We start from the raw sequence: 57,671 nt of genomic DNA on the forward strand, positions 1-57,671 counted from the left end.
ATTACATTACCCATTGTTTTGCAAGCAGGCAATGCATACTTTGCTCATATGCATTTAGCATAACCCATAGGCTTGTCGGCGTAATGGGAGAGCCTAAGTTAGTCGTAACTGAAAGAAGAGAAACTTGGTAAGCCCTACTTTGACCCACAATTAAACGTGTGGGGGGACTACGGTGTGAACCGGTGTTCCTAAACCTAGTAGGGTAAGGGATGCTAAGAAAGCTAATGACCACAATAGTCGTTAAGACAGTAGGAAATTAAAGGGATATAATAACTACGTGGTATATGCTGACTTTAGCAGGTGTATATAACACAGGTAACTATATCAATTATAACTATAGAGGTGTAAAACTTTATGTCGAAGGATGTTTATGCAGATTTGAGCCAAAATTCTATTTTGGAGGATGCTAAACAGAATGAGTCCGATTATACTAGCGAATGGAATTCTATTCCATGGCAGAAGATTGAACGGAGCATTTATAAGTTACAATGTGATATAGCTTGTGCCGAAATCAGAAAAGAATATAGTAAAGCCAAGCAATTACAAAGATTACTGTTAAATAAGGATTCCACAATTCTGTATGGTATTCGAAGGGCTACCATTTTAAATAGTGGTCGTAGAACACCTGGAATTGATGGGATGGTGCTTAGGTCTCATCCCGAGAGAATGGCTTTATACTATAAGCTTAAATCTATGAAATTAAAGGAATATGAACCTTTACCAGTGCGTAGGGTTTATATTCGTAAATCAAATGGTAAAATGCGACCGTTGGGTATACCGACCATTATTGATCGTGTGTATCAGACTGTCGTTAATCTTGCCCTTGAACCACGTGTAGAGGTGGGTTTTGAACCAACAAGTTATGGTTTTAGACCAATGCGCAATGCAGGAAATGCAATCGCACGCATACACCACTTCACAAAAAGAGGTAATCGGTCTTGGGTATTTGAAGGTGATTTCAAGTCATGTTTTGATACTCTTGACCATGACTGGATATTAAAGCAGTTGGGTAATTTCCCTGCTAAGAATATCATTAATAAATGGCTTAAAGCAGGTTATGTACATAATGACATGTTTGATTTAACCGATATGGGTACGCCACAAGGTGGAATAATCTCGCCAACATTGGCAAATATAGCCCTAACAGGACTAGATGAAGCATTAGGAGTAACCTACAAGAAAGAAAAAGCTAGAAACACATTCACTTATCGTAATCAGTCAAGATATGCTATGATACGCTATGCAGACGATTTTGTAGTACTATGTAGAACAAAAGAAGATGCAGAAGAAGTATACTCTTTGATTGAACCATACCTCAAAGAACGTGGCCTTAAATTAGCAGAGGACAAAACACATATAACACCATTAAATAAGGGTTTTGATTTTCTCGGATTTAACATCAGAGAATACCCAACACAAAATGGTATTAAAGTGCTTAGTAAACCTGCTAAGGACAGGATTGAAAGACTCAAAAGTAAGATACGAGAATTGTTTCTAAAATATCGTAGTAGTGGAAAAATTGACGAGCTAATTGGAAAACTGAACAGTCTAATAATCGGCACTGCCAATTACTGGAAACAAACAGTAGCCCACAAAGCGTTCAATGAAATTGATGACTACGTTTGGAAATTAACGTATCGATATCTTCGTAGACAACATCCTAACAAGTCATGGGATTGGATTAAAGATAGGTACTTCAAAGAAGATTATTATCATAAACATGATGATAATTATATACTTACTAGTCCAGAAAATCCTAACATACAACTTGTTAAGATGAAATGGGTGCATATACACTATGCACACATAATTAAATACAATTGCAATCCTTATGACCCTGAATATAATGATTACATAAGGAAAGCTTTTAAGAAAACACCGTTTGAATGTCTTTACAACAAAGGCAATTAAATAAAATAACATGGATTTATAATTGATTTCGAGATAAAGAATATGCTTGAGCCGTATGTCTTGAAAGGGACACGTACGGTTCTTAGGAGAGAAGGGAAGAGTAATCCTCCCGACTTATCCGACTACATAATTCACAAAGCAAACTAGAAATTACAAATTCCACATTCAAAGAGAATAAGGGAGAATATACTGGAGCCGTATATAATAATAAGGGAACCCTAAAGGTAACAACTTCACATTTTGAAAACAACAAAGCAACCCGTGCTGCTGCAATATACAGTACAGGTGACAATAACATCATACAAAAGAACACCTTCACTAACAATACTTCAGAGAAGTATGCTGAGATTTTCACAGCCAAAGACTCAAAAAATAATAAAATAAGCGACAACATATATTCCAAAAACATAAAGTCAGCAATAAAGATAACACTCTACAAGTTATCACAAAAAACCTATAACGATCAAGTAACAATCACGGGAAAACTAACAGATAAACGAGGAGAAATACTAGAAAATGCAATGATAAAAATAAAAATCAATACCAAAACAGTAACCGTAAAAACAAACAAACAAGGAACATACACATACAAAACAAAAGCAAACAAAATAGGAACAAACAACATAACAATCACCTACCCAGGAAACCAAAGCTACAAAAAAAGCACCATCAAACAAACATACAAAACAATCCCAAGACCAACAAAGCTAACAATAAACAAAATAAACACCACTAAAAAAGGAAAACAAGTCACAATCACAGGAAAACTAACAGACAACAAAAACAAAATAATAAAAAACGCAAATCTAAAAATAAAAATTAACACAAAAACAGTAACAGTGAAAACAAACAAACAAGGAATATACAAATACACATTCAAAACAACAAAAAAAGGAAAAAATCCAATCACAGTAACATATAACTCAAACAAAAACTACAAAACAAGTACGATTAAAAGAACAATCATCGTAAACTAAACACTCACCACCCTCTAACTCTTCACCTTTCAAAAAGCATTACTCATTATAATTTAAAAAAATAATTAGGTTACCACGTATCATCCAAAACCAATAAAAAAAAACTAACAAAAGAAGAAAAAAATGAACAATTATTAATCCAAAAAAAATGTGTGTTCAAAGTTCACCATAATCAAAAACACGTAAATAAAAATTCAATCCTTCCGATTAGGTAAACTTTTAGAATAAACCTCCTCAAGTTCCACATTATTATATATAGTTTCAAGATCAATCAATTCAATACTCGTATCCTTATTATGCACAGCTATAGACAATTGACTAGGTATAAAACCCCTGTTTTCAACAATTTGCTCCAACTGTTTTGCATAAGTTTTACCCTCATCTTCCACTCTATCCCTAATAACACGTATTAACTCATCTTTTCCCAGGTCCAGTAACGTGTTCATCTCATCCATACCAGCTAAAATCTCATCAGCCCAATCATGTAATCTAATCTTTTCCCCATTACGCAAAAGTCTAATGCTATTATCAAATCCTTTCTCAGCAACAATCTCCTCATTATACAATGCTTCCTCCTGCCACTTAACATCACTTTCATCCTCTTCAAGCAATAAAAGATAAACCAGGAACAAATGTACAAATTCAGCATCCTGCCTGCTTATACCACTTTTTTCGAACGGATTAATATCTATACTCCTTACTTCCACATACTCAATACCATCAGAATACAATGATTCAAGATAATTATCACGATCCACAGGTTTTAATCGAATCTGAGTATAAAGTTCCTTGGCCTCAGATAATTTTCCATCATTTATGTATCCTTTCACATCTTCAAGGAAATGTTCTAACCTGTCATATCGGGGATATAATTTTTCCAAGTTCTTATAACCAATATGCGAATTCCTATATGATGGACCATGCTCTGAGTAGTAACTTCCATACTCGTCCTCTTCAGGCATCAACCTCAAACATTCACTTGTGAATGTTTCATGAGCAGCTACAGAAGCACCAGTAACATATATTATAAACCATTTTAGCCGGAGATAATTTCGTGTAATCTTAAGATACAAAGCATTTCGGAATGCCTTATATGATAATTTCCCAGGATAATTATCATACAATTTCCGTATTGTCTCCCCACTAAGGGAGTAATTATAATGAATTCCACTAATCATCTGCTTTTTAGTCCCATACTTCTCGGCCAATTTTTCCCTGTAAACCCGTGAAGCTTCCCCTTTCTTTCTGGGATATTCAGCAATTGGAATTTCATGATCATCAGGTAGTATACATGGCAGTGACTGATTCCAAATGAATTCATCATCAGCTATTGACGTGTTCACTATGTCTACAAGGAATGATAGGCACTGATATGCCTTCTGGATACTGTTGAATGTTGGTGTAACTATTTCCACTTGACTTTCCGAAAAGTCTGTTGTAATATAGGGGTTTGCCAGTTTATCTCCGAAAATTGTTGGGTGGGGTGTGAGTGCAAGTTTTCCTTCATTATTTACTCTTAAGCCCTCTTTTTCGAATCCAAAGTTACCAGACAGTAATTCTCCTGGTGAGAGTATGCCTTTGATGTTTTTTATTGTAAGGTAGTTTTTCATATATTATTATTTGTTTTTCAACACTAATAATATTTAACATTGTTATAAAATACTTTATAAAAAAAACACAACCAAAAATAAAAAAATTAACAAAAACCAACAGCATCATCATATCTATCATTAACAATCAAAGAATACAATTCTCTCAAATTATCAGCTAACACCACATCATCACGAAGCAACAAAGCACACAAAAATTTACACCTATCAAATATCTCTATTAAGATGTCACAAGACAAATCCTTATTCAAGACAAAAGTATTAAAAAAGTAAGCCATTTTTCCATTAATCAAATACTTAACAGTAATATCCTCCAAACCATTTTCAAGACCAAAATCAATAATCATACCATATGCATCCAATCGACTAATCTGCAAATCCATATCATCACTAAACGTAACAGACTTATCATTCTCTTCATTCCGAGTGTTATTATACTTGTAAATAGCTTTTTTATTAAAAATTAACTTTTCAGCAGATACTAAAGATTTATATAAGAAAACAGAATCCTCTGCAATAATAAACTCTGGAAATATAATTTTATTATCTCTTAAAAACTTTAAATTAAAAATTTTACTAGCTAATTTATAGTTATTAATAATAAATGGTAATTCCTGAATATCTGTTATCATTATTTCCTCAGGAAATTCCAGATTGAACTGTTCCAAATTGTTTATACGTTCATTCCATTCAAGATTATTATCTGTAAATGTATTTAAAAGTAAGGAAAATGGTATTTCTTCTTTATTATTATCAGTATTCAATTGAGTATGTGTACCTGAAACTATGCTGGAACCACTTTCAACAATTTTATCATATAAAAATTCACAAGCATCCTCATAATACTCATCATCTCCATCCAGAAACATTATATAATCACTTGTAGCATATTTCATGCCTATATTTCGTGGTTTACCAGCAACTCCGCTATTTTCATCAGTTTGGAATAGTTTTACATTACTATAGTTTGTGGTATATTCTTTTAAGATGTTATAAGTGTTGTCTGTTGAACAATCATCAACAAAAATTATTTCTAAGTTATGGAAACCAATTGATTGATTTAAGATGGATAAGAAACATTTTTCAACATATTTTTCAAGATTATAAACTGGAATAATTATTGAAATAAGGTATGATTTACATTTTTTATTCAAATTATTTAATTCAGAAATTAGTTTTCGTTCGTTCTCATTGTATTTGCTGTCTAGTTTTATTGTTAGATAATTTAAATTTTTTTCTATAAAATGTAACTTGTTGTTCTTGTCATTTTCTATATTGGTTAGTGTTTGTTCATATTTTTCTAATGTGTTTTTGATAAGAGATATTTCTTCAATTAATGTACTATTTTCTTTTTGTATTTTTTTTATTTGGTTATTTTTTTGTGTTATTTCTTGTTCGTGTTTTGCTTTTATTTGTGTTATTTTGTTGTTGTGGGTTTGGTTGTTTTTTGTGATTTTTTGTTTTATTTCATTGTTTTCTTTTTGTATTTTTTTTATTTGGTTGTTTTTTTTTCTTTAAATTTTTTTGGTATTGTTGATTCTCTTTTTTTAGATTATTTATTGTTTGTTGTTGTTTTTTTATTTCTTGGATTTGTTTTTGGTATTGTTGTATGTAATGTTGGTAACTGTTGCTGTTTAATAATATCTTTTTCCCTATTTTTGATTTGATTTCCATTTTGTTGCACCTTTAATTAATTTCTTTGTATTTTAAGTCAAATTCTCTGTAATTTTCGCATGTCATAAAATTTTCGTATAATTTCTTATTCCCTGGGTATAAATATGTGTTTAAATCATTTTTTAAATTGTATTCGTTTGTGAATTTTTCTAGTTTAATCTTGGATTTCTCATAAAATTCTTTGCGATACTCTTTGTTAATAATATAGTAACGATAATTGAATTTTGCTAGTAATCTGTTTAATAATGGTCTTTTGTATTCTTCGTATAATCCATACTTAAAGAATACTTTTAATATTAATTCTATTTAGGGGTCTAGATTATTCGTCCTTCAGAAAGCATTTGTAAGTCTGTTTTTGTTGTGTATCCTTGATTAATTATTAAGGATGCTAATAATACAGTTAGTAATGTTGTTTTTTTAACAGATTCTGTTGTATATTTGTGGAAATGTTTTAAATTTAGTCCTTCTTTAAGGAATTTAAAAAAGTCTTCGATATGGCTTCTTACATATTTAATTCTTTTTCTTTTGATTATGTTTTTACAAAATGAGTTTGCTAATTTTATGAATTTACTTTTATTTTCTTTATCTTTTTTGTTTTGTCTGAAATATTCTAATGGACAGGTTAATGCGTTGTTTAGTTTTTCTATGTTGAAATTGGATTTAGTGAGGATTAATGGTTGTATGTGGTATTTTTTTAAGCCTATTTCATAGTTTTCATAACTATAATATCCTCTATCAGCTAGTATTTTATCATTGTGGTGTAATAGGTGGTGTTTTTTCATTTGTTCTAGTATTTCGGGGAATATTTGACTGTCGTGGGGTGAACCTGGGTGTATTATGAATAAAACAGGCATCATGGTATTGTAATCTAGTACAAAAGTTCCTTTAAAGCCTATATAGAAGCCAATACTTGTTCCATGACCCCATTTTGGATCTTTATTTTCAAGATTTTTCTTGGAAATCTTCTTACTATCAAAATTATAATCAACATCCAATGGAGTTGCATCAAGTAAATAAGTATGTGATTGAACTCTATTATTTCTATTAAGATATCTGAGTATTGTATTGATAGTTTTTTCTATTGTTTGGGTAGAAAAACGTCCAAGAAGCTCGGTAACTTGAGATGCTGTTAAAACACATTTAACATTAAAAAAAGATTTAACTTCTGGTTTCCTATTTATCTCATCAATGACATATGAAATATTTAAATTAAAAAACTGACTAATAAAAAATACTTTTAATGAAAAATTAAACTTATCTAATGGTTTTATACCATTTGAAGCAATTATCTGTTGAATTCTTCTAGAATCAATAATATTAAATATTTCTTCTAACAAACTACTATATGGGTTGGAATTATCGAAATTTAAACCTAATAACATTCTTATCACAATTATATGTTTATAAAAGGTTATATTTAAATATTTCGATAATATAACCCTTTAAATTCAAATCCAATCATAAAACAAATGTATTATTTTTAACAGGACTTAATGACCTAAATTATATTAAAAAATAAGCTTTTATAAGTGGTTAAAAAGATCTAAATATCTAGACCCCTAAATTCTATTATATCTATTGTTCCTAGTTCCATTTGATTCTTTAGTTCTGTTATCGAATTGTTTCTACGTCTTCGATTATAATACTTTTCTATAAAAAATATTCGATCTGCATTTAGTGTTGTTTCAAAGAAAAATGGATTATCCTGGTGAATTAAGTGTTCAGGAAATTTAACATTTAAACTTGTTAGAAATGATTTTAGGTATAACTTGTTCCATGGTACTACTGCCGTCCTAAATATGTCTGAATCATATTCCTTAATACCCATCAGTTTATTTAGGTGATGACTGAGTTCTTTCATATCATAATAATTTTCAATGAAGAATTTATTTTCATTATGATTATAAGATGTGGCTTTGTACATTAATATTTGTGTTTTTTCTCTTTCTGCTATTTCATATAATTCTTTTAGTGCGTTTAGATCTAGGAAGTCATCCGAGTCCACATACTGTATATATTTACCTCGTGCTTTTGTTAGGGCATAGTTTCTACATCCACCAGAACCTTGTTTTTCCTTTAACGGGTAATATTTTATCCTTTTATCTTTTCTTTGGTAGTATTTGATTATATCTGGTGTTGTATCTGTTGACATATCATCTACACATATTATTTCAATGTCTTTTAGGCTTTGTCCTAGAAGACTAGTAAGACAATCATCAATATACTCCTCCACGTTATATGTTGGTATTATCACTGATATTAATACGTCGAAGTTTGTATTATGGTTATATAATATGTCATAGAATGTTCGGAAGTATTTTGATATATAATAGTGTATTGTTTTATTGTTTTTATTAGAGATTATTGTTGTTACTTCTTTTATTTCATTTTTTATTTTTTGTAATTCTTTTTTTGAAAGGGGTGGTATGTTTTCGTAGTTTATTTCGGGTAGATTCTGTGAAAAATCATTAATGGTATCCTGTTTTGAACATCTTTTTAAGTTGGATAATACGTATTTGATGCATTTGATGTAATCTTGTATTTCTTGATTATTATTTAAAGATAATTGTGTGTTCTTTTGGGAATTTTTTGTTAACTGTTTATCTGTTATTTTGTAATTATTCAGATTAGTTATTATGTCGGTCCAAAGTATAAACTTAAAAGGGGAGTGTTAAAACTTAAATCGTTTGTAATGTTTTTTATGAAATTATTCTTATAGAAAGTGTTATAAAGGAGATTTAGTGGAAGTGTGTTGTTTTGAGTATTTTCATTTGAATGTAATAATTCTGGAGTTTCCTGTTTTAGCATGTTGGTGAATGTTTGTAGTGTGTTTTCTGAATAAAATTGGTAATTTTCATTTAAGAATAAGATATATTCTCCTTTAGCATTTTTTATATTCGGTGATATTTTTTTAGTGTTGGTGTAAATTATTTTGTTTTGGATAGGGGAGTCATATGTTTTGAAATGGGGTGATGTTTTTAGAGTGTTTAAAGCTATTATTTCATAATCTGTGAATGTTTGTGTTTCTAATGATTTTAGAGTTTCTAATATCTGGGAAGTTTCAAGGTCTGTCTGTGAAATAATTATTGAGAGATATGTCATTTTTTATCACATTTTTTCTTTAATAGTGTACTTATATTTGCTGTGATGTTTATATTCAAAAAAGATTTAAATTATTTTTTTTATATAAATTCTAATTGGCATTAATATATCCTATTAAATTTATACTTGGTTTTTTTTATTGATTAATTTGTACATTTCATGTTATTTTATAAATATTCTAAAAGCATATATTTAATTTATATTATTCTAAATTAATTCTATCTAAAACTACTTTTGTATATTAATCTATATTATTTTTATGTTTGGTTTAATGTATATTGAGGATTTTGTTAATAAAAAAAAATTATACAATTTTATAATCTTTTAAAAGTTAATAAACATTTAATCCGATTAAAATTATAATTTGTAGTTGCATACTCCTTTTTATATACAACTTTGGAAAATAAGGGGTAAATTGTCAATTAAAAGATTTATAGTATAATAAAATAAATTTTGATTTCATATTTTAATAAAGTTTTGGTATATTTATTCAAAAAGATATTTGTTGGGGGTTAATTTTTATTTTAGTCGTGTAGTTCTGTTATGCTTAGTCCAGATTTGCTGCCCATACAGACATTGCAGTATTCGGGTATGTGTACTTTTTCCTTGTGTAGTTGACAGAGTACTTCCTGTGTTTTTATTGTTTTACAGATGTGACAGAATTTTGGTATGAGGTCTATTGGTTGTAGGTCTCCAGTGGTCATGTCTTTTGCCATATTTTTTATATATTGTTCTACCACTGGATCGAAGTCTATTTCATGGCCTCTTTTGTCACTGATGTACTGGCTTACTGCCGGTTGTGTTATGTCTAATAGTTTGGATATGTCTTTCTGTTTCATTCCCAGTTTAAGCAGTTCCTTTGCTAGTTTTGATCTTATGGATGGTATTACATACCATACTACTATTTCACATGGTGGTTTCATTGACTCATTTCTCCTTTTTATTATTCATTCCTCGTGTTTTTGTGGTTAATGCTTTACTTCTTCCTTTATGTTTTATTGTTTGTTTTTTATCACTATATAATATTTTCACAATGTTAATATTTTCATCTAAAAAAAATATGACGGATTATTTTTTAAGGTTACATACAATTTCATCCATTATTAAACGCTTGTTCTCATCAAACTTACTGTCCAACTTAACATTAGTATAACTAGAACTTTTCTCAACACGCATCATAGAATCATCCAATGACTCCAACAACTTCATATTTTCATCAAAACCATTATTCATATGATGTTGTATACTAATCATAGCATCCAATATCTTATCAGTATCATTAACCAATTCATTCTCTTCATAAAGAGAATATAACCTGTCCTGCTTAGCATCTAACCTTAATAATAATTCCTTAACTTCGCCACGTAAAATGTCATTATCTTTTTCAAGCATTTCACACTTATCATTCAAACGTGCACATTCACTCTTATAATGAGTATAACGTCCACTAAGAGATAAAATCTTATCAAAAAATTCATCTAACATAATAATATACCAACATATCTTATATAATGATATATGTAACAAAAAATATTTAAACATTAAATTTAACATATAAAAAAGATAAAAATAAAACTAGTATAAATGAGAATCAATAAAAAAATTTAAGAATGGATGGTGTAAAAATAATGAATCTCGAATGGTTTTATATAGCAATAGTACTAGCATGTTCCGACATGCTACATGGAATAATATGGCACACATTCAGTGACTTCTACATAATACTCGGAGAAATAATACACAACAATGTCAAATCACCATTCATTACATGGATAATACATGAAATACTAGAAGCAATATTCCACTTCATAATACTATCACTAGTATTCCAATCACTAACAATAGGAATACTCGCAGGAACAATACACTTCCTAATCGACGTATTCCACAACTACTTCGAAATAGAAATGAACAGCATACAACACAGATCACTACACTTCGTAATAGAATCAATATTCTTCATGATAATATTATCACTATAACCCCCCACACTAAATAATGCTAATAGATAAATTAACAAAAAAAAATAATAGGAAAAATATGATAACATGCCCGTAATAAATTTCACATACAAAGAATTATACAAACAACTAGGAAAAACACTAGAAAACGAAGAACTAATCAACACACTACCAATGATATCAAGTGATGTTGAAGGATACACAGACACGGAAGTAAAAGCAGAATTCTTCCCAAACAGGCCAGACTACTACAGCATAGAAGGAATAGTAAGATCACTAAAAGGATACTACGAAATAGAAACAGGAATACCAGAATACACAATAAAACAAACACAAGAAACAATAACAGTAGACCCAAAACTAAAACAAATAAGACCATACGTAGCAACATGCCTAATCAAAGGAATAACAATAAACGAAGAAGAACTAAAAAACCTCATGGAATTCCAGGAACACCTACACTGGGTAATAGGAAGAGACAGAAAAAAAGTAGCAATAGGAATACACGACCTAGACAAAGTAGAAGGACCATTCCAATACAAAGCAGGAAACCCAGACAAAGACAAATTCATACCACTAGAAACAACAGAAGAACAAACCCTAAAACAAATACTCCAAGAACACGACAAAGGAAAAAAATACGCACACCTACTAGAAGACAAAGAATACTACCCACTAATAGTAGACGCAAAAAACAGAATAATGAGCATGCCACCAATAATAAACAGTGAACACACAAAACTAACCACCAAAACCACAAACCTCTTCATAGATGTAACAGGAACAGACCAAAACGCAGTAACAAACACAGTAAACATCATAGCAAGCAACCTCGCAGAACACAAAGGAGTCACAATCGAAGAAATGACAGTACAATACACAGACCAGGAAAACCAGAAATACCCACAACTAAAACCACAAGAAATAGACGTACACGTATCCACAGCAACACAATACATAGGACTAAACCTAACCGCAGATGAAATAATAAAAACACTAGAAAAAACCAGATTCAAAGCAGAAAAAATAGATGAAGAAACAGTACACGTAACAGTACCAAGATACAGGATAGACATACTACACGAAGTAGACATAATAGAAAACATAGCACTAGGATACGGATTCAACGACCTACCAGCAGAACTACCAACATTCTCAACAATAGCAAACCCAGACCCAAAAAGAGAATTCGACAAAATACTAGAACAAATAATGATAGGACTAGGATTCACAGAAATCAAAAGCCTAATGCTAACAAGCCAAGAACAACACTACACCAAACTAGGACGAGAAATAACAGACCAACCAGTAACAGTAGCCAGCCCAATCACCCAAGACAGGACAATGATAAGACAAACACTAATAAACAGCCTACTAGAATTCCTACAAGACAACAAACACGAAGAACTACCACAAAAAATCTTCGAAATCGGAGACGTAGCAATAATAGACCAAACACGAGAAACAAAAATGAAAACAATCAAAAAACTAGCAGCAGCAGAAATATCATCCAACGCAAACCTAACCACAATAAAATCATACATGGAATCAATAATACAAAACCTAGGATTCAACATGAAACTAGAAGACAACGACGACCCAGTATTCATAAAAGGAAGAAGCGCAAAAATAACAGTCGAAAAACAAGACCCAAAAACACCATTTACACTACAAGGATACTTCGGAGAAGTACACCCACAAGTACTCACAAACTTCGAACTAGAATACCCAACAATACTCTTCGAACTAGAATTCATAGAAGAATAAAAACTCCTAAACTACTTAACCACCATTTTCACATTTTCTCTATGAGATCCTTTTTTTTTAAATTGGAAGAGAGTGTGCAACAATTATTGTGTTTTAGGAAAATGGTTATGGGCAATTTAATTCAATTTTAGTTTTATATTCTATTTTTTTAATTTAGATTTATTGTCTTTTTATTGTTTGTTTGTTCTTTTTGTTCTATGTTGTCTATTTTTACTATGTTTTGTGTTAGGGACATGGTGTTTGTTGTATTTTTGCGTTGTTTAGGCCCAGTATGTGATATTTTGGCATTCTCTTTTTGTATTGTGCTTGCCCTGTTGGTGTTTCGAATTTATAAGCTAGTAGTTCTTTGGCATCACTTGTGAATCTGTTATTACTTTACCTGTCATCTTGTTGGTTAAGTAGATCTTTTTGGATGATCATTTGTTATATTCATTAGTGTAATCGAGTATTCTGTCTGTGTATTTTCCAGGGTAAATTTGTTTTACGTCTAGTATTTTGTTTTCTGGACAGCTGTATGCGTAGTTTTCTTCGTCTTTTATCATGTTGTGTTTTCTGTATCCGTCTTTTTTGTTAGTGTTGGTTTTTCTTTGGCTGTTTCGTCTTAGACAATCTTTTTGTTTTTCTGTTTGTTCTTTATTTGGCATTAATTTTGAGTATTTTCCTTCTTCATAGATATCGTGTACTGTTTGATTGGTTTGTATCCATATCGGCTAGTATATCTATGTTTTGCATTATTTATTCTGATTCATTGTTTGTTAGGTTTAGGGTGTTTGTAGTTTTGTTTGTTGTATCTGGTTTGTGTTATTCCTTCTTTGTTGGGATTTTTACGTGCTTCAAGATCGGTATAATTAATGGTATTTTTCCACTCTTTTCTAGTTCTGTTTTGCATTTTTCTAGTTTTTTTTATATTGTTTGTATTCTGTTTTTGGGTGTTCTATGGCTTGTTTTAGTATTTGTTTTTCACAGAAGTTTAAATCATTTTCATCAATGAGTTCATACATTTTTTTTCGTCAAATTTGTTCTCATCATGCTTCATACTGTTTTTCATTGGTTTATTACTGTACTTATCTAATGTTTGTTGTTTTTTGTCTATTTATTCTTGTGATTCTTCGTGTTTTATTTTCTTTATTGTTTTTGGTATTTCATTTGGTTTAACTTTGATATTAGTGCTTCTTTTATTTGTTCCTTTTTATCGTTTGCATTTTGTACTATTTTGTTTTCTTGGTTTTCTAAAGCTTTATTTTCTTCCATATCAGTAATAATGCCTTTATGACTATATGTAAAAGTTTTAGTACGTCTTCCTTGCTTAAATTATTCTATTTATTGTCATATGCTCGTGTTTTACTTCCATCAATGCTGATACTGTCTAAATCAATTAAATTTTTGTTATGTCCATAATTGATTGTTTCAAGAAAAATTTTTTCTATAATCTCCTTGTGTTCGCGTTTAAAAGCTGCTATAATGCTGAAAACAGGGGTTTGAAATCCGGCCAAATACATAAACACAATATTCTCACGAACAATACGTTCAACTTACGACTACTATGAATAGAATAAATAGTATCCCAGATAATGATATGAACCAACATGGCCGCAGGAAAAGCCTTCTGACCAGGAGTATCCACATACTTAAAATCAATCTCATTAAAAGCCACACAATTCACAAGTTTTTCAATAAAAAAACATACATGATCATCAGGAATCATAGTTCGTATATTTTTAAGTAACGAAAATGTCTGACCAATACTATTTTCTTGTAAAACCATAAATAACAAAACTATTAGGTACTATCTAATAATCATGGGGATGAATTTTTCTTGTTTTCTTAAAATTTTTGATAGAATAAATTAGTTTTATTTTTTGTTGATTAAATGAGTGTTGTTATTTAATTAAAAGTAGTTATGTTCTTATATGTTTGTTTAAATTGGTGATTATTTGTTTTATTTTTTGTACTGTGTTATATGTACTGTTTTAGTTAATATCTGATATTTATCAACTTGTTTATTTGTATGGATTTTGTTCTGTTTTGTATTTCTAATTTTAAGTTTGTATAAGTCTATAAATAGTGGTAAGAGTAATATATATTATTATGAAGTCGAATAAAACTCTTACCAATAATATATTAGATTTAACTTGTCTTAAAGATATCGTTTCTGGTGATATTGATGAAATTATTTTTCCTGATTGTTTATCTCCTGATTTTTTATTAATCTTTAAAATGATGGGTTTACTTGATTTTAAGGTTACTTATGTTCTTACTGATGAAGTATGTGGTGATTGTGGTTGTAAATTACATTCTAAGGGTTATCATACTCGTAAACCTAATGGCATTCCTGTTAGTGTTAAGGATTATTCCTGTCCAGAATGTGGTAATCGTATTGTAACTAATTTTAATGAATTTATTGATAATTATTCTGTTTATACTTCTACTGTTAAAGAGTGGGGTGTTAAATTATCCGAGATTGGTGAAGAATCATATGAAAAGAAGTCTGAATTGTTTGAAGCACTTTTTGATATACATTTACCAAAATCTACGGTTTTTTATCATGAAAATAATACTGCAGATTCATACCTTGAAGAAAAAGAAAAACAGGTAGAACAACAAGTAGAAAAAGAAAATCTTAAAGATAGTGGCAAATATCACTATGATGAGCAATTTCCATCACAAAATGGAGAATATATGTCACGGTTAATGATTATTGATGCAAATACCCAATATCCTTATGAAGATTTTCTGGAATATGCAACACTATTTGACACGGAAATTATTGAAAAATATTTCCACCAAATACTGGACGACATACCACATGAAATAATGATAACCGACGGATATTCAGCTTATCCTCCTATAATAGAAGAATTTAACATGATACAACAAAGATGCGTCTTTCACATGATGTACAACGTAGGAATGGAAGTATATCCAGTTATCCGAAGAATCACACGTAAAAACAATGGAAAATACCATAAATTAGAAGAAATCAACGAAAAAATACATAAAAAACTAGAAAAATACAAACCACACATGGGACCAATAACAGATAAAAAACAGAAAAAACTACACAATGACATCAAAACACTAGAAAAAGAAATCAAAAACATAAAAAAACAAATAAAACACAACAAAAAACAGATCAAAGAACTAAACAACTACCTTGAAAGAATATCCAACATATTCAAAGCAGAAAACATAAAACTAGCAAAAGGACGCCTATCACACTTAACCAACAATATACAGTTTTTACCAGATTCAGTAGCAACTAGCATCAAAAGAATTAAAAATAACTTCAACGAACTAACACAATACCTAAACAACGAAGCAATACCAAAAACCAACAACATAATAGAATTATACTTCAAAACAACACTTCCACGTCAACTAAAAAGAAGATACAGAACAATACGAGGACTAAAGAGAAGACTTAAAAGTGCAAGAATACGATGGATCCACAGAAACGTACTACAAAACAAAAAACCCATCAACAACTTCTTCAAAATCAATCCCAAAAAACCAACATTCCCATAGATTCTGAACAGTGCCACTATTAAATTCAATTCATTATATAATGTATTTATACAATTTTATATATAAATATACCTAAAAAATATTAGTAATAATTAAAATAAAATTAAATACAGGAAATATATAAAAAACTAAATAAAATCAATAAATTATAATAAAAATAGAAATATTTAAAGTATAAAAAAATTAGTTATATCTGAGAGTTATTGCACATCCTCTGAAAATTATATGTTCAAGCCGTATGTCTTGAAAGGGACACGTACGATTAATATGAGAATAGGTGAGGGGAACATTTTAAAAAAAGTAGGTGGAATAAATAAATATTTACTCCCTATTTAACTTTAAAAATAGTCTTAGCAGTAGTTTTTTTATAGTTAGTACTACCGACAAATGTTACTGTTACCGTATTAGTGCCTTTGGTGATTGTTTTATAATTGTATGTGTAAACACCCTGTTTATTTGTTTTAACAAGCGCTGTTTTCTTGTTGATTTTAATTTTCACTAGACTGTTAATGACTGGTGACTTGAAGCTATCGGTTAATTTACCTGTTATTTTTACTTTTTTGCCCTTGGTTTTTGTGCTTATCTTGTTTACTGTTAGTTTGGTTGCACGTGCTACTGTTTTGAATGTAGTTTTCTTTGTTACTGCTTTGTAGTATTTATTGCCTGCATATGTAACAGTTACATTATTGATTCCTACCTTATTAGCCACTACTTTGACTGTGTATACTCCTTTGTTACTGGTTTTAGCTGTGTATGTTTTCGTGTTTATTTTTACCTTGATTGTAGCATTTTTGATTATGATTCCGTTTGTGTCTTTGAGTTTTCCTATTATTGTAATATTTTCCTTGTATATTTTTTGTTTAAGTGCTGGTAAGGTAATATTTGTATTTTTTTTAACATTAAATGTTGTTTTTACGGAGGTTGGTGCATTATTTGAATCTCCGCAGTATACTGCGGTTATGTTATTTAATCCTGTTTTTGTAGTTTTGTATGTGAAGTTATATGTGCCCTTATTTATTTTGGTTGTATATATTTGATTATTGATTAATAATTTAACAGTTCCATTTTGGATTGACTTATTGTTATTGCTTGCTTTACCTTTTATTTGGATATTTTTTCCAAAATCTATGTTTGGAATATTTTCTATGGTTATTTTTGATTTTTTTGTAAAGTCATATTTTTTCTTAGTGGTTGATGTCATATATTTTTTTGTTTCACCGGAGATAAGCTCAATTACATAATAATTAGATTTTTGACTCCAATTATTTAACTCTTTGTAGGGTATTGTTATAATGAACTCACCATTTTTATCAGGTGTTATATTAACTTCTTTTTCTATATCTAGAACATCCTCATTTTCAATTCCCATATCTAAATTTTGGTATACTCTTACTTTTGTGATGTTTTGATTTGTCACTGTTTTATTATATTTATCTCGTATTTGTCCTATGCATACTAGATTATCATTTTTTGATTGTGTAGCTGAAACATTATTGTATGGATATATTTTAATAGTAGTTTCTATAGCACTAGAAACAAAAAATTGATAATAAATACTATATGTTTCCATATATTTTTTTGTTCCATTATAATATGCTTCTAATTCATAGTTTCCTCGTCTAAATGGTGTTATTGTTAATGTGTATACTCCGTTTTTGTCTGTTTTAACACTGTAATATTCTTCATAAGAATCTGGATAATCATAATATTTCAAGGTTAGTTCTATTGTTTGATTTGCTATTCCCCATCCATTGTCTGCTACTCGTAAACTTCCTTTGATTTTTATTGGTTCATTATCCATGTATCGAGTTTTTTCTTTGACTATTTTTATTTCAGTGTTGAATGTTGTTATTGCTAACTTGGTTTTGTTTGTTGAGGAGTAATATAAATTATTACCTTTAAATGAAGCGTTTATATGAAAATTCATATCATCATATTTTTTTAACCATATATCATAGACTCGCATATTAAGATCGAATCGTCCATTTTTATCCGTTGTTAAATCATAGTTTATTTCGTCTACAGTTAGGGTTATTGTTTCATTTGATATTGGATTTTCATCAATTTCTTTTAAGTACCCGTATATTTTATAATCTTCCATATATGCTGCTTTATTTTTATTTAATAAAAGAGATATGGCTGTCTTTTTTTTAGTTGTGTTTGTTGTATTTGAACTATTATTATCCTCTTTTTTTACAGAATTATCTCTTTTATTTTTGTTTATTTTCTTTTCTTGTATGTTGTTTTTCATTTTTTGTTTTGTTGTTGTAATGTTCTTTTCGATTGGTACTATTTTTTCTTTTGATATCGTGTTTGTTTTACCATCATCAGATACTTCAGTTGCATTAACTATACCTATTAGTAGTAGTATGATTATGAAAAGTAGTATCACACATTTAATTTTCTTATTTATCATTTTAATCATCTTTTTTCCTGAGTTCTTTGATTATAATTATTTAAAATAAATTATTGGTTCCTTAATTATTTTACTTTAAATGATGTTTTAATACTACTTTTCTTGTAATTAGTTGTTGCCTGGTAGGTTACTGTTATATTTTTGATTCCTTTGGTGGTTGTTTTGTAATTGAAAGTGTATATTCCTTTGTTATTTGTTTTTACTGTCATGGTTTTAGTGTTAATTTTTATTTTCACTTTACCTGTCTTTATCAGTGTTCCAAGATTATCTGTTAGTTTACCTGTTATCTTTACTGTTTTACCTTTAGTTGTAGTAGATATCTTATTAACGGTTAGTTTGGTTGCACGTGCTACTGTTTTAAATGTGGTCTTCTTTGTAACTGATTTGTAATAATTGTTTCCAGTATATGTTACTGTTACATTATTTGTTCCTACTTTATTAGCTACTATTCGGACTGTGTAGACACCTTTACTGTTTGTTTTAGTTGTGTATGTTTTCGTGTTTATTTTTACCTTGATTGTAGCATTTTTGATTATGATTCCGTTTGCGTCTTTTAGTTTTCCTGTTATTGTAATGTTTTCTTTGTATGTTTTTTGTTTTAATGTAGGGAGGGAGATATTAGTTGGCAATGTTATATTCTTATCTGTGACATTGAATGTGGTTTTTACACTTGTTGGTCCATTAATTGAATCACCACAATAAACTACAGTCACATCATATAAATCAACATTATTGGCAGTATAAGTGTAACTGTATGTTCCATCAATTACTTTGGTTGAAGCTAGGAATCCCCCAATATTTAATTTAATTAATCCATTCTTTATTGGCTTATTATTTCTAGTTACTTTACCTGTAATTAATACTTTACCGTGTTGTCTTATTGTTGAAATATTGTTAACAGTTAAGTCAGTCTTCTGTTTTATATAAAAATCCTTTGTTTTGGCAGTTATGTTATAACCATAATGATAATATGAATTAGTTAGTCCTACAGTATAATGGGATATTTTATGATTTGAAGCAAATTTATTTTTTGGAACTATTATCATAAATTCATTACTATCACCAGAATAGTAAGGTTTAACAGTATATTTAAGAGTAAATCCTTTAAATGTAGAATTATTAGTAGGATGTCCTTTAATAATTACGTTGGTAATGGTTATATCAGTGATATTATTGTTATATTCATCAAATATTCTTCCTATACAGATGAGATTATCATTTTTTCCAATACCTCCAGTACTACTATTGAATGGATAAAGATCTATGAAAACATTTGTATCATTAGATACAATAAAAAAATTTTCAGGGGTAATCGTTTCATAATACTTTTTTGTTCCATTAAACTTAACAGCACACCAATAATTATTTTCATATTTTGGCGTTATATTGCATGTGAATGCTCCATTTTTGTCTGTTTTAACATAATAATTAACATAATCCGGATACTCTGGATTATCAACTCTCCAGATTATTTCAATAGTTTGATTTGCTATTCCCCATCCATTATGTTTTACTCGTAAACTACCTTTAATTATTATTGATTCACCTAAATCATAACTGGTTTTATCATGAACTATTTTGATAACTGTTTCATAGGTTGTTAATAGGAATTTAGTGTTATTCATAGATGAGTAATAATATTCATTTCCTTTGAATGATGCATTGATTTTAAAATACATGTCTGTGAAATTTTTAAGACTTATATCATAAACATAGTAATTTTTAGAAAAATACCCATTCGTATCTGTCTGTGCATTATACTTAAATGAATCAACGTTTAAGTTAATTGTTTCATTACTAATTGGATTTCCCTTATTATCCTTTAAGTATCCAAATATTTTTACTTTATCCGCATATCCTGCTTTATTATTATCTAAAAAGAGGGATAATGTAGTCTTTTTTTTAGAATTATTTTTTAAATTTGTTGTGTTATTCTCCTTTTTTGTCTTATTAATTTCTTTATTTTTGTTTACTTTCGTTTTTTTCTGTTCTTTGGTTACATTATGATTGCACGTTTTTGTAACTGTTTTCTCAGTTGATACTACTTTTTTATATTCTATTTTATGTGTATTAGTATCATCAGATACTTCTGTTGCATTTACCACACTTATTAGTAGTAATATTAATGTGAGAAATAAGAACATTATTTTAATGTATTTATTTGTCATTTGAATCATTTTCCTAATGATAATAAGTGTATAATAATATTATTTGTTTAAATAATATTTAAACCTATAACAAAAATGATAACTATTGGGCTTCTGGAAAATCAACTTATTTGACATTTGTCCTTTTTTTATTATTTGTATAGTTTAGATACTTTTCTTAGAACTAATACAAATTATTTGAAGTTATTTTTATAAATATGGGTTATTTATCGTAATATTTAGATATACCTTTGTCATATATAGTATTGAAGATAGTGTGATTCAGGGGTTTAATTTCGATGAACAAGACATTGGTATATGGTGTATAAAATATTTAATATTATTGGTTCTCGGTTAACCTGTATTATTCTATCTAGAAATGGCTTTAAAAGAATTAAAAGATTCAAAACTGCATTAAAAACTATTTTTTATTTCATACTTTGAAAATAGTATTTTTTTGCACTGTTAATGAATTATTTAATAAATCTAAGTTGTAGAATGTTTAAATTTTGAAATGTTATTAACTGCCGTGAAGTATATGGAGAAATATCTGGTTGTAGTAACAATAATCTTCAAAATGCAGTTAATGTATTCTTAAAAAGATTAATAAAAGTTATAAAGTAAAAATATGACTTAAATTGTGGATGCATCTGCTGCTGATTTAGATGTTAATTTTAGATTTAGGAAAATCACTAAAAAGTCAATTGAAAACAAAGACTATAAATGGGCGGAACATCTTTTGGTTGGTATATTGGCTTTAAAATTACTCTTGTAATTTTTTGATACCAAAATTCTTGTATTGTTCTTATTAAGTAGTGGTTCATCTCATGATACTAAAATGGTACTATTAATACTAAAAGAATTAAAAAGAAGAATTAAAATTGGAGATAAAATACTATTTGATATCGCATCCATGCATAAAGCACATCATTAATTGTGCTATTATTTGGTCTAATCATACATTAGTGTATTGATACAAAAAATGACTTCCAAATGTTTTTGAAAGTAAATATTTATAAAATCCTAAACGTATTTATTTATATTAAGGGTTTGTATTTTATCTCTATTTGTGTAAATCCCTAAAAAATTCAATATGCTCTCATTAAGTTTTCATTACTTATTCCTTCAAGGATGAAAAACATAAAAATAACACAAAGCATTGATACAAGTTAATGTAAAGACTATTTTTCTAATTTTTAAACATGTCTAATCATTTAATAAAAACATAAACCATAATATAATCAAATCAATTATAAAACAACCAAATAAAACAAGATAAAAACAAATAAAACAAAAGACACAACCACACAAAAAAATATAAAAAAACATAAAACAAAAAAAGAAAAACAATAGATAAAAAAATAAAAAAGATGATAAGACTAATAATACGCATAAATATTATGCCATGAATTCGTCAAAGCATCCCACTCATAACCTGAATTCCATAAATCAGTCTCACGTTGAGTCATACGACGATACTTAACAACAACCTTAAACGGTGTATAACCATTAATCAAGTCATGACCCATCCAAATACCATTACCATCATCAAACTTCCTAGAAATAACATTACCATTACTATTCTTGAAATAAAATGTAGCACCAACAATCATATTATCTGCAGGATCACCATAATCTCCATAATAATCTAACACTCTAACATAAACACCAGAAGAAAACTCACCACTATAAATCTGATACCAAGAATAAAACTCATCATTACCAATATATTTAAACTGATCCATATATAATGTCATAGTTTTATAAGGAGACTTAACCTTAAATGTTTTACTCACACTCTTTCCCACATAATACTTATTACCAGAAAAAGAAACACTCACACTATTACTACCAACTTTTTCTGCCTTAAATGAATAAGAATAAACACCATTACTACTAGTTTTAACAATATGTTTAACACCATTAACTTTAACAACCACACTAGCAGATTTTAAAGGATTACCCTTAGCATCAACCAGACGACCACTAACCTTAACACCAGATCCCTTATTCACAGTATTAATATTATTACAAGTAATCTTGGTAGACTGACGAGAAACAGTAAAATAAAGATACGAACTAGTCCAGGTATACTTACTATTACCCTTAAACAATACTTTCACAGTATTCTTGCCCATCTTATTAGCTTTAACCTTCCTGACAAAGTATCCATTACCGTCAGTCTTAGCAGTATAATTCTTACCATTAACCCTCACAGTCAACAATGTATTTCTTAAATAATGGCCACGACCATCACTAAAAAATCCACTTATACTAGCAACTTCACCATACTTTAAATCAGGAACACCATCCAAATAAATGTAAGTACTCTTCTTATTTGGAACATTAAAACTAGTCACAGCACTACTAGCATAATACTTGCCATTACCCTTAAAACTTACCTTAACAGTATACTTACCACTCTTAGTAACCATATATTCACCAATATAATCACCATAATAAGTAGTAGTTTCATAATCCTCACCATTAACATCCAAAGTCACACGAGCATTATCAATACTTTTACCATTAACATCACTCAAATGACCATAAACAAGAATATCAGAATCCATACCAACATCAGGAATATTATTAACAGTTAATCTAGTCTTAACCTTCCCTGAAGCACTTTTAACTGATTTACTCTTATCTTTAACAACTAAATTACTATCACTAGAAGAAGAACTAACAAGACTGTCAGACTTCTTAACAATTTCTGTATTATTATCAGAAACTTCAACAGCAGACAAAACACCCACAAGAAGCATTAACAATACAAAAAATAAAGATATCTTAAAAAAATTCTTCATAAAAAATCAACTCAATTACTAATAAAAATATATAACACAAAACAACTATATTAAACTAAGCAAAATTACCAAACAACGAACAAGGAAAAAAGAAAAATTTAAAAATATAAAAATTCCTCAAAACTCTCAGAAAAAACAAGCCTATCAAAAAATAACTTATTCTCAGACCATAAACACTCAACAAAATCATCAAACAAACCATACACAGAGAAAAACTTATCCAATTTAGCCTTAGCCCTCAAAAAATACTCTTCCTTATAATCATCACCAACAAGACGATAACGATTACGCAACTTAAACAACAAACGATTCAACAAAAACTCCTTAAAGTGATTATACAAACCATTATCAATGAACACCTTCAAAATATCCTCAACAACCAATATGGTATCAAGCTCAACATCACCCCTCAAATTAGTAATAGAACCACTTCTTACACGACGATTATAAAAATATTCATCCAACAAGAAAATCTTATCAGCAGCACAAAACGCCCTATAAAAGAAAGGATTATCCTCATGAGTCAAACACTCAGAAAACCGGGCACCACAATCCACAATAGAAGATCTTAAATACAATTTATTAACAGGACCAACAAAAATCTCAAACAATTCATCCTCATGAATGTCATCAAAATTAAACAATGAATTATTCAAACGATCTAAACAAGGAATACTAAAATAATCATTCTTATAAAAACGATTAGATGAATCATCAAAATTCAAACCCTTAAACATAACCATATCTGTATGATACTCTTCAGCACATTTAAATAGTTTATCTAAACAATTAACATCCAACCAATCATCACCATCAACGAACATAATATACTTTCCTCTAGCATATTCTATTCCCCTATTACGAGAAATACCTGGACCAACATTATGCTCATTTTCAAATAACCTGATTCTATAATCTTTTTTCATAAAATATTCAATTAAACACTTAGTTGAATCACTAGAACAATCGTCAATAATAATAACTTCAAAATTAGTGAAAGATTGACTTAAAATGCTGGTTAAACATTCGGATAAATAATTCTCAATATTATAAGTAGGAATGATAATAGAAATTAATATTTTGGAGTTCTGAGATACATTCATATTTTCACTGTCATTTTTTTAGATAATGATATTATTTAGTTTGAAAAATATAAACATATATAATTTTAAAAATAAACAGACTTTATTCAAATAAAAAGAATTATCAAATTAAATTGATAATTCTTATACAATATGAAATATAATGAATCTGATTCATTAATAATATATTTATATTTCTTTCTATAAATATTTATACTACTGTAACTGATTTTGCTAAATTTTTAGGTTTGTCTGGGTCTATTTTCTTTTCTATACTAGTATAATATGATAATAACTGTAAGTCTATAATATATATGAGTGGTGCTATTATTTCATCTATTCCTGGGTTGAATAATATTTTGTTTTCTATCTGATTTATTTGTGTGTCCTCTTCTGATCCGAGAATAATCATATTTGCTCCTCTAGCTTTAATCTCCTGTAGGTTATTGTAGGTTTTAGGATAACTTGGACCTGGCGGTAAAATTCCCACAACAGGTATTCCCTCATCAATTAATGCCAATGGACCATGTTTTAGTTCTCCTGAAGGATATCCCTCTGCATGAATATATGTAATTTCCTTGAGTTTTAATGCACCTTCTAAAGCTGTTGGATAGTTAAACCCTCTACCAATATAGAAAAAATCACTCGCGGATTTATATTTCTTCGCAATATTTTTAATATTTTCCTCGTGTTTTAAAGAATTTAAAGAATAATCATGTAATTTACTTAACTTATCAATTAACCAGGTATCATCACTTAAATGAGCTACTAAGAGGTAGATGCATATTAGTTGGCTTAGGTATGTTTTTGTTGCTGCTACTCCTATTTCTGGTCCTGCTCTTGTGTATATTACGTGGTCTGCTTCTCGTGTTATGCTACTTCCTACTACGTTTACTATTGCCAGGGTTTCTGATACTTTTTTGGCGGTTTTTAGTGCTTTTAGTGTGTCTGCTGTTTCTCCGCTTTGTGTTATGAATATTACTAGTGTGTGGTCGTCTAGTGTGTTTTGGAAGTATTCGAATTCGCTTGCTAGTATTACTTCTGTTGGTATGTGTAGTTGTGTTTCTATGAGGTATTCTCCTATGAGTGATGCGTGGTAGCTTGTTCCGCATGCTACGAAGCATATTCTGTTGAAGTTTTTGAATTTAGATACTATTTCTTTTATTTTTGGTGATTCTGATAGTGTGTCTTTTATTACTTGTGGTTCTTCGTTTATTTCTTTTAGCATGAAGTGTGGGTATCCTCCTTTTTCTGCCATTTCTGGGTTCCAGTCTATTGTCACTACTTCTTTTTTTATTGGTTCTAGTTGGTTGTTCATTACTGTTACGTTGTCTTTTTCTAGTTGTATGATTTCGTTGTCGTCTAGGTATATTACTTGTCTTGTTTCGTTTAGTATTGCTGGTACGTCTGATGCTAGGAAGTTTCCGTCCTCTGATACTCCTACGATTAGTGGGCTTTCTTTTCTTGCTCCTATTATTTTGTCTGGTTCGTCTATGCTTATTGCTGCTAGTGCGTATGATCCTATTAGTTTGTTTATTGTTTTTTGTGTGGCGTGTAATAGGTCGTTTCCTTGTTTTGTGTATTTTTCTATGAGGTGTGGTATTACTTCTGTGTCTGTTTCTGATTTGAATGTGTGTCCTTCTTTTTCTAGTTCTTCTCTTAGTTCTTTGTAGTTTTCTATGATTCCGTTGTGTACTACGCTTATCTTGTTGTCACAGCTGTTATGTGGGTGTGCGTTTTCTTTTGTTGGGTTTCCGTGTGTTGCCCATCTTACGTGTGCTATTCCTATGTTTCCGTCTATTTCTGTTAAGTGTATCTGGTCGTCTACTTCTTTTATTTTTCCACTACCCTTTTTAACGTTTATTTTGTCTGTTAGGGTAGCTATTCCTACTGAATCGTATCCTCTGTATTCTAATTTCTTGATTGATTCGATTATGGTTGGCGCTACTTCTTTATTAAGTATACATCCTACAATTCCACACATGTTATCACTCTTAATTGCTAAGTTTAAGTTGATAGTTCTTTTTCATTATTTTTTTTACATATTAAATATTACTATGTTTAAAAAGGTTTGTTCTATTGTTCAAAGTATAATCTTTTAATAATGGTTGAAAATTTTTTATATAACATTATGTTTCCTGTGTCATTAATGTAATTATTACTTGAAGTACATATATCTCTATTATTAACATTGTAAATGTCTGAAAAATCAAAATATTTAATTTCTTTATATTTTTTTGTTGTTTTTTTGATGTTGGTGATTTTTTGTTTTTTTGTGTTGTTGATTGTTGACCAGCAGATTATATTTTGTGTTTTTAGAGTTAGTTGTTGTAGTATTTCGTTTAAATTTTCTTGTACTATTGAATCATCTTGGTTATAATAATCTATTTCGAATATTATTAAGTCATATTTTTTTATGTTATTGTTTTTTAGGTAGTAATTTATTTTGTCTAAGTAATTTCTATTGTTGAATGTTATTGTGTCGATTTTGTGTTTTGTTTTTCTTTTTAATATGTTGGGGAACATTGTTCCGGTTGTTGTGCATCCAATTCCATAGCTGTGAATTCCGCCTAGTATTAGTATGTTTTTTTCGTAGTTTGGTTGGTTGTTTTTTATTTCTTTTTGGTTATCTATTTCTATTGATATGTTGGTTAGGTTGCTTAGTATTGGTCCGTAAATTATGTATTCATGTTCTTTGTTGTCATTTATCATTTGTGTTAAGTCGATTGTTTTTTCATTATATCTGGCGTATGTTTCGATGTTGTACCATTGGTTATTTTTTTTATATAGTATTGTTAGTCCTTCTCTTGCGGTTATTCCAACATGGGGGTAGTTTCCTGTATTTTTATTTTTGACGTTGTATTTTATTGTTATTTTGTTTGCGTTTGTTTTGAAGTTGAATGGTTCGTTTTTTTGTATTATGTTTTGGTTTGGGTGAATTTCGTATTTTAATATTTTTTTATCTTTTGTTTCTATTATTTTGTTTGTTGTGTTTGTGTTTTTATTCCATTCTTTTAGTTTGTTGTTTATTTCTTGGTTTTTTAGTTTTTTCATTTTGATTATTTGTTTCATATCGTTATATACTAAGTTGTAATGTTTTTTTGTGTAATGTACGGGATATTTTCCCCATATATGTTTTTCATCCCATAACATGTTTTGAGTTTGATTTATAACGATTACATCATAGTTTTTTTCTATATAATCCTCGAATCTTTTTATCATAGGATTATGAATACTTTGAATTTGATGATAATTTTTATCTAATACTATATTTCTGTTTTTATTTAAACCATATTCGGCTATTTTTACTTTATTTAATATTATCGTTATGTTTGGGTGGTCTTTTTTCATTTTGTTGAAAAATTGGTCGCAACTTTTTGTCCATAGTTTATAATATTCTTCGGGGTTTGTTTCTACTGTAATTACTTCTTTATTTTTCATATTTTTGAAAAAGGTGGTATGTGGATAATCCCAGAAATTATTTGTAAAAATGTAATCATTGTATTTAATGATTCCAAATATTGATTCAAAGAACATATCCATAATTAAATAATCAATATTATCATTTAATTTGTTGAAATAGGACTTGTTTAAATCCTCTTTAATTATGCTGGTACTATATTTATAATCGGGCACATTATCTGGTATTTCAATTGATTTTTCATTAAATGGAACTGGTTTTGACATTAAACTAATCAAAGATGTTCTTACACCATGTACGCAGCGTTTAAAATATTCTTTATAATTGGAATTATGTGCACTTCTAAAATTATCTGCTGAAATACATGATCCGAAAAAAGCTAAGTTGATCATAAAATCACTCAATTATATTTTTAGTAATCTAATTATTTCATCTGCAATTTTATTCATTCCATAATCTGTGTAATGGCATCCATCTATACACACATAATCATACTCATCTTCTTCAAAAATATTTTTTTGATTTAGAAGTACTGTATTCTCATTATTTGTGATAGCATTTTTATAAGTATTTTTAACTATCTCATCATATGGATCGAGTCCTTTCCAATTATTAAAATTTGATGATGTCATTAAAATAATTCTTATTCTTGGATGATATTCTCTTATTTTTTTATAAAATTTTTCATATCTACTTTCGAATTCATATTTATTAAATGCATTTCTTGTATAATCAATAACTATTCCTGAACAATTAAATTTACCAATTAAATCTGCCATTTCTTCAGAGCCTCTACAACATAAAGAAATTGATAAATTTAATATATTTTTATCTAATTTTTTACTTATCATATTTGGAAAAGTATTACTACTTCTTGAAGCTGCAGCACCTTGGGTAATTGAATTTCCATAAAATATTATTGGGATATTTTTCTTTCCATCATATTCTATCGGAAAAATATTAGATTTTTTTTCAATACCTATATACATTTCTTCGATTACATTATAACTTGGTAAAAATATGCATAAAAATCCATTTAATGAATTATTTATAATTTCTGCAAACAAATTTTCTCCGTCTTTTGGTGAAAAAACAGTTCTATGAATATATTCATTGTTTATAACATTATAAACATCAAAACCCATAGAATTCCAATTAACCATCTTATGATAGCCCCATTTTCGTTTTAATCTAATTTTAAATATTATTTTCGATGAATCCGTTTTAAAACGAATTCTAACACCACAAGGAGATTTATTTAAATTATTCATTTCTTGAACAGCAACTTCTCCAAATTGTTTCATTTCTTTTTGAACAACCGGAGGAAATTTATTAAAATCTACTATATTATTACAAGTATTCACTAATCCAAAAAAATATTCTGGATGTTCCATAAAATTAATGAATACATATTCATCTTCATTAATGTTTAATATTTTATCATTTATATTTTCAAGGTATTGCATTTTAAATCTCCTTTATTATATTTGAAAATTTTTTATATAACATTATGTTTCCTGTGTCATTAATGTAATAATTACTTGAAGTACATATATCTTTATTATTTGAATCATATAGTTCTGAAAAGTTGAAATATTTAATTTCTTTATATTTTTTTGTTGTTTTTTTGATGTTGGTGATTTTTTGTTTTTTTGTGTTGTTGATTGTTGACCAGCAGATTATATTTTGTGTTTTTAGAGTTAGTTGTTGTAGTATTTCGTTTAAATTTTCTTGTACTATTGAATCATCTTGGTTATAATAATCTATTTCGAATATTATTAAGTCATATTTTTTTATGTTATTGTTTTTTAGGTAGTAATTTATTTTGTCTAAGTAATTTCTATTGTTGAATGTTATTGTGTCGATTTTGTGTTTTGTTTTTCTTTTTAATATGTTGGGGAACATTGTTCCGGTTGTTGTGCATCCAATTCCATAGCTGTGAATTCCGCCTAGTATTAGTATGTTTTTTTCGTAGTTTGGTTGGTTGTTTTTTATTTCTTTTTGGTTATCTATTTCTATTGATATGTTGGTTAGGTTGCTTAGTATTGGTCCGTAAATTATGTATTCATGTTCTTTGTTGTCATTTATCATTTGTGTTAAGTCGATTGTTTTTTCATTATATCTGGCGTATGTTTCGATGTTGTACCATTGGTTATTTTTTTTATATAGTATTGTTAGTCCTTCTCTTGCGGTTATTCCAACATGGGGGTAGTTTCCTGTATTTTTATTTTTGACGTTGTATTTTATTGTTATTTTGTTTGCGTTTGTTTTGAAGTTGAATGGTTCGTTTTTTTGTATTATGTTTTGGTTTGGGTGAATTTCGTATTTTAATATTTTTTTATCTTTTGTTTCTATTATTTTGTTTGTTGTGTTTGTGTTTTTATTCATGTTTTTCATCCCATAACATGTTTTGAGTTTGATTTATAACGATTACATCATAGTTTTTTTCTATATAATCCTCGAATCTTTTTATCATAGGATTATGAATTTCATTTAATTTATTAAATGGTTCATCAAATATAATATTTTTATTTGAATTTAAACCCCAAGGAGTTAATTTTACTTTATTTAGTATTATTGTTATGTTTGGGTGGTCTTTTTTCATTTTTTTGAAAAATTGGTCGCAACTTTTTGTCCATAGTTTATAATATTCTTCGGGGTTTGTTTCTACTGTAATTACTTCTTTATTTTTCATATTTTTGAAAAAGGTGGTATGTGGATAATCCCAGAAATTATTTGTAAAAATGTAATCATTGTATTTAATGATTCCAAAAAAGGATTCAAAGAACATATCTATAATTAAATAATCAATATTATCATTTAATTTATCAAAGAATGTTTTGTTCAAATCATCATAAATATAACTTTTACGTGATAAATAATCTGTAATAGACTCAGGTATATCTATATATTTTTTGTCAAATGGGACAGCTTTTGATGTTAAACTAATCATAGACATTCTTACTCCATGTAGTTCACGATTAAAATATTCTTTATAGTTTGGATTAAAGATACTTCTGAAAGTATCGATAGAAGCACATGATCCGAAAAAAGCTAAGTTAATCATATATTCACCTAATTATTTTTTATCCAAGCATAATTTCTTTGACAATTATTATTATCTGAAAATTTGTAGAATTTTTCTACTCTTTCTTTATATTTTGACTTCATTAAACAATTATTTTCTAAATATTTTCTTATAGTCTCGATTAGCAAGTCCTCTGTTTTAATAATCTCTCCAAAGCCCATATTTTCATAATTAAAATAACTTTTTTTAGTATCAAAATTAAACTGTTCATAATATTGATAATATATTATAGGTTTCTTTAAATATGCAAAATCAAAAGATACTGATGAATAATCAGTAATTAATAAAGATGATTCTCGGAATAATTTATCGTATGGAATGGAAGTTCCATTAATAACCTCTTTAGGAATTTCTAATAAATGGATATATTTCTGAAGATTTGGATGTGGTTTAAACACTAATTTATATCCATTGTTATGCAATATTTCAAATAATTTTTTATTATTTAATAATTTTTTTAAATTTTTAAAATATGTTGAAGATAACAATTCCTCTTTATTATCATCATTATTTCGCCAAGTTGGAACTAATAATATTTGCTTTTTAATATCTTTTTTGTTTGTTTTCAATAAATCGTGTCTAGGAAATCCTAATATTTTTATAATATTTTCATTATACCCATATCCTGAATTTATAAATGAATCATGTTCATATTTTGAAACAGTTGAAATTAAAGATAAATTTTTTTCATATCTTTTTAACCAAGTTGAAACATTGTTTACTGTAACTCCATGTTGAATAAAGTATTTTTTTGCAGTAGTTAACCCACAATAATATGAATAATAAGGATAAAATGGATTATGTACTTCTTCATCAGGATGTGAAACTATTATTTTATCAGCAAATAAATATAATAATTTATGTTTTAAACTATTATATTTGATGATGTGTTTCTTATGTTTTAATTTTGAATAATCTTCACTATTTTCACTAATTACATAAAATTTCATTATGTTATCCTTTTGATTAATAGCATAATTAAATAATGCTTCAGAATTATCTCCAGCTAGATTTATTCTATCCATAAAAATCCATATATTTTTCAAATATTTAAAATATTTAATTATAGGGAACAATAGTAAATAGATAAGTCTTAGTTTATAAGTATGTTTAAATACAGGATTATCATTATTTTTAAATTGTTTTAATGTATCTTTTTCTAATTTTACTAATTTTTTATATGAATAAGGATATATTTTGAAAGAATTATTTTCATATGTTAATATAGTATCTTGATAAATTGAATACTTATTATATTTTGATATATTACAAAATTTATTAAAGTTAATACCTACATTTACAGTTTTTAAATTATCTTTTGAAAAATCTTTTTTATTCTTATTTTTATGATAATTCAATTCTAGATTTACACTATTAATTTCAGCAGAGTCTAAAGGTATTTCTATTTCAAAACTTGAGTTATATTTCCATATTTTTGATAAAAATTTTTTATCTTTACGTAATGTATAAAAAATAGGTTTTGATATATACCTTTCTTGATTATTTTTTATAGCAGATATTGAAAGATGTTCCCGATTAAAATATGAATTAAATAATCCTGAAATTAGTAATTTTGATTCCTTGATTTCTATTATATCTAACCAAATTTGATGAGTTTTTAATTGATCTAAAACAATTTTGTTTGTTTTAAGTTTAACATTATTATTTTCGATAATAATTTTTTGTCCATTTTTTAGAGTATAAAAAAATTTTTTTAAATCTTTGTTTTTAATATTAAAATTATTTAGAATAACTTCATTTTCTATATAATTTAAGATTATATTTAAATAATATAAAAATTCTTCATGTTCCATATCATCTTTAAATACATTTATGTCTGATATATTTAAAATCCATTGAATATCATACGCCATCATGTATTGAATGAAATATGGTATATGTAACTCATAGTCTAAACAATATTTAATTAAATCTAAAAAATGATATTTTAGTCTAGGAGTATAATGTAAAAAATTGTTTCCCATAGTATCCAATGTTGATTTTTCATTTTCTCTTCTTCTATAGAAATATTTTGATGAATTAATGACACCCAATGTTTTTTTATTTAATAATATTTTGTTTATTACATTTGCATCTTCAGAACCCATAAATCCTGTCTTAAATCTAATATTTTCAAACATTTCCGATTTAATAAATGTTGAAGATATAGTTAATTGGGGATTGTTTGGTTCTTTTAAAAGATCAATTACTCTTTCTTTCTTAAATTTATAATTTAATATGTGAGGAGAGTTGGTTCTTCCAAATTGATATAAGGGGAGTGCGACAACATCTGTTTCATCAGAATGCTTTTCAAAGAAATTATAAACATCTTTGAAACAATTATAACTTAAATAATCATCACTATCTAAAAAATTAACATATTTTCCTTTAACATGGTTTAATCCATAATTTCTTGCACTTGATTGCCCTTGGTTTTCTTGTTTTAATGATAATATATTATCTGGATATAACTGTTGATATTTATCAATAATTTCTTGGGATGAATCAGTACTTCCATCGTTTACTAAAATTAATTGTACATTATGTACAAAACCAATTGATTGTGTTATTATGGATTGAATCGCATCATCTAAATATTTTTCAGTATTATAAATGGGCATAACTACTGTGAACTCTTTAAATGAATCTTTTTCTTTAAATGTTTCATAAGTATTGGATAATAATAATTTTTTTGTTCTATTTCTAATTTTAATATCTAATTCATTTATATTTAGTTTATATTCATCTTCATCTGTTTTGTTGAAGGATATAATGCTACTAAAATCTTCTTTAAGAAGTTCCCAAAATTCTGATTTATATTTGGGTGCAGTCTGTGAATATCTTGTTAAACAACCATTAATCATTTTATTATATAATTGTTTTTTATATATTTTTAAACGATCTTTTTTAATGAAAATGTCTCTAATATGTTTAAAAACTTTTACAATGTCTTTATAATTATTGTCTGAATTAGATGTTACAGTAGATCCATATCGATTAATTCGATATGTATATAATGGTTCTTCAATTACTGACATTCTAATAGCATTTAAATATATATTATAGAAAAATACTTCATCTTCAAATATTATATTTTCTGGAAATTTAATATTCTTGTTTAATAAAAAATTTTTATTATATAATTTATTAATAGGGGTAACTGATATTTCATTAGTAAATTCTAAGGTGTGCCAATGATTAAAAACTGGTTTTTTAAAGTTATCAAAACATTTTAAAGAATAATACCAATCATTTGTATTTTCCTTTTTAGTAATATCATCATATGTCTTAACAGCACACATTACAATATCTAAATCTTTTTGTATAGCTTTTTCATATAACTTTTTAAACATATCTTTATCAATGAAATCATCACTGTCTACAAAACCTATATATTTTCCAATTGCATGATCAATACCTAAATTTCGAGCAATTGCTTGACCTTCATTTTTCTTTGAAATAATTTTTATTCTAGAATCTTCTTTAGCATATTTCTCAATAATTTTTAAAGAATTGTCTGTTGATCCGTCATCAATACAAATTATTTCTATTTCTTTTAATGTTTGATTTATAACACTTTTTAAGCATTCGTCTAAGTATTTTTCAACATTATATACTGGGATAATTATGGAGACTTTGATATTTTCGTTATACTTTTGATTATTATTAATTATTTTCTTTAAATGAGTATTGTCAATAGAATTATATTCATTAAATTTGATATTTTTAAACAGATTTATGAAATCTTCATTTATATATTCTGTTTTTATTAAATTTTTTTCATCGATATGTTCTAGAATTTTTTTAATGTTATTATATATTTGTGGAAAATTGTTTAATAAATAATTTAAATTTGCATTTAAAATGAATTCCTTTAAATCATATAAAATGTTTTCTTGAATGAATGTTGGAACATTTTTAAATTCATTTAAACATTTATCTAATAATTTTAAATGACATTCATCAAATCTTTTAGAATAATACTTTTTATCAAATATTATGCTATCAGAAATTCCTAAAAAGTCCATATGTTTTCTGTAATAATACTTTGCTTGATTTATAAAACAAACATTGCTATTATACAATAAATAAGTATTTACGAATAAAAAATCTTCTGAAAAATTTAAATTTTCGTTAAATGTAATGTTATTTTTTTCTATTTTTGCTGAGTTGAAAAATGTATTTGTTACAGAAGTAACTGGATAAGGATACTCCTCTTTTAAATTGAATACTTTGTTTAAATATTTTTTATTTACAATATTTTCTCTGTTTTCTTGTTCAAAATAAATTTTTTTGATTGAAACTAAATCCACATTTGTACTATTAAAAGTATTATACACTTCTTCTAGACAGTTTTCAGACAAGTAATCATCACTATCTAAAAAATTTATATATTCTCCCTTAATGTATTTTAGGCCCTGATTTCTTGCATTTGATTGTCCTTGATTTTCTTGTTTTATTGTTACAATATTGTCTGGGTATAATTTTTTATAGTAATCTATTATATTTTGTGAAGAATCTGTACTTCCATCGTTCACTATAATTAATTGGACATTGTTTACAAAACCAATGGTCTGATTTAAAATAGAATCAATTGATTTATCTAAATAGTTTTCAGAATTATAAACACTCATTATAATTGAAAATTTAAATGGAATACTGTTATTTGAAGGTATATCCTCAAAATTAATGAAAATCACCACGATTAATAATTAAAATGTTTTTAGAAGTTAGTTATATATACTATAACAAATGCATCGTTTTTTTATAATTTTAATATAATATAGAAAAATTTCATACTAAAATAAACTATTGATTAAATCTCTTTGTTCAGTATATAATTTGTTATATTAAGCTATAACGAAATAAATAAATACGAAACATTGTTAAATTTCATTAAATTAAATAATTTTAATTAATTTCAAAAAAAAAATTGATATAACATATTAATTTAATTAAAAAATTAAAAGATATTTATCCTTCAAAAACAGTTCATACAATCTTTTAATATTTATCTTAAAGTATAAGTTTAAATAGGGAATAAAATATTTTTTAAATAACATTTCGATGAGATATAAATAGACAAATAATATTTAATTATTACCACATAAAATTAAGATTACATAATTTGTTTGTTAGTAATAACATGAAAAATAGCTAAAATATTATCAAAAGAAGTTATTTAAAATACATAATATTATATATTTATTTTGATAAATGATATATTAGTAAATATTTTAAAGAAATTGTTCGTTATAGCTTAATATAACGAAATGAAATAAAAACTAATAATTTTATAATATATTATTAATTTAAAGGAAAATAATTTATTTTTTAAAAGAATGTTTTTTCTGTAATTATTTAATATTTTTTTTTATTTGGTTTGATTATTTTAAAATTAATTAAATAAGAGGTTATTTAATTGTATGATTTATCTATAATATTAATGGGAAATGATGATGAAAAAATTAAAAATATTATTGAATCAATCCTAGAAAATAATGATAAAAATGATTTAGAAAAAATAGAATTCATTATTAATAATGATTTAGCATATGCTAATCTTAATAAAAGGGACTTATTTTATTTAAATATTAACTTAATTAATTCTAAAGATTCTTTTAATGGTTATAATCAAGCATTAAATAATGCAAAAGGATCTTATTTATTTTTTCATGATTTAAATGATACTCTATTTAATTATTCTATTAATTTAATGATTTCTAGTATAAAAAATAAGGGTAATGATATTTTAGTGTATGATTATATAAACGTAAATAAAAATGAATATATTCCAAATAAAATATTCTCCTCATCAAATAAAAATTCTGAATTAAATATAAATAATATGGATTTGATATCAAATCATACAATTTTAGGATCCTATCTTTTCAAACGAAAGTTATTAATAGATAATAATATCCAATTTAGGTCATTATTGGATTATAACTTCGTATTCATTATAGAAACTTTATTACACAGTGACAATATTAGTTATTTAAATAAAATTCTTCTTAAACATGGCTTAAAAAATAGATCCAATGATTTTTCTTATTATTTGAGTAAAATTGATACATTTAATTATTTATCTGACTTAATTAATAATGAAGATCCAAATTTTTTAGATTGTTTAACTTATGAATTAATTAATTATATTGAGAACTTTATTAAAAGTGATTTAAGTAAAAGAGAAAGATTTGATATAATTATTTATGGAAGTACTTTTTTTGAAAATTTTGTGGATAAATTGGATAAGAGGTATGATAAATATAATTTATTTTTAAGATTAATCAAACAAAGATTAATAAATGAATCAGTTGAAGTATCCCTTTTATTAAAAAATATAATTACTGAAGATACTGTTGAGTTAATTAATTTAGATAATAGGGAAATAATATTTGTTTTTTATGGATTAGAGTATGAAATAGGTGGAATGGCTAAAGCAATTTTCAATAGAGCGAATATATTAGTTAATCAAAACCTTAACATTACACTAATTAATTTAGAACCGTATGTGAACCATAATATATTAGAAAAATTTCATGATTATAATTTTATTGAAAAAAACTTTCGTAAGTTGGGTTATTTAGATGAAAATCTAAAGTTATTTAATATTTTTGATTATTTATATAAAAAAAATTCTACAGATAAAAATGATACATACCAATCAGATGAGTATAACTTAATCAATAAAAGTAAAAAAGTCAATTTCATTAACGATTACATAATTGAATCTATTGATACACAAGATGATTCAGAAATATACTATTATTATGACTTAAATGACTTTGAAGATAATGAAATAACTGTAATTAAAAAACTTAATACAGCACCAATTCCAACAAACCTGGAAGAATTAAGTATTTCAAAAGATTTTAATAAAAAAATTCTTAAATCCGAATTATATATAGGGGATACATTAAGAATTAGGAACGAGTATCATAAATCAAATTATATACTTTTTGAACGTTTTTATGGTAATGATGGATTTAACTTTTTAACTATTCATCATCATAAAGGTCCTAATTTCATTTTGAAAAACAAGAATAATAAATCAGAAATTTACTTCAAAAGTATACAAGAATTATTTGGTTATTTATTAGAATATTACTGTTTAAGTTCTTCAAATAAACCATTTTTAGTAAATGATTGTTCTGGTCCGATACCTAGTATTGAAAATGTATCTGGTGAAGTAGCATATACTATTGGAAATCTGCATTCTAATCCTTATTTAGAATCTCATTGTTATGGAAGTAAGATGAGGGAAATTTCAATATTAAAAAATATTAAAAAATTAGATTCATTAATAACTCTTACTAATTCAGAACAAAAAGATTTAATTAAAGAATTTAAAACAGATAACATATTCGTTATTCCGAATACATTAGATTTTAAGGAAATAATAGAATTAGACCAGATGAATATTCCTAAAAATAATAAAAAATTTTCAATTTTTGCAAGAATTGCGAGTGAAAAAAATTTATCTGATCTAATTCAAGCATTTGCACAAGTTACTCAAGTAGATCCTGATGTTTTTTTATGTATTTATGGAAGATCTTTAACAGATGATGAAATTAAAGAATATGAAAAACTTAAAAAATTAATTAAAGAATTACATTTAGAAAATAATGTTTTCTTTAAGGGACATATTGAAAATGTATCCGAAGAAATAAGAACATCCATAGCTACATTGCTAGTTTCGGATATTGAAGGTATGCCAATGGTTATCATTGAATCTATGATGAATAAAGTACCTGTAATTAGTTATGATATAAATTTTGGGCCAAGGGATGTAATTACTAATAATGTTGATGGATTTATTGTAAAACAATATGATATAGATGAATTATCTGAAAAGATATTGTATCTATCTAAACATCCGGAATTATCAGAGACTATGGGTATCAAGGCAAGGGAAAATATAATGGAAAATTATTCCTCAGATAAAATTTATACTAAATGGGCAAATGTTTTTCAGAAAACTTATGCAATCAATACACTAAAAAAATATAAGCTATTAACGGATTTAAATGAAAACAGGACTAGAATAAACGAATTAGAAAATAATTTAAACGAATCTAAATTAAAAATAAAACGGGATAATATTCAATTAAATAAAAATATTAATTTATTAAAACATGAAATTGAACAAGAAAATCATAATATAAATATTATTCATCAAGATACGGAACATATAAACACTACTATAAAATATTATCAAGTAAACAGTAAGTTTAAAAGAAAAATTTTATTCTTCCTTCCATTTTTATATATTCTGTACTGTCATAAGGATATAATTTCAACATTTAAATTATATTATAAATTACAAGATAATCCTTGGTTTAATATAGGATATTATTTAGATAAAAATCAAGATATTTCCCGTAAGAAATGGTGTGAATATTTAACGATTGAATTACATTATGTTTGTCATGGATTTTATGAAAAACGATTACCAAATCATGATTATAAAAATAATTTAACTAAAGAACAATTAATTAACATTTTAAAAGAGGATAATAATGTATAAGATTTCAGTAATTTTACCAGTATATAATGTTGAAAAAACTATTAATTCAGCATTTGATTCCTTGTTAAATCAAACAATAGGTTTTTCAAATCTTGAAATAATATTTGTTGATGATTGTTCAACAGATAATAGTGCTAATATTATAAAAAATTTAATGAAAAAATATTCAAACATTAAATATTACAAACTAGATGAAAATAGTGGAGTTGGAGGAAAACCACGTAACCTAGGAATAACATATGCAACATCTAAATATGTCATGTTTTTAGATCCTGATGACACGTATTACGAAGATGCATGTGAATTATTATATGTGAATATGATTAGTAATAATGTGGATATGGTTTCAGGTAATTTTACTATTAAAAAAAATAATACACGAATAAAAGCCGAAAACTTTGAAAATTATATGAATATACATTATGGAACTTATAAAATTCAAAATATTAGAGAAAATACAAGTTTATTAAAATTATCACCTGCGGTTTGGACAAAAATATTTAAGAGATCATTTTTAATTAATAATAAAATAGAATTTTTAGAATATGTGCCAGCTGAAGATTTATATTTTGTTTATAAAGCATTAATAAATGCTAATGGGATAATGTACATTGATGAAAACATAGTATATTATGATACTCGAACAGATGAAAATGAATCCATGTCTGTAACATCAATCCGTAATAATAAAATGTTAATCGGTTATATTTATGCATATAGGAAATTATTCCATTTATTAAACAATTTTGATAATAAGTTAGGTTGGATTGCTTCAATGCATTTATATTTCGGATCTATTCAATTTGTACATAGTACTCTATCCAAATCAGATAAATTAGAATTTCTATCAAATGCCCGAAATTTATATAAAGTATTTATGAATAATGGAAAATTAAAACCATTTAAAAATTATGAGAATTTATTTAAATTAATTTTAAATAACAAACTAATTAACGCTATAAATGTTTCAGAACAAATGAAATATTACTTAGATGAAAATAAAAAGTTAGAAACTGATTTAATATATTATTTATTAATTAATAAAAAAGAGAAAAAAACAAAGTTAGACAATGTCATGAAAAAATATGAATTGTTAAGAAAAAATAATTATGACATTATTTTAGTTGAAATTGATATTAACTCTAAAATTAATAGAAAAAATATCCAAATAAATTATTCTGATCTTGAAATTTCTAATAAACAACTTAATCTAAAAAATAAAAGAATTAGTATTTCAGATAATTCATATATTAACTCTTCTAAAAATACTGCAAATAATCTAATTAATAAACTGTGGAAAAATAAAATATTAAAAGATGAATCTGATCTAGTGTCTTATATAATAAACAGAGAAAATATTGAAACAAACAGAGATTATGGAATAATCAATGAATATAATGACAACATCACTAATTCATTTAATCTAAATTCATATGAAATAACTTTACCAAAGTATGATAAGTCCAATAATTTTTTTAAACAATGGAAAGAATCTCATAAAAATTATTATTGGAATAAGATAAATGATGAATCAAAAATAATTTTATTAAATGAAACAGAAAATAAAAAAAATAATTTACTAAAAGAACTAAATAAATTAGAAAATAATCAATATAAATCCAATTATACGGTTTTAAATAAACTTAAAACGAATAAACATAACACACATAAAATTTTCACGGATATTGATGAAAGATATGCTCATAAAAAAACAACATTAGAATATTATAAATTAAAAAGCAAAATTAAAAAGAAATTACTTTTGTTTTTACCTTACTTATACATTATTTATAAACATGAAAATATACTAACAAATTTTAAATTATACTCATTATTACAGGATAATAATTGGTTCAATACAGGATATTACTTAAATAAAAATTCAGACATTTCCAGAAATAAATGGTGTAAACTATTTACTCCCGAAACACATTATGTATGCCATGGACATAACGAAAAAAGAAAACCTAATCCTAATTATGATATTAATTTAACAAAAAAAGAAATTATTAAACAATTGGAAATAAAGTGATATTATGATAATTATTAAATTAAAAGGTGGTTTAGGAAATCAATTATTTCAATATGCTTTTGCATGTTCATTAGCTCATTCATTACATGTTGAATTATTTTTAGACATTTCCTATTTTTCACATAATGAACCAAGAAAACATGTTATTTATGGTTTAAATGCATATAATATTAAAGGAATAGTTGGTTATTATCCATTTGCAGAAAAAACTTCAGTAAGTATGAATTATCTACCACAATCAAATATAGTAAAATATGAAGAAGGCATAAAAGATTTGTTTCCAGAAACTTTTTATGACTATGAAATTATTGAAAAAATTAAAGATTTAGAATTACCTGCTTTTTTTGACGGATATTTCCAACAACAAATAAAGAATAATAAAAGCAGCATAATAACAGAAAACTTTTTTAAAAAAAATAATAAGATTATTCATGAGAATTTAAAGTATAACCTTCCTATTTCAGATAAATATCAAAAAATCATAAAAGATATGCAAAAATATGATTCAGTAGCAATTCATATTAGACATGGAGATTATGAAAATATAATAAATTTTGGACTTTGTAGTTCAGAATATTATGAAAAAGCAATAAAATTTTTTGAAAAAAAATTAGATAATCCAAAATTTTTCATTTTTACAGAAGATCATGAATGGGTAAAATCAAACTTAAGCTTTAATTCACCTATAAAACACATTTATTTTAATGAAAAAATAGACTCATATAGCAGAGGATATGCTGAACTTCTTAAATTAATGTCTTCTTGTAAACATTTCATTATCGCAAATAGTACCTATAGTTGGTGGGGATCATTTTTAAGCGAAAATAAGAATAAAATAATTGTCACACCAAAACCATGGTTCCAAGATAGGAGTATAATAGAAACAGATACCATTGATAACATTAATACCATTAAATTCAAAAACAATTATGAAAAAGTATTCAATGACTCTGAAATCACATTATATGACCTAAAAAATGACACACCCCATTTAGAAGAAATGTGTATTAAAAAAAGAAATAATTATCTAATACTAAAAAATTTATCTAAAGAATCAAAAATATACCTAGAAAATATTGAAGAAAAAGAAGAACAAAATCAAGCAATAATAAATATTTCACTAAAAACCAACAATATGAATTGTTTAAAAATATATTACAAAACATTAACAGAAGATTATTGTGAAAAAAATACATTATCATTATACTATTATAAAAATGAAAATATTAACCATTATCTAATAATACCCAAAGAAGCACTAATAGACTCATTACTCATAAAACCAGTAACATTAAACACAGATTATACCTGCGAAATAGAAATTAAACAATTAAAAATCAAAGAAAAAACTTCAGATAAAGATTTAAATATAAATCAAATTTTCTCAGAAAATAAAAAATTAAAAAAAGAACTAAATATTAAAAATAAAATTCTTAACACAAACAAAAACATAATTTCATCAAATGAAAAAAATATCAAAGAATTGAAGGAGGATTTGAAGAATAGGGATGAGGTTATTTCGTCTAATCGTAGTGATATTTTGTCTTTGAAGGAGGATTTGAAGAATAGGGATGAGGTTATTTCGTCTAATCGTAGTGATATTTTGTCTTTGAAGGAGGATTTGAAAAGTAGGGATGAGGTTATTTCGTCTAATCGTAGTGATATTTTGTCTTTGAAGGAGGATTTGAAGAATAGGGATGAGGTTATTTCGTCTAATCGTAGTGATATTTTGTCTTTGAAGGAGGATTTGAAAAGTAGGGATGAGGTTATTTCGTCTAATCGTAGTGATATTTTGTCTTTGAAGGAGGATTTGAAGAATAGGGATGAGGTTATTTCGTCTAATCGTAGTGATATTTTGTCTTTGAAGGAGGATTTGAAAAGTAGGGATGAGGTAATTTTGTCTTTGAAGGAAGACATTAAGAAAAAAGACGATGAAATTATATTACTAAAAAACGAGTTTATTAATGCTTTAAAAGAAAATAAAAATTAAAATATCATTGAATTTAAAGTAAACTAATTAATGTACAGTTAACTGATTAATTATTTATTTATTCCAAATTTTATTTAAAAGATTTCCTTTTTTTGTTTTATTTCCCTTTTCTTCTACATCATTACATATTTTAGAACTATTAAACAATTTTAATTTGCTAATTTGCTCTTCATAACATTCAGATATGTGTTCTATCAATCTAGAATTAGAAAGTGCATTATGATGATGGATGATTTTTGGAACTTTCATAAAACTTTTTCCGTACATTTTCTCAAGATATTCTTTAGTATTATTAGGACAATAATACTTTCTGTTATTAAATGAAATAGTTTTCAATGGAAATATATCTTCTGTTTTATATTTAATTAAATTATAATCACAATTTAATCCATGTACTCCGTCAAAACCAGGAATTATTATATTTGTTTCATTTAAAGATAAATCTAATTTGTCATAGTATTCATTGATTAATTCTGTTTTTGGTATTCCTTTAATAGACTTTACATAAAATTCATCTCGAAAATCAGTATATATTTGATCATTAATTTTTTCAGAATTAACAGCATAATCAAACGGAAAAATATCAATAAAACCTAAATTATATACATTAAACTTCAATGCGTTTTCCTTAATTGAAGATGGTAGACGGCAAATTAAAGAAGGGAATGATATAATAAAATCTTTTTCAACAAGATATCCGTTTAATAAATATAAACAATCATCTAAATTATTTTCATTGATTTCATCATTAATTATTTTAAGAAATTTATTAAAATCTTTACGAGTCATACTTATATCAACATCATCATCCCATGGGATGAAAGAACTGTGTCTATATGCACCTAGTAATGTACCATAGTTTAACCACCATTTGATGTCATGTTTTTTACAAATTTTATCTATAAATGTTAACATTTCTGTTAGTAAATCTAACCTACATTTTAATAACCCCTTAGGTTTTAATTCATAATCTATGAAAATAGAATTAAATAAATCATTGTATGAATTTAATATTCTATTATTATTTTTTTCCATTTTATTCAAGCGTGAATTCAACTCAACATACTTTTTTTCTAATTCTTCGAACTCCATAATAATTATTATGTATTGACAAGTTAAATACTTATAGTTTTTAATTTATATGGAATTGTTACTTAGTTTTCTTTATATTTTCAATTATTTTTTTTCTTAAAATAAGTTATTGATTTTTTTTTAAATGATTGATGTTGATAAAATAGTTCTACACTTGTTAAAGTCTGGTTTGAATATTTTTTTTTTAAAAATTTGATATGAGTATAATTCTAAAAAGAGAGGAAATTGTTTGAAGGGGGTTATTATTGTTTTTCTAGTTTTTTTACTTCTTCTATGAATAGTGTCAGTACTTCTTCTTGTAGTCCTTCTACGAATTTTAGTGATCCTGCTACTTCGTGTCCTCCTCCGTCTGCTCCTGCTTGGGGTATTTCTTCTTGTATTTTTGTTATTATGTTGTTGAGGTTGAATTCGTAGTCGTTTTTGATTGTTTCTGTTGCTCTTAGTACTGCGAAGTCTGGTCCGTTTGCTAGTGTCATTATTGGTTCTTCTTCGCTTTTTTCTTGTACTAGTTTGTCGTGTACGTATCCTGTTGTTTTTCCTGGTGCTGGGTATGTGAATTTGTGTGCGTATTTTTCTACGTCTAGTCTGTTTAGTTGTATTCCGTTGTCGAAGTATGTTGTTTCTACGTTTGGTAGTGCGGCTTTTAGTTGTGTTTCTACTCTTTTGTCTGATTCGCTCATTAGTACGTCGAGTAGTTCTTCTTGTCTTTCTTTGTCTTCTAGTCCTAGTATTGTGTTCATGACTCCTCTTCCGTTCATGAATCTTAGGAAGTATGCTTCGAAGTCTACGCATGTTGCTACTTTATCTAGGTCTTCTCTTGTGTATCCTTCTTCTTCTGCTATTTTTAGGTATTGGTCTACTTCACTGCATTCTGCATGGTCTCCTACTGCTGCTATTCCTGGGAAGTGTCTTATTGTTGGTCTTATGTCTGGGTTTATCATTCCTGCTAGTTCTACTGCTAGTGCTCCTGCGGTTAGTTGTGAGTCTCCTCCGACTAAGTATGGGTTTACATGTATGTCTACGTAGTTGTCAATTAGTGCTTTTCCGTTTTCTACTTCTCCTGGATAGTGGTGGTCTACTACTATGGATTCTATTCCATATACTTTTGAGTGTCTTAGTGCTGCTACGTCTTCTTCTGTTGATCCGTTGTCTAGTAGTACTAGTAGTGGTAGTTTTTGTCCATGTCTTTCAGCATCTTCTAGTGCATATGATAGGTCTTTCACTACGTCTTCTAGTTCGTAGAATGGTGCTTTACTTGGTGATCTTTTGAAGAAGTGCCATTCTGCGTCTGCGTCGTTGCTTTCTTCTCGTAGTAATGGTATTACTGCTTGTTCTACTGCTACTCCTGCGCATATTCCGTCTGCGTCTGCATGGTGTCTTACTAGTATTGATCTTCCGTCTAATACTGCTCTTCTTATTGCTTTTGCGGCTAATGCTAGTTTTGGTCTTAGTAGGTCTAGTATTTCACTTTCGACCATTACGCTTGTGTCTTCTGGTTCTGCTTTTTTGTCCATTGCTTCGAAGACTAGTTGTTTGAATTTTTCTTCTTCTTGTCCTTCTAGTTTTTCTATGTTTTCGGATTCTATTTGTATTTTTCCTCCGTGTAATGAGACTTCTCCCAGTATTTCTACTGTGTCTTCTACTTCTAGTTCTGGGTACATTCGTACTCCTGGTTCGTTGAATGCTGCTGCCCATGTGATGTCTGTTTCGTCTCGTACTGTGAATATTGTTGGTCCACTTGTTTGTTGTATTTGTATTATTTCTCCTTGTATTGCTACGTTTCGTCCTAGGTTGTCTTCGGATAGGTCGGCTATTCTTGTTCTTTTCACGTTTCTTTTGACTTTTATTTTTTCGTAGTTGTCACCGTATTTTGTTTTTGAGTATGTTAGGTCTACGTCCATTTTTCCTTTGTGTGGTTTGATTTCGCTTATTTTGACTACTATTTTGTTTCCTACTTTTTCTTTTGGGTTTCGTGTTCTTAGTAGTCCATATACGCTTTTACTTAGGCTGACGAAGAATCCGTATTTTTCTACTCTGGTGATTACTCCTTCATAGTCACTTCCTATTTCTAGGTCTTCTATTTGACATGATGGATTTAATACATACACGATTGGTTGTGATGTATTGATTTCTTTTGCCATTGTATTATGTCTCCTTTATCTTCCATTGGAAGATTTCTTTTTCCATTCATTTTGTAAATTTGTCTGGATATTGTTCTTCTAATAGTTTACGTTTATCTGAATATTCTGTGGCATTTACCATGTTTTTATGGGAGTTTGTAAAGTATTGTGTTGCTTGTGATGGACTGTTGTTAACTGTCGTCAGTCCGTTGTAGAGGTCTAGTGTTGCATTTATTTTGTATTCTATTTCTGTAAGTGTGAGGTTGAAGTATTGTATTTGTATGCTTTGGTTGTTTCGTGTTGCTTTTTTTAGTGCATTTTGTGCTCTGGTTTGTGCTTGCACATATTCTGTGTATGATGTGTTTATGTGTTCTGTTGCTTGTGAATAATTTTTTGAGTTAAGGTATGTTACAGCGTTGTTGTATTCTGTGTTTGCTGTTTGTAAATGGGTATTAATACTTGGAACTTCAGCATCTGCCTTGTTCATATCGACTATTATGACAAAGCCTATGATTAGTAGTATTAAAAAGATTAATATTCCAATTATTAATTTTTTATTCATATAAAGTATTCCATTATAATTTTTATATACATTATTTATGTATGTCTTTTTTAGTTTAAATATTTGAAGTTTTTATACATTACTTTTTATCTTTCTTTTCATCTTTAAATAAAATAAATTTGGTTTCTCAGCGTTTTGAAATAATAAAACATTCTGTATGTCAGTAATCAATTTTATTAATAAGTACTAACATTATTTATTATATTAAAATATTTTTATTTTTTTGAAACTTATTAAATTAATGAATTGAAAAAATATGCTAGGCAAATTTTAAGTAAATAAGTTTAGGGATAATGATAATTAAAATTTAATTATTGAAATTTAAATTGAGTTTAAATAGATATTGTTTTCTTTTAATAAGATTAATAAAAAGATATTGTAAATGTATGTTTTAATTCATAAAATACTGAAAATAGATCCATAATAATTTTAGGTGATGGAATGGTAATAAAAATTGGTGTAATGGGTTGTTGTGTCTGATGATATTTTTAGTTCACTTCATAATTAGAAATATTGGGAAGATTTTGAAATATTATTTATTATTGCAAGAACATCTTTAATTAGTTTATCACAAAAACCAATTGATGTAAATCGTGAAGATTTGATTATTTCTAAAGAAACAGAATATAGTGAACATAATATTAATTGTATGTATGGTGATATAACTCAAAAATTTATGATCTCCTGAATAAGGATATACAATATATGGTTATGGACTTTTTTTAGATGCATTTTTTTGAGGTATTAATTACTGAAAAAGGTATTATAAGAAATAATTATTGGCATTTACAATGTACTAATTTTTATAATAATCTTCATGAAAAAAGGGTTGTAACACCATCCGATAACATAGCAGAGTATATGAGTTTATTAAAAAGTTTTCTCCATTTTTTTTTAATTATATGAAAGAAAATTATCCAGAAACTAAGATTATTTTAGTCAGTGTTCGTCTTATGGAGTATCGAACTTTGGATGATGGTTCTGTTGAGGGTTTTGTGAATAGAGATAATCCTATCAATAAGTCTTTGGATATTTTAGAGGATTATGTTGTGGAAATTTTGATGTGAGTTTTGTTGATTTTGAAGAGACCAGTCTTGATAAAAATCATATTTGGTGTCCAGGTAAAGTTCATTATTCAAAAGAATATTACCAATATTCTTATAGGAAAATATTAAATATTGTTAAATATGATGAAATTAACAAAAAAATTAATCAATTAAACCTCATAGATAATGATTTAAATAAGGAAGACTTGATTCATGAAATATCTTTAATAGAAGATTCAAATTCAGTTAATGGAAGTGTTCAAAAAAGATATAAGAGTATAATAGATACTTTAAAAAATGAAAATATTAAACTTAAATTAAAAAAAAGATTCCATTAGTTCTGAAAATAACAATCTGAAAATGCAATTGTATCAAAAAGAAAAATTAATTTAAGAAATTAGTTATGATAAAAAAGAAATATCGCTTGAATTTGATTAAATTAAAAAGGAAAATGTCAAATTAAAGAATGAAAATAAGTTAATGGCTAATTCAATAAGTTGGACTATCACTAAACCTTTAAGATTACTTTCAAACATTTAAAAAATTATTGCATAAATAATCATAATAATTAAATTTAGAAATTCTTTTTTATTTATAAACTATGCGATTAATTATATAACCAATTTTAATAATTAGTAAAAACATATATATAACCAATATTTTTTTAACACAAACTTGTGTATTATGTGATTTTATGGTTTATGAAGAATTTGAAACAGAAAAACAGAAAACGCATGACAAGGTTAAAATACGACAATTAATTAACTTTGATAAGAATAATGAAGATATAAAAGTATCTGTAGTTATACCTATTTTTAATGTAGAAACATACTTACCCCAATGTTTAGATAGTGTTATCAGCCAATCATTAAAAGAAATTGAAATAATATGTGTTAATGATGGATCAACAGATAACTCCTTAAATATATTATTAGATTATGCAGCACGTGATGACAGAGTAAAAATAATTGATAAGGATAATGCAGGTTATGGACATACAATGAACATCGGTATGGACATGGCAAGTGGAGAATACATAGTTATCGTAGAAAGTGATGACTGGATACTACAAGATATGTTCAAAACATTATACAAAACAGCAACTGAAAACAAATTAGATTTTGTAAAAAGTGATTTTTACCGTTTCTTTGGAGAAGGACAAAATATCATTAAAAAACTTTTTAAATTAGATCCAAACGAAGAATTGTATGATAAAATTATTTCGACAAGCAAATCACATGATGCTTATACCATGCAAATGAACACATGGACCGGATTATATAACACTAATTTTCTTAGAAAAAATTGTATAAGACACTCCGAAACCCCTGGAGCATCATACCAAGACAATGGGTTCTGGTTTAAAACATTTTATTATGGACAAAGAGTAATGTTCATTCCAGAAGCATTCTATATGTACCGACGTGACAACCCAAATTCTTCAGTAAAAAATAAAGAAAAAGTATATGCGATGGATACAGAATACGAACTTATATACAAGTTTCTGGAAGATAAGGGTAATTCTTCAGAATTTATGGATGCATTCACTTATGCTAAATACCATAACTTCCACTTCACAATGGATAGAATAGACATCCAGTTCAAAAAAGAATTTCTTGAAAATACAGCTAATAATTTCAGGGAAATGATACAAAACAACGAATTTGATCCATCACTCTTAGCTGAAAATGACCAATACATATTAAATTGGATAATAAACGACACTGAGAACTATTATAAATACAATTACACAATAAACGAAGAAAACTATGATTACCTAAGTAAATATGTGGAATGTAGAATAGATATAAAAAATTATGGTACAATAGGAAACGATGTATTACTCCTAAAAAATAATGAAATTTTAACTAAAATAACACAACCTGGCTGGTTTAATGATAAAAAAGGAAGAGGAACTGTAATTCAAAGTATCACAGGTAGTCTTGATTTAACATTTAAATGTATCAAACAAGGAATATTGGAATTTAACTTCAGAAGCATAGATTATAGGGATAACTTAGGAAACACTATGCCATTATTAATAGATTATACTGAGATAATAATTGATGATGAAACAATAATTTCGGGCAGTATGGTAGCATGGCATGACAGTCCTTATACATATTCAAAAAAAGTTGAAGATGGTCAAAAAGTACATTTACATGTTACATGGAAACCAATAAACAGGGATAGTAACTCATTATATGATAATAAGCAAATCAGTTTAGGAACTGTAGATGTAATTAATCTCATAAATGAAATTAATTATTTACAATATGAAAATTTAAAATTAAAAAAATTTAAGAAAGATCTTCTTAACTCAAAATCATGGAAGCTAACAGAACCATTAAGAAGTACAAAAAACTAATATTTGGAGGAAAATCTTTTGTCAATACAGGAAAATGGCACTGCCAAAAAGATGATTGCCGAGTTTGAAAGACAATTTAATGAGATTATTAATGATTATCGTCAAAATAAAATTTCAACAACACATTGTATACATTCATTAAATTGGTTAAGAACATCATGGGGCGTATTACGTGTAGATATAAAAAACTCTGGAAAACATAATAAATTAGCATCATTCAGTTATACTGAAGGAACTGAGGTGCAATTTCCAGGATGGTTTAATGATGAACAGGGACAAGGAGCTTTAATCAGATTAACAGAATTAGACAACAAAATACAATTTCATTGTGTAAATGAAGGTAATGTTAAATTCAGTTTTAGAGGAGGAGACTATAAAAATAATAAAAATGAAAGACAACCAATACTATTCAATTACACAAAAATAACAATTAACAATAATAACATACTAAAAGATAACAAAATTGCATGGCACGACAAACCTATAATGTATAATATGAAATGCAAAGATGATGAAAAAATAAATCTAGAAATTAATTGGGAGAATATATACAATTATTTTCCAGCATTAAAAGCGCACTTGCTAAACATTAACAACAAAAACCTAGATACTACTATAAATGATGTTTTGAATTATTTTGATAATCAAAAACAGTTAAATGAGATAAAATCATTAGAAACAACTGTACAATTATTAAATAAGCGTAATGAAGAATTATTCCTAAAATTAGCTGAACAACAAAATGAAACGAACCAAATAATAGATTCATATAACTTTTTATTTAATACATTATTTAAGTATAATAAAATTGAACCTAAAAAACTAGTTAAACAATCAAGAGAGTTGAACATGCAACTATTAGATTTTATTGAAAATGTATGTAAAAAATATAACCTGCAATGGTGGCTTTATGGTGGAACATTACTCGGTGCTATAAGACACAAAGGATTCATACCATGGGATGATGACTGTGATATTAAAATGATGCGCGAAGACTATGAAAAATTCCTTCAGATAATTGGACATGAAATAGAAGAACACAACCTCACAGGAGTCATGGAAGCAAACACAACGACAAAAACCATCGACGATGTCTTCCTTCCATTTATAAAACTGAACTACTGGGTTGACAAACATCTCTACGCATTCATCGACATATTCCCAACAGAATACTTGAAAACAGAAGTACATGACCTGAAAACAGTATTCAGAGTAGAAACCAATAGGATGGTCGGAAGACTCCGAGCAGGAGAGGATAGAAAAACAGTAATAAACGAAGCATCAGAAAGACTGGGCGTTTCAAAAACAAAAACAAACAGGATAATCTGTGGAATTGAAGATTCAATACTCGCCGTACATGATTATGACACAGTATTTCCATTAACAAAAATCCAGTTTGAAAACAGAGAATACCCATGCCCGAATCATTACATCAGATACATTTCAGAATTATACGGTGACGACTACCTGCAGATACCAAAAGTAATCTATGCACACGGATTCTATGATTACCTTTCACGCCATAACAACGTATATGACAGAATGGATGAACATATAAGGAAACTTGACGAAATAAACAGAAACTTCTAACGTGGGATATATAATATGAACCGGAAAATAAACATAGCAGTATACGGATCATGCATAACAAAAGACCCGTTTACAACAGTATTCAACAGCGATTATAAGCAGCGTTATAACTGTCTGATAAATGATCAGAAACATTCCTTAATCTCCACAATGCAGAAAAAGGAGAATGTTGATGAATCACTTCTCCAGATTCTCCCTGACAATCCGGATAACCGCTTTCTTACACGGTGTATAAAGGAAGACTTGGAAAAAACATTCATAACACTTCTCAATGAATACGATATTGATTACCTTGTTTTCGACATTTATTTTGATGTGGAACGTGGAATAATAAAATATAATGACAACAAAATACTGACCAGAATAACAGGATTTGAACAGACAGACTACTATAAAACACTAAAAAACATCGAAACATTATCCATGACTGAAAACCCTGTTAAATATTTTGAATTATGGAAAGAATACTGTAAAAAATTCTTCGAATACCTGCGGGAGCATTCACCAAAAACAAAAATCATCCTAGCCGAGGTTAGGTCATTAAACACGGTAAGAAGAGCTGATGGATCAACATACACGGAACCTAATTACAATATAAAAACCAAGATAAACAACCGCTACTACAAACAGCTTGAAGACTACATAAAAGCAAATTATGATGTAAAAACAATAAAATTCGACAAGGACATCATCCTTGAAGGAAACCATAAATGGGGAAAATACCATGTACACTACACTGATGAATACTATACAAACTTCCTCAAAAAGGTAGATGACATAATAGAACAGGACAGACTCGAAGAGGAAGTGCAAAAATTAAGAAAAGAAAACAAAGAATTAAAACAGCAGATTAAAGAATTAGAGAAACAATCAAACAACCACACCCTATAGAAGAGTAAAAGTGATTTTTTTATGCAAGATGATGAATTTTTTATAATAGAATCGGATAGACTAGATGAAATAAAAAACAGGCTCTACGGTTACATAATAACTGAAAACACTATACACACGGGAGAAATCCCCGAAAACAGATTAACCGGTAACGGTGCATACGTAAATATTGTATGTGATGACAACACTATAACAATTACACAGGACAACATGGGAAGCTACGGATTATACATATACAGGGAAAATGACAGATATGCAATATCCAACTCATTTGCACGGTTAATTAATCATGTTAAGGAAAAACACACCTTAACACTAAACACGGAATATCTGGCAAACTTCCTGACAACAAAACAGCATTGCTCTTTTGATGAAATGGCAGTAAATGAAATAACACTCATACCAAAGGACACCCTCATCAGAATCAACAAGAATAACAGAGAAATAGCATACCATATTGAATATACTAAAAAGACACTTGACATACACTCTCCGGAACTGGTACAGTGCATAGACCAGTGGTATGATCGGTGGATAAACATTATACGAAACATAATAAAAGAGGACAGCACCATCACAGTAAACATTGATGAAACACTCTCATCACGCATAATACTGTCATTAATAAGAAATTCAAACATAAACTCAGAAAACATAAAAATAACAGCAGATAATAATGAATCTCTGATAATAAGGGAATTATCTGAAATAACAGGTTATAAAATTCAGAATATACATAAAGAAAGTATAAAAAACATCCCACTGAGCATAGAAAAATCATACAACACAAAACTAGGAACAAACAACAGGATAAACTTACACAACCCATCACAAAAAACACAGTACCATATAAACAGCACAAACCCATACGGCAAAAGTTGTGAAACAGTAGAAGAAGAGATTGAAGCATACACTGATGAAGCACAGTACTATTCAAAGCATTTGGCTGGGACAATACAGAAATTTGTTATGAGAAACATGCACAAACTCCAGAAACACTTAAAAGAATACAATATATATTCACAAGAATTCAGGCAGTCACTATATGAACACACAATACTGAGAAACACTTTAAAAGACAATGTTGAGGGATACCTGTCAAACATAATTACATTAAATCCACTTCTTGATACGGATTTGGAGAAAATCAGTGCGGATAAACAGGAATTATATACCCTGATCCTGCAGAGATACAGTCCTGAACTGTTAAATATAACCTGCAGTGATATAAAAATAAATAATGAAATAATCAGAAAAGTAGGAAACATCAGTGACAGTGTACCACTAAAAAGACAGGAATGCCCTATTATCCGATCTTCACAGATATTTGCGCAGGAAAAAGATGACACGAACGAAGATAATGAATATGATAATCTCATAAGAAAAATATTCTTCTCAAACACATTCAAACACACGTTTCTCAAACACTACTCAAATCATCTGTACAATCAGATAATAAAAAAATACACGGAATTCAACAGATACGATACAATCGAATTGAATCCTTCAATAGCAGTAATGAAAATAATTGAAGATGTGGAATACAGTCAGAAAAACAGTATAAAAACAGAATTTGGATGGCTTGAAAAATTCATCACACATAAAACACCTGAAGAGGTACCTGTACAAAGAAATTACTTACTCAACAAGTACAATACTGTAAGAATAGATATGAAAAATGAGGGATCACAGTCCAACCAGATAAAGATATATGATAACAGTGACGAATCATCCAAACTTTCAGTACCTAACTGGTTTACCAATGAAAAAGGAGTTGGTGTATGTCTTTCAAGTGACAAATCCGAAATATCCTTCAAAATAAAATGTATCAGTGAAGGAAAACTGAAAATAGACCTCAGAACACTGGACATAAGAGACAGAAACAACAAACGTTTCCCGATATATATAGACTACCTCAGCTTCAAAGTAGACGGACAGGAAATACTGAAGGAAAACAGATTAATATGGCACGATAAACCGATACACTACTCAAAAAAAGTATATAACAAGGAAATAATAAGTATATCCATTAAATGGAGACCATTCAGCAAGATAAGTAAATATGAATTATAAAAATTATTATCGGTAATACGGGATAAAACGGAGAGAGGAGTGATATATTGAATAGACGGTCACATGAAAACAGGAAAATTATGCTGACAGAATTTGAAAAACAGTTAGATTACCTGTTCAAACAACATGATAATAAAAATCTGAACGATGAAGAATGTTTAACACATATAAACAAACTGTATAAAGCATGGGGATTAAAAAGGCTTGACTTTAAAAATAACGGAACATCACAGGAAAATTCAATAAAATATCTGGAATACGAAAGATTTGCATTGACATCCTTTCCGAAATGGTTCGTTGATGAACGGGGTAAGGGGTCAATAATAACCTACAGACAGGCCAGCACATCCTTACTTATAAAATGTGTCCATGATGGAATCCTTGAAATAATATGCAGGGGAATAGATTTCAACAATTATGACCAGAAGAGAGTACCAGTATACACAAATTACACAAAAATAACACTGAATGACGAAGTACTTCTTGAAGAAAACAGGCTCACATGGCATAATAGTCCCCTAAAATTCAACACAAAATGTTTTGATGCGCAGATAATGTACCTGCAGGTAGAATCAGGAACAATATTTGATTACTACCCTGAATTAAACGTTTACATGCAGGAATTTAAAAACAACCTCCAAAAAACATACAAAAAGTTAAAAAAATTCATCAAAAACAACAGATAAAAACTTCATATAGACTCAACCAAAGTATAACTTTCATATATTATCTCCCCTTTCTTTTGCTGGCCGATGCTGCAATATTTCATAACTTATAAAATTAATACTTTGCCTGTTTTAAACAATTAATGACAGCTTAATCTCTTTTTAAAACATTTAAAAGAATAAATTCATTAATTATTTATACTATTTCCTATAAAAATATAATTCAGATATAACAATAAAATACGGAAGGTGTTATGTTGTCAGAAGAATTAGAAAATATCAGATTAACAATGCTGAACACATTCAAAAATCAGGTAAACACCCTGTTTGACTTATACATAAAAAATATTATAAACTTCAGCACACTCCAATCCAGACTCAAAATATTACTCATAGCATGGGGACAGAACAGACTGGACATAAAAAACTACGGAACAGAAACAAACAAAATAGAATTCCTCGAATACAACCAGGGTATCAGAATCAAACAGGCACCCTGGATGAAAAACAATGAAGGGGAAGGATACACCATATCAAGCAACCACGGAACAGATAATTATCTGATTAAGTGCATAAACAGTGGAAAACTGAAACTCATGTTTAGGGCAATGGATTACAGGGACATAAACAACAAAAGAATTCCCATATACGTGGACTACATAAAAATACAGATAAACGGGGAAGACCAGCTGAACACACATAAACTCTCATGGCACAACGAACCGGTCAATATAGTCAAGGAATGCGACAACGAACAGAAATTTCATATAATACTGCAGTTCCGCACAATATTTGACTATTACCCTAAACTCAAAAGCATATTCGACAACATAAAAGTAAAAAACACACTTGAAGAACATGAATTCATCAACAAATTCCTTGACTGCGAAATAATGCTCCTCAAATACAACAACCAGAAAGACTCCTCAATGGAACTTTTCAATTACATGAACGAAAACAGGGAACTCTTTGATGACAACCAAGAAATACTCGAATCATACGAAGTATTTTCAAACTTCCTCAACAACTACGAAAAATACCAGAAAATGTATAACCAGACAGAATACTTGACACAAAAAATAGAATACCTTGAAATGACAATAAACAGATACGAAAGACAACTGGATGCAATATCATCATCAAACAACGACCTTTTCAACACAATATTCCTCGACTACCAGCTGACACCGAACAGATTATACGCCAACATAAAAGAACTCT

General features: G+C 27.5%; 40 protein-coding genes (1 of these 40 only partly in view). 15 read left to right on the forward strand and 25 right to left on the reverse strand.

All coding sequences use genetic code 11. The features are described from left to right. Positions 1 to 354: 354 nt before the first annotated feature. A complete protein-coding gene (gene ltrA / locus PXD04_RS14875; RefSeq protein WP_323735611.1) occupies positions 355 to 1,911 on the forward strand; it encodes a group II intron reverse transcriptase/maturase in 1,557 nt (518 codons plus the stop codon). Positions 1,912 to 2,432: 521 nt separating this feature from the next. Then, entirely contained in the window at positions 2,433 to 2,888 is a 456-nt protein-coding gene (locus PXD04_RS14880) for a hypothetical protein (protein ID WP_409988271.1), read from the forward strand. 194 nt (positions 2,889 to 3,082) lie between these two features. On the opposite strand, the gene PXD04_RS14885 is transcribed toward PXD04_RS14880, so the two are convergent. The 8 genes from PXD04_RS14885 to PXD04_RS14920 form a co-directional block, all read right to left on the reverse strand. After that, a complete protein-coding gene (locus tag PXD04_RS14885; RefSeq protein WP_323735612.1) occupies positions 3,083 to 4,498 on the reverse strand; it encodes a glutamate--cysteine ligase in 1,416 nt (471 codons plus the stop codon). Between the two features lie 86 nt (positions 4,499 to 4,584). Next, positions 4,585 to 5,652, reverse strand: coding sequence for a glycosyltransferase family 2 protein (locus PXD04_RS14890; protein WP_323735613.1), 1,068 nt, complete (start codon positions 5,650 to 5,652; stop codon positions 4,585 to 4,587). 398 nt (positions 5,653 to 6,050) lie between these two features. Then, on the reverse strand, positions 6,051 to 6,182 hold the full coding sequence (locus PXD04_RS14895; protein ID WP_323735614.1) for a hypothetical protein: 132 nt from the start codon (positions 6,180 to 6,182) through the stop codon (positions 6,051 to 6,053). Positions 6,183 to 6,486: 304 nt separating this feature from the next. Further along, entirely contained in the window at positions 6,487 to 7,554 is a 1,068-nt protein-coding gene (locus tag PXD04_RS14900; RefSeq protein WP_323735615.1) for a transposase, read from the reverse strand. A gap of 161 nt (positions 7,555 to 7,715) precedes the next feature. Then, positions 7,716 to 8,426, reverse strand: a complete 711-nt coding sequence (locus PXD04_RS14905; RefSeq protein ID WP_323735616.1) for a glycosyltransferase family 2 protein — start codon at positions 8,424 to 8,426, stop codon at positions 7,716 to 7,718. 380 nt (positions 8,427 to 8,806) lie between these two features. Then, a complete protein-coding gene (locus PXD04_RS14910; protein ID WP_323735617.1) occupies positions 8,807 to 9,274 on the reverse strand; it encodes a glycosyltransferase family A protein in 468 nt (155 codons plus the stop codon). A gap of 524 nt (positions 9,275 to 9,798) precedes the next feature. Continuing rightward, entirely contained in the window at positions 9,799 to 10,197 is a 399-nt protein-coding gene (locus PXD04_RS14915) for a transcriptional regulator (RefSeq protein WP_323735618.1), read from the reverse strand. A 145-nt stretch (positions 10,198 to 10,342) separates the two neighbouring features. Continuing rightward, on the reverse strand, positions 10,343 to 10,759 hold the full coding sequence (locus PXD04_RS14920; protein ID WP_323735619.1) for a hypothetical protein: 417 nt from the start codon (positions 10,757 to 10,759) through the stop codon (positions 10,343 to 10,345). A gap of 143 nt (positions 10,760 to 10,902) precedes the next feature. Here PXD04_RS14920 and PXD04_RS14925 point away from each other — a divergent pair, with 143 nt between their 5' ends. Both PXD04_RS14925 and pheT read left to right on the forward strand, forming a co-directional pair. Continuing rightward, positions 10,903 to 11,256, forward strand: coding sequence for a hypothetical protein (locus PXD04_RS14925; RefSeq protein ID WP_323735620.1), 354 nt, complete (start codon positions 10,903 to 10,905; stop codon positions 11,254 to 11,256). Between the two features lie 66 nt (positions 11,257 to 11,322). Continuing rightward, on the forward strand, positions 11,323 to 13,002 hold the full coding sequence (gene pheT, locus PXD04_RS14930; protein WP_323735621.1) for a phenylalanine--tRNA ligase subunit beta: 1,680 nt from the start codon (positions 11,323 to 11,325) through the stop codon (positions 13,000 to 13,002). Positions 13,003 to 13,418: 416 nt separating this feature from the next. Here pheT and PXD04_RS14935 read toward each other — a convergent pair whose 3' ends face one another. From PXD04_RS14935 to PXD04_RS14950, 4 genes are all read right to left on the reverse strand, one after another. Further along, positions 13,419 to 13,646, reverse strand: a complete 228-nt coding sequence (locus tag PXD04_RS14935; RefSeq protein WP_323735622.1) for a hypothetical protein — start codon at positions 13,644 to 13,646, stop codon at positions 13,419 to 13,421. 101 nt (positions 13,647 to 13,747) lie between these two features. Then, entirely contained in the window at positions 13,748 to 13,891 is a 144-nt protein-coding gene (locus PXD04_RS14940; RefSeq protein ID WP_323735623.1) for a hypothetical protein, read from the reverse strand. A gap of 236 nt (positions 13,892 to 14,127) precedes the next feature. Further along, a complete protein-coding gene (locus PXD04_RS14945) occupies positions 14,128 to 14,253 on the reverse strand; it encodes a hypothetical protein (protein ID WP_323735624.1) in 126 nt (41 codons plus the stop codon). 65 nt (positions 14,254 to 14,318) lie between these two features. Then, positions 14,319 to 14,525 (reverse strand): hypothetical protein, encoded by a 207-nt coding sequence (locus PXD04_RS14950; protein WP_323737454.1) that lies wholly within the window; start codon positions 14,523 to 14,525, stop codon positions 14,319 to 14,321. Positions 14,526 to 15,090: 565 nt separating this feature from the next. Between PXD04_RS14950 and PXD04_RS14955 the strand changes: the two genes are divergently transcribed. Continuing rightward, positions 15,091 to 16,527 carry a hypothetical protein gene (locus PXD04_RS14955; protein ID WP_323735625.1) on the forward strand — a complete coding sequence of 479 codons (1,437 nt, stop codon included), beginning with the start codon at positions 15,091 to 15,093 and terminating at the stop codon, positions 16,525 to 16,527. 328 nt (positions 16,528 to 16,855) lie between these two features. Here PXD04_RS14955 and PXD04_RS14960 read toward each other — a convergent pair whose 3' ends face one another. The 10 genes from PXD04_RS14960 to PXD04_RS15005 all read right to left on the reverse strand — a co-directional run bounded on the left by PXD04_RS14960 (position 16,856) and on the right by PXD04_RS15005 (position 36,191). Continuing rightward, a complete protein-coding gene (locus PXD04_RS14960) occupies positions 16,856 to 18,952 on the reverse strand; it encodes an Ig-like domain-containing protein (protein ID WP_323735626.1) in 2,097 nt (698 codons plus the stop codon). A gap of 56 nt (positions 18,953 to 19,008) precedes the next feature. Then, positions 19,009 to 21,111: a hypothetical protein gene (locus PXD04_RS14965; RefSeq protein ID WP_323735627.1), complete on the reverse strand. Its 2,103-nt coding sequence runs from the start codon at positions 21,109 to 21,111 to the stop codon at positions 19,009 to 19,011. Between the two features lie 1,358 nt (positions 21,112 to 22,469). Continuing rightward, the gene (locus PXD04_RS14970) at positions 22,470 to 23,840 is read right to left on the reverse strand and encodes a carboxypeptidase-like regulatory domain-containing protein (protein ID WP_323735628.1); all 1,371 of its coding nucleotides are present in this window, start codon (positions 23,838 to 23,840) and stop codon (positions 22,470 to 22,472) included. A gap of 158 nt (positions 23,841 to 23,998) precedes the next feature. Continuing rightward, the gene (locus PXD04_RS14975; RefSeq protein ID WP_323735629.1) at positions 23,999 to 25,003 is read right to left on the reverse strand and encodes a glycosyltransferase family 2 protein; all 1,005 of its coding nucleotides are present in this window, start codon (positions 25,001 to 25,003) and stop codon (positions 23,999 to 24,001) included. A 190-nt stretch (positions 25,004 to 25,193) separates the two neighbouring features. Beyond that, positions 25,194 to 26,966, reverse strand: coding sequence for a glutamine--fructose-6-phosphate transaminase (isomerizing) (gene glmS / locus PXD04_RS14980; RefSeq protein WP_323735630.1), 1,773 nt, complete (start codon positions 26,964 to 26,966; stop codon positions 25,194 to 25,196). 92 nt (positions 26,967 to 27,058) lie between these two features. Further along, positions 27,059 to 28,795: a DUF6270 domain-containing protein gene (locus PXD04_RS14985; RefSeq protein WP_323735631.1), complete on the reverse strand. Its 1,737-nt coding sequence runs from the start codon at positions 28,793 to 28,795 to the stop codon at positions 27,059 to 27,061. Between the two features lie 12 nt (positions 28,796 to 28,807). Beyond that, positions 28,808 to 29,869 (reverse strand): SGNH/GDSL hydrolase family protein, encoded by a 1,062-nt coding sequence (locus PXD04_RS14990; protein ID WP_323735632.1) that lies wholly within the window; start codon positions 29,867 to 29,869, stop codon positions 28,808 to 28,810. Between the two features lies 1 nt (position 29,870). Then, the gene (locus tag PXD04_RS14995) at positions 29,871 to 30,791 is read right to left on the reverse strand and encodes an SGNH/GDSL hydrolase N-terminal domain-containing protein (RefSeq protein ID WP_323735633.1); all 921 of its coding nucleotides are present in this window, start codon (positions 30,789 to 30,791) and stop codon (positions 29,871 to 29,873) included. Further along, positions 30,784 to 31,470 carry a DUF6270 domain-containing protein gene (locus PXD04_RS15000; RefSeq protein ID WP_323735634.1) on the reverse strand — a complete coding sequence of 229 codons (687 nt, stop codon included), beginning with the start codon at positions 31,468 to 31,470 and terminating at the stop codon, positions 30,784 to 30,786. The genes PXD04_RS14995 and PXD04_RS15000 overlap by 8 nt, the downstream gene beginning before the upstream one ends. An 8-nt stretch (positions 31,471 to 31,478) precedes the next feature. Beyond that, a complete protein-coding gene (locus PXD04_RS15005; RefSeq protein WP_323735635.1) occupies positions 31,479 to 36,191 on the reverse strand; it encodes a glycosyltransferase in 4,713 nt (1,570 codons plus the stop codon). A gap of 722 nt (positions 36,192 to 36,913) precedes the next feature. Between PXD04_RS15005 and PXD04_RS15010 the strand changes: the two genes are divergently transcribed. The 3 genes from PXD04_RS15010 to PXD04_RS15020 are packed head-to-tail and all read left to right on the forward strand — an operon-like array spanning position 36,914 to position 44,043. Beyond that, positions 36,914 to 40,021: a glycosyltransferase gene (locus PXD04_RS15010; protein ID WP_323735636.1), complete on the forward strand. Its 3,108-nt coding sequence runs from the start codon at positions 36,914 to 36,916 to the stop codon at positions 40,019 to 40,021. Further along, complete coding sequence (locus tag PXD04_RS15015) at positions 40,014 to 42,053, forward strand: glycosyltransferase family 2 protein (protein ID WP_323735637.1); 2,040 nt, start codon at positions 40,014 to 40,016, stop codon at positions 42,051 to 42,053. The genes PXD04_RS15010 and PXD04_RS15015 overlap by 8 nt, the downstream gene beginning before the upstream one ends. Before the next feature lie 4 nt (positions 42,054 to 42,057). Next, the gene (locus PXD04_RS15020) at positions 42,058 to 44,043 is read left to right on the forward strand and encodes an alpha-1,2-fucosyltransferase (protein ID WP_323735638.1); all 1,986 of its coding nucleotides are present in this window, start codon (positions 42,058 to 42,060) and stop codon (positions 44,041 to 44,043) included. A 54-nt stretch (positions 44,044 to 44,097) separates the two neighbouring features. Here the strand turns inward: PXD04_RS15020 and PXD04_RS15025 are convergent, their stop codons facing one another. From PXD04_RS15025 to PXD04_RS15035, 3 genes are all read right to left on the reverse strand, one after another. After that, positions 44,098 to 45,135: a phosphorylcholine transferase LicD gene (locus PXD04_RS15025; RefSeq protein ID WP_323735639.1), complete on the reverse strand. Its 1,038-nt coding sequence runs from the start codon at positions 45,133 to 45,135 to the stop codon at positions 44,098 to 44,100. A gap of 242 nt (positions 45,136 to 45,377) precedes the next feature. Beyond that, a complete protein-coding gene (locus PXD04_RS15030; protein ID WP_323735640.1) occupies positions 45,378 to 47,276 on the reverse strand; it encodes a DHH family phosphoesterase in 1,899 nt (632 codons plus the stop codon). Positions 47,277 to 47,322: 46 nt separating this feature from the next. Continuing rightward, the gene (locus PXD04_RS15035) at positions 47,323 to 47,817 is read right to left on the reverse strand and encodes a hypothetical protein (protein ID WP_323735641.1); all 495 of its coding nucleotides are present in this window, start codon (positions 47,815 to 47,817) and stop codon (positions 47,323 to 47,325) included. A gap of 1,063 nt (positions 47,818 to 48,880) precedes the next feature. On the opposite strand from PXD04_RS15035, the gene PXD04_RS15040 reads away from it, so the two are divergent. The 7 genes from PXD04_RS15040 to PXD04_RS15070 form a co-directional block, all read left to right on the forward strand. Next, positions 48,881 to 49,201, forward strand: coding sequence for a hypothetical protein (locus tag PXD04_RS15040; RefSeq protein ID WP_323735642.1), 321 nt, complete (start codon positions 48,881 to 48,883; stop codon positions 49,199 to 49,201). Between the two features lie 356 nt (positions 49,202 to 49,557). Then, positions 49,558 to 51,231 (forward strand): glycosyltransferase family 2 protein, encoded by a 1,674-nt coding sequence (locus tag PXD04_RS15045; protein WP_323735643.1) that lies wholly within the window; start codon positions 49,558 to 49,560, stop codon positions 51,229 to 51,231. A gap of 18 nt (positions 51,232 to 51,249) precedes the next feature. Beyond that, entirely contained in the window at positions 51,250 to 52,821 is a 1,572-nt protein-coding gene (locus PXD04_RS15050) for a phosphorylcholine transferase LicD (RefSeq protein WP_323735644.1), read from the forward strand. Between the two features lie 15 nt (positions 52,822 to 52,836). Next, complete coding sequence (locus PXD04_RS15055; RefSeq protein ID WP_323735645.1) at positions 52,837 to 53,712, forward strand: DUF6270 domain-containing protein; 876 nt, start codon at positions 52,837 to 52,839, stop codon at positions 53,710 to 53,712. Positions 53,713 to 53,733: 21 nt separating this feature from the next. Then, the gene (locus PXD04_RS15060) at positions 53,734 to 55,785 is read left to right on the forward strand and encodes a hypothetical protein (RefSeq protein ID WP_323735646.1); all 2,052 of its coding nucleotides are present in this window, start codon (positions 53,734 to 53,736) and stop codon (positions 55,783 to 55,785) included. Positions 55,786 to 55,832: 47 nt separating this feature from the next. After that, positions 55,833 to 56,471 carry a hypothetical protein gene (locus PXD04_RS15065; protein ID WP_323735647.1) on the forward strand — a complete coding sequence of 213 codons (639 nt, stop codon included), beginning with the start codon at positions 55,833 to 55,835 and terminating at the stop codon, positions 56,469 to 56,471. Positions 56,472 to 56,704: 233 nt separating this feature from the next. After that, positions 56,705 to 57,671, forward strand: the 5' portion of a protein-coding gene (locus PXD04_RS15070; RefSeq protein ID WP_323735648.1) for a phosphorylcholine transferase LicD. Its footprint extends 809 nt past the window's final position; 967 of the gene's 1,776 nt are visible here — the first part of the coding sequence; it begins with the start codon at positions 56,705 to 56,707; its stop codon lies off the right edge, out of view.

Origin of the sequence: Methanosphaera sp. ISO3-F5 (assembly GCF_034480035.2) — an archaeon.
Classification (GTDB): Archaea; Methanobacteriota; Methanobacteria; order Methanobacteriales; family Methanobacteriaceae; genus Methanosphaera.

Excerpts from the sequence above, each read along its gene's own strand:
- PXD04_RS14975 (WP_323735629.1), bottom strand. The coding sequence starts at position 25,003 with ATGAATGTATCTCAGAACTCCAAAATATTAATTTCTATTATCATTCCT.
- PXD04_RS15045 (WP_323735643.1), top strand. The coding sequence starts at position 49,558 with ATGGTTTATGAAGAATTTGAAACAGAAAAACAGAAAACGCATGACAAG.
- PXD04_RS14995 (WP_323735633.1), bottom strand. The coding sequence starts at position 30,791 with ATGAATAAAAACACAAACACAACAAACAAAATAATAGAAACAAAAGAT.
- PXD04_RS14945 (WP_323735624.1), bottom strand. The coding sequence starts at position 14,253 with ATGGAAGAAAATAAAGCTTTAGAAAACCAAGAAAACAAAATAGTACAA.
- PXD04_RS14910 (WP_323735617.1), bottom strand. The coding sequence starts at position 9,274 with ATGACATATCTCTCAATAATTATTTCACAGACAGACCTTGAAACTTCC.
- PXD04_RS14990 (WP_323735632.1), bottom strand. The coding sequence starts at position 29,869 with ATGCAATACCTTGAAAATATAAATGATAAAATATTAAACATTAATGAA.
- PXD04_RS15015 (WP_323735637.1), top strand. The coding sequence starts at position 40,014 with ATGTATAAGATTTCAGTAATTTTACCAGTATATAATGTTGAAAAAACT.
- PXD04_RS15060 (WP_323735646.1), top strand. The coding sequence starts at position 53,734 with ATGCAAGATGATGAATTTTTTATAATAGAATCGGATAGACTAGATGAA.
- PXD04_RS14985 (WP_323735631.1), bottom strand. The coding sequence starts at position 28,795 with ATGATCAACTTAGCTTTTTTCGGATCATGTATTTCAGCAGATAATTTT.
- PXD04_RS14915 (WP_323735618.1), bottom strand. The coding sequence starts at position 10,197 with ATGAAACCACCATGTGAAATAGTAGTATGGTATGTAATACCATCCATA.
- PXD04_RS15025 (WP_323735639.1), bottom strand. The coding sequence starts at position 45,135 with ATGGAGTTCGAAGAATTAGAAAAAAAGTATGTTGAGTTGAATTCACGC.
- PXD04_RS14880 (WP_409988271.1), top strand. The coding sequence starts at position 2,433 with ATGATAAAAATAAAAATCAATACCAAAACAGTAACCGTAAAAACAAAC.
- PXD04_RS14955 (WP_323735625.1), top strand. The coding sequence starts at position 15,091 with ATGAAGTCGAATAAAACTCTTACCAATAATATATTAGATTTAACTTGT.
- PXD04_RS14885 (WP_323735612.1), bottom strand. The coding sequence starts at position 4,498 with ATGAAAAACTACCTTACAATAAAAAACATCAAAGGCATACTCTCACCA.
- PXD04_RS15030 (WP_323735640.1), bottom strand. The coding sequence starts at position 47,276 with ATGGCAAAAGAAATCAATACATCACAACCAATCGTGTATGTATTAAAT.
- PXD04_RS15000 (WP_323735634.1), bottom strand. The coding sequence starts at position 31,470 with ATGATTAACTTAGCTTTTTTCGGATCATGTGCTTCTATCGATACTTTC.
- PXD04_RS14960 (WP_323735626.1), bottom strand. The coding sequence starts at position 18,952 with ATGATTAAAATGATAAATAAGAAAATTAAATGTGTGATACTACTTTTC.
- PXD04_RS14965 (WP_323735627.1), bottom strand. The coding sequence starts at position 21,111 with ATGACAAATAAATACATTAAAATAATGTTCTTATTTCTCACATTAATA.
- pheT (WP_323735621.1), top strand. The coding sequence starts at position 11,323 with ATGCCCGTAATAAATTTCACATACAAAGAATTATACAAACAACTAGGA.
- glmS (WP_323735630.1), bottom strand. The coding sequence starts at position 26,966 with ATGTGTGGAATTGTAGGATGTATACTTAATAAAGAAGTAGCGCCAACC.
- PXD04_RS15055 (WP_323735645.1), top strand. The coding sequence starts at position 52,837 with ATGAACCGGAAAATAAACATAGCAGTATACGGATCATGCATAACAAAA.
- PXD04_RS15035 (WP_323735641.1), bottom strand. The coding sequence starts at position 47,817 with ATGAATAAAAAATTAATAATTGGAATATTAATCTTTTTAATACTACTA.
- PXD04_RS14900 (WP_323735615.1), bottom strand. The coding sequence starts at position 7,554 with ATGTTATTAGGTTTAAATTTCGATAATTCCAACCCATATAGTAGTTTG.
- PXD04_RS15020 (WP_323735638.1), top strand. The coding sequence starts at position 42,058 with ATGATAATTATTAAATTAAAAGGTGGTTTAGGAAATCAATTATTTCAA.
- PXD04_RS14940 (WP_323735623.1), bottom strand. The coding sequence starts at position 13,891 with ATGCAAAACAGAACTAGAAAAGAGTGGAAAAATACCATTAATTATACC.
- ltrA (WP_323735611.1), top strand. The coding sequence starts at position 355 with ATGTCGAAGGATGTTTATGCAGATTTGAGCCAAAATTCTATTTTGGAG.
- PXD04_RS14935 (WP_323735622.1), bottom strand. The coding sequence starts at position 13,646 with ATGCCAAATAAAGAACAAACAGAAAAACAAAAAGATTGTCTAAGACGA.
- PXD04_RS14925 (WP_323735620.1), top strand. The coding sequence starts at position 10,903 with ATGAATCTCGAATGGTTTTATATAGCAATAGTACTAGCATGTTCCGAC.
- PXD04_RS14920 (WP_323735619.1), bottom strand. The coding sequence starts at position 10,759 with ATGTTAGATGAATTTTTTGATAAGATTTTATCTCTTAGTGGACGTTAT.